The organism is Pseudomonas sp. H3_D04 (assembly GCF_054669175.1).
The window spans coordinates 2000134-2056062 of the sequence record NZ_CP162801.1 but is presented as its reverse complement, the minus strand read 5'-3'; the positions used below and the strand labels follow the sequence as shown (position 1 = coordinate 2056062).

General features: G+C 59.8%; 51 protein-coding genes (2 of these 51 cut by a window edge). 29 read left to right on the top strand and 22 right to left on the bottom strand.

Features of this window, described 5'->3' with window-relative positions:
- From AB4N91_RS09680 to AB4N91_RS09660, 5 genes are all read left to right on the top strand, one after another.
- Window positions 1-892, top strand: partial view of a YVTN family beta-propeller repeat protein gene (locus AB4N91_RS09680; RefSeq protein WP_010455148.1) — the 3' portion only. Its footprint begins 68 nt before the window's first position; 892 of the gene's 960 nt are visible here — the last part of the coding sequence; the start codon falls outside the window, past its left edge; the stop codon is at window positions 890-892.
- Complete coding sequence (locus AB4N91_RS09675) at window positions 889-1620, top strand: ABC transporter ATP-binding protein (RefSeq protein WP_460112365.1); 732 nt, start codon at window positions 889-891, stop codon at window positions 1618-1620. The genes AB4N91_RS09680 and AB4N91_RS09675 overlap by 4 nt, the downstream gene beginning before the upstream one ends.
- On the top strand, window positions 1617-2408 hold the full coding sequence (locus tag AB4N91_RS09670; protein ID WP_460112364.1) for an ABC transporter permease: 792 nt from the start codon (window positions 1617-1619) through the stop codon (window positions 2406-2408). Before AB4N91_RS09675 ends, AB4N91_RS09670 begins: the two co-directional genes overlap by 4 nt.
- A gap of 298 nt (window positions 2409-2706) precedes the next feature.
- Window positions 2707-3264, top strand: a complete 558-nt coding sequence (locus AB4N91_RS09665; protein ID WP_077749299.1) for a PQQ-dependent catabolism-associated CXXCW motif protein — start codon at window positions 2707-2709, stop codon at window positions 3262-3264.
- A gap of 56 nt (window positions 3265-3320) precedes the next feature.
- Window positions 3321-3986: a response regulator transcription factor gene (locus AB4N91_RS09660; protein ID WP_010455152.1), complete on the top strand. Its 666-nt coding sequence runs from the start codon at window positions 3321-3323 to the stop codon at window positions 3984-3986.
- A 180-nt stretch (window positions 3987-4166) separates the two neighbouring features.
- Here AB4N91_RS09660 and nahK read toward each other — a convergent pair whose 3' ends face one another.
- From nahK to AB4N91_RS09640, 4 genes are all read right to left on the bottom strand, one after another.
- A complete protein-coding gene (gene nahK / locus AB4N91_RS09655; protein ID WP_077749300.1) occupies window positions 4167-6764 on the bottom strand; it encodes a hybrid sensor histidine kinase/response regulator NahK/ErcS' in 2598 nt (865 codons plus the stop codon).
- The gene (gene nosP, locus AB4N91_RS09650; RefSeq protein WP_010455155.1) at window positions 6733-7896 is read right to left on the bottom strand and encodes a nitric oxide-sensing protein NosP; all 1164 of its coding nucleotides are present in this window, start codon (window positions 7894-7896) and stop codon (window positions 6733-6735) included. Before nosP ends, nahK begins: the two co-directional genes overlap by 32 nt.
- Window positions 7897-8171: 275 nt before the next feature.
- Window positions 8172-9356 (bottom strand): porin, encoded by a 1185-nt coding sequence (locus AB4N91_RS09645; protein ID WP_010455156.1) that lies wholly within the window; start codon window positions 9354-9356, stop codon window positions 8172-8174.
- 175 nt (window positions 9357-9531) lie between these two features.
- Window positions 9532-10338 carry a sulfite exporter TauE/SafE family protein gene (locus AB4N91_RS09640; RefSeq protein WP_077749301.1) on the bottom strand — a complete coding sequence of 269 codons (807 nt, stop codon included), beginning with the start codon at window positions 10336-10338 and terminating at the stop codon, window positions 9532-9534.
- A gap of 161 nt (window positions 10339-10499) precedes the next feature.
- On the opposite strand from AB4N91_RS09640, the gene AB4N91_RS09635 reads away from it, so the two are divergent.
- From AB4N91_RS09635 to AB4N91_RS09620, 4 genes are all read left to right on the top strand, one after another.
- Complete coding sequence (locus AB4N91_RS09635) at window positions 10500-11363, top strand: MBL fold metallo-hydrolase (RefSeq protein WP_460112363.1); 864 nt, start codon at window positions 10500-10502, stop codon at window positions 11361-11363.
- A 161-nt stretch (window positions 11364-11524) separates the two neighbouring features.
- The gene (locus AB4N91_RS09630) at window positions 11525-13066 is read left to right on the top strand and encodes an alpha/beta hydrolase (RefSeq protein ID WP_010455161.1); all 1542 of its coding nucleotides are present in this window, start codon (window positions 11525-11527) and stop codon (window positions 13064-13066) included.
- 12 nt (window positions 13067-13078) lie between these two features.
- The gene (locus tag AB4N91_RS09625) at window positions 13079-14179 is read left to right on the top strand and encodes a caspase family protein (RefSeq protein ID WP_010455163.1); all 1101 of its coding nucleotides are present in this window, start codon (window positions 13079-13081) and stop codon (window positions 14177-14179) included.
- On the top strand, window positions 14166-15809 hold the full coding sequence (locus AB4N91_RS09620) for a hypothetical protein (RefSeq protein WP_010455165.1): 1644 nt from the start codon (window positions 14166-14168) through the stop codon (window positions 15807-15809). Before AB4N91_RS09625 ends, AB4N91_RS09620 begins: the two co-directional genes overlap by 14 nt.
- 31 nt (window positions 15810-15840) lie before the next feature.
- Here AB4N91_RS09620 and bkdR read toward each other — a convergent pair whose 3' ends face one another.
- Window positions 15841-16329: a Bkd operon transcriptional regulator BkdR gene (gene bkdR / locus AB4N91_RS09615; protein ID WP_010455167.1), complete on the bottom strand. Its 489-nt coding sequence runs from the start codon at window positions 16327-16329 to the stop codon at window positions 15841-15843.
- A gap of 185 nt (window positions 16330-16514) precedes the next feature.
- On the opposite strand from bkdR, the gene AB4N91_RS09610 reads away from it, so the two are divergent.
- The 5 genes from AB4N91_RS09610 to AB4N91_RS09590 all read left to right on the top strand — a co-directional run bounded on the left by AB4N91_RS09610 (window position 16515) and on the right by AB4N91_RS09590 (window position 22736).
- Window positions 16515-17750 (top strand): 3-methyl-2-oxobutanoate dehydrogenase (2-methylpropanoyl-transferring) subunit alpha, encoded by a 1236-nt coding sequence (locus AB4N91_RS09610; RefSeq protein ID WP_010455169.1) that lies wholly within the window; start codon window positions 16515-16517, stop codon window positions 17748-17750.
- A gap of 1 nt (window position 17751) precedes the next feature.
- The gene (locus AB4N91_RS09605) at window positions 17752-18810 is read left to right on the top strand and encodes an alpha-ketoacid dehydrogenase subunit beta (protein WP_010455171.1); all 1059 of its coding nucleotides are present in this window, start codon (window positions 17752-17754) and stop codon (window positions 18808-18810) included.
- A complete protein-coding gene (locus AB4N91_RS09600; RefSeq protein ID WP_083376505.1) occupies window positions 18811-20088 on the top strand; it encodes a dihydrolipoamide acetyltransferase family protein in 1278 nt (425 codons plus the stop codon).
- A gap of 3 nt (window positions 20089-20091) precedes the next feature.
- A complete protein-coding gene (gene lpdA, locus AB4N91_RS09595) occupies window positions 20092-21474 on the top strand; it encodes a dihydrolipoyl dehydrogenase (RefSeq protein ID WP_169858255.1) in 1383 nt (460 codons plus the stop codon).
- 242 nt (window positions 21475-21716) lie between these two features.
- Complete coding sequence (locus AB4N91_RS09590) at window positions 21717-22736, top strand: branched-chain amino acid aminotransferase (RefSeq protein WP_010455177.1); 1020 nt, start codon at window positions 21717-21719, stop codon at window positions 22734-22736.
- Window positions 22737-22792: 56 nt separating this feature from the next.
- Here the strand turns inward: AB4N91_RS09590 and AB4N91_RS09585 are convergent, their stop codons facing one another.
- From AB4N91_RS09585 to AB4N91_RS09575, 3 genes are all read right to left on the bottom strand, one after another.
- Window positions 22793-23626 (bottom strand): TIGR03915 family putative DNA repair protein, encoded by an 834-nt coding sequence (locus AB4N91_RS09585; protein WP_154501132.1) that lies wholly within the window; start codon window positions 23624-23626, stop codon window positions 22793-22795.
- The gene (locus tag AB4N91_RS09580) at window positions 23623-24843 is read right to left on the bottom strand and encodes a putative DNA modification/repair radical SAM protein (RefSeq protein ID WP_077749306.1); all 1221 of its coding nucleotides are present in this window, start codon (window positions 24841-24843) and stop codon (window positions 23623-23625) included. Before AB4N91_RS09580 ends, AB4N91_RS09585 begins: the two co-directional genes overlap by 4 nt.
- An 80-nt stretch (window positions 24844-24923) precedes the next feature.
- The gene (locus AB4N91_RS09575; protein ID WP_460112361.1) at window positions 24924-25679 is read right to left on the bottom strand and encodes an ArsR/SmtB family transcription factor; all 756 of its coding nucleotides are present in this window, start codon (window positions 25677-25679) and stop codon (window positions 24924-24926) included.
- 82 nt (window positions 25680-25761) lie between these two features.
- On the opposite strand from AB4N91_RS09575, the gene AB4N91_RS09570 reads away from it, so the two are divergent.
- Together AB4N91_RS09570 and AB4N91_RS09565 are read left to right on the top strand one after the other, a co-directional pair.
- Window positions 25762-26886: a cytochrome P450 gene (locus tag AB4N91_RS09570; RefSeq protein ID WP_460112360.1), complete on the top strand. Its 1125-nt coding sequence runs from the start codon at window positions 25762-25764 to the stop codon at window positions 26884-26886.
- Between the two features lie 209 nt (window positions 26887-27095).
- Window positions 27096-27839, top strand: a complete 744-nt coding sequence (locus tag AB4N91_RS09565; RefSeq protein ID WP_154501135.1) for an SDR family NAD(P)-dependent oxidoreductase — start codon at window positions 27096-27098, stop codon at window positions 27837-27839.
- Window positions 27840-27872: 33 nt separating this feature from the next.
- Here the strand turns inward: AB4N91_RS09565 and AB4N91_RS09560 are convergent, their stop codons facing one another.
- Entirely contained in the window at window positions 27873-28754 is an 882-nt protein-coding gene (locus AB4N91_RS09560) for a LysR family transcriptional regulator (protein WP_460112359.1), read from the bottom strand.
- Between the two features lie 116 nt (window positions 28755-28870).
- Here AB4N91_RS09560 and AB4N91_RS09555 point away from each other — a divergent pair, with 116 nt between their 5' ends.
- Window positions 28871-29902 (top strand): D-cysteine desulfhydrase family protein, encoded by a 1032-nt coding sequence (locus AB4N91_RS09555; protein WP_288115297.1) that lies wholly within the window; start codon window positions 28871-28873, stop codon window positions 29900-29902.
- A 151-nt stretch (window positions 29903-30053) separates the two neighbouring features.
- A complete protein-coding gene (locus tag AB4N91_RS09550; RefSeq protein WP_306163359.1) occupies window positions 30054-30401 on the top strand; it encodes a pyocin S6 family toxin immunity protein in 348 nt (115 codons plus the stop codon).
- Window positions 30402-30473: 72 nt separating this feature from the next.
- On the opposite strand, the gene AB4N91_RS09545 is transcribed toward AB4N91_RS09550, so the two are convergent.
- A complete protein-coding gene (locus AB4N91_RS09545) occupies window positions 30474-30812 on the bottom strand; it encodes an FKBP-type peptidyl-prolyl cis-trans isomerase (protein WP_102594364.1) in 339 nt (112 codons plus the stop codon).
- Window positions 30813-30984: 172 nt separating this feature from the next.
- Between AB4N91_RS09545 and AB4N91_RS09540 the strand changes: the two genes are divergently transcribed.
- Window positions 30985-32058 (top strand): sensor domain-containing diguanylate cyclase, encoded by a 1074-nt coding sequence (locus AB4N91_RS09540; RefSeq protein WP_010455194.1) that lies wholly within the window; start codon window positions 30985-30987, stop codon window positions 32056-32058.
- A 9-nt stretch (window positions 32059-32067) separates the two neighbouring features.
- On the opposite strand, the gene AB4N91_RS09535 is transcribed toward AB4N91_RS09540, so the two are convergent.
- Complete coding sequence (locus AB4N91_RS09535) at window positions 32068-32376, bottom strand: RcnB family protein (RefSeq protein WP_102594365.1); 309 nt, start codon at window positions 32374-32376, stop codon at window positions 32068-32070.
- A 205-nt stretch (window positions 32377-32581) separates the two neighbouring features.
- Here AB4N91_RS09535 and tcuC point away from each other — a divergent pair, with 205 nt between their 5' ends.
- Complete coding sequence (gene tcuC, locus AB4N91_RS09530; RefSeq protein WP_010455198.1) at window positions 32582-33874, top strand: MFS transporter; 1293 nt, start codon at window positions 32582-32584, stop codon at window positions 33872-33874.
- Between the two features lie 25 nt (window positions 33875-33899).
- Window positions 33900-34676 carry a substrate-binding domain-containing protein gene (locus AB4N91_RS09525; protein ID WP_010455200.1) on the top strand — a complete coding sequence of 259 codons (777 nt, stop codon included), beginning with the start codon at window positions 33900-33902 and terminating at the stop codon, window positions 34674-34676.
- Here AB4N91_RS09525 and AB4N91_RS09520 read toward each other — a convergent pair.
- Window positions 34666-35580 (bottom strand): LysR family transcriptional regulator, encoded by a 915-nt coding sequence (locus tag AB4N91_RS09520; protein ID WP_460112358.1) that lies wholly within the window; start codon window positions 35578-35580, stop codon window positions 34666-34668. The genes AB4N91_RS09525 and AB4N91_RS09520 overlap by 11 nt on opposite strands.
- A gap of 157 nt (window positions 35581-35737) precedes the next feature.
- On the opposite strand from AB4N91_RS09520, the gene AB4N91_RS09515 reads away from it, so the two are divergent.
- Window positions 35738-37549 carry a monovalent cation:proton antiporter-2 (CPA2) family protein gene (locus AB4N91_RS09515; RefSeq protein WP_460112357.1) on the top strand — a complete coding sequence of 604 codons (1812 nt, stop codon included), beginning with the start codon at window positions 35738-35740 and terminating at the stop codon, window positions 37547-37549.
- A gap of 117 nt (window positions 37550-37666) precedes the next feature.
- On the opposite strand, the gene hcnC is transcribed toward AB4N91_RS09515, so the two are convergent.
- From hcnC to AB4N91_RS09490, 5 genes are all read right to left on the bottom strand, one after another.
- Window positions 37667-38917, bottom strand: coding sequence for a cyanide-forming glycine dehydrogenase subunit HcnC (gene hcnC / locus AB4N91_RS09510; protein ID WP_154913351.1), 1251 nt, complete (start codon window positions 38915-38917; stop codon window positions 37667-37669).
- Window positions 38910-40319 (bottom strand): cyanide-forming glycine dehydrogenase subunit HcnB, encoded by a 1410-nt coding sequence (hcnB, locus tag AB4N91_RS09505; RefSeq protein WP_460112356.1) that lies wholly within the window; start codon window positions 40317-40319, stop codon window positions 38910-38912. The genes hcnC and hcnB overlap by 8 nt, the downstream gene beginning before the upstream one ends.
- The gene (hcnA, locus tag AB4N91_RS09500) at window positions 40316-40630 is read right to left on the bottom strand and encodes a cyanide-forming glycine dehydrogenase subunit HcnA (RefSeq protein WP_010455211.1); all 315 of its coding nucleotides are present in this window, start codon (window positions 40628-40630) and stop codon (window positions 40316-40318) included. Before hcnA ends, hcnB begins: the two co-directional genes overlap by 4 nt.
- A gap of 237 nt (window positions 40631-40867) precedes the next feature.
- Entirely contained in the window at window positions 40868-41407 is a 540-nt protein-coding gene (locus AB4N91_RS09495; protein ID WP_010455213.1) for a hypothetical protein, read from the bottom strand.
- A 303-nt stretch (window positions 41408-41710) separates the two neighbouring features.
- Entirely contained in the window at window positions 41711-42652 is a 942-nt protein-coding gene (locus tag AB4N91_RS09490; RefSeq protein WP_010455215.1) for a hypothetical protein, read from the bottom strand.
- 277 nt (window positions 42653-42929) lie between these two features.
- On the opposite strand from AB4N91_RS09490, the gene AB4N91_RS09485 reads away from it, so the two are divergent.
- A complete protein-coding gene (locus AB4N91_RS09485) occupies window positions 42930-43613 on the top strand; it encodes a response regulator transcription factor (protein ID WP_010455216.1) in 684 nt (227 codons plus the stop codon).
- Window positions 43591-44985, top strand: a complete 1395-nt coding sequence (locus AB4N91_RS09480; protein WP_010455219.1) for a sensor histidine kinase — start codon at window positions 43591-43593, stop codon at window positions 44983-44985. The genes AB4N91_RS09485 and AB4N91_RS09480 overlap by 23 nt, the downstream gene beginning before the upstream one ends.
- 136 nt (window positions 44986-45121) lie before the next feature.
- On the opposite strand, the gene AB4N91_RS09475 is transcribed toward AB4N91_RS09480, so the two are convergent.
- The 3 genes from AB4N91_RS09475 to AB4N91_RS09465 are packed head-to-tail and all read right to left on the bottom strand — an operon-like array spanning window position 45122 to window position 47375.
- Window positions 45122-45532 carry an SRPBCC family protein gene (locus AB4N91_RS09475; protein ID WP_154913343.1) on the bottom strand — a complete coding sequence of 137 codons (411 nt, stop codon included), beginning with the start codon at window positions 45530-45532 and terminating at the stop codon, window positions 45122-45124.
- Window positions 45533-45558: 26 nt separating this feature from the next.
- Window positions 45559-46356 (bottom strand): SDR family NAD(P)-dependent oxidoreductase, encoded by a 798-nt coding sequence (locus AB4N91_RS09470; RefSeq protein ID WP_010455223.1) that lies wholly within the window; start codon window positions 46354-46356, stop codon window positions 45559-45561.
- Between the two features lie 11 nt (window positions 46357-46367).
- Window positions 46368-47375, bottom strand: a complete 1008-nt coding sequence (locus AB4N91_RS09465; protein WP_077749321.1) for an aldo/keto reductase — start codon at window positions 47373-47375, stop codon at window positions 46368-46370.
- 118 nt (window positions 47376-47493) lie between these two features.
- Here AB4N91_RS09465 and AB4N91_RS09460 point away from each other — a divergent pair, with 118 nt between their 5' ends.
- Both AB4N91_RS09460 and AB4N91_RS09455 read left to right on the top strand, forming a co-directional pair.
- Window positions 47494-48399, top strand: a complete 906-nt coding sequence (locus AB4N91_RS09460; RefSeq protein WP_010455227.1) for a LysR substrate-binding domain-containing protein — start codon at window positions 47494-47496, stop codon at window positions 48397-48399.
- Window positions 48400-48616: 217 nt separating this feature from the next.
- Window positions 48617-49804 carry an MFS transporter gene (locus AB4N91_RS09455; protein ID WP_010455228.1) on the top strand — a complete coding sequence of 396 codons (1188 nt, stop codon included), beginning with the start codon at window positions 48617-48619 and terminating at the stop codon, window positions 49802-49804.
- Between the two features lie 127 nt (window positions 49805-49931).
- On the opposite strand, the gene AB4N91_RS09450 is transcribed toward AB4N91_RS09455, so the two are convergent.
- Window positions 49932-51275: an MFS transporter gene (locus AB4N91_RS09450; protein ID WP_010455230.1), complete on the bottom strand. Its 1344-nt coding sequence runs from the start codon at window positions 51273-51275 to the stop codon at window positions 49932-49934.
- 286 nt (window positions 51276-51561) lie between these two features.
- On the opposite strand from AB4N91_RS09450, the gene AB4N91_RS09445 reads away from it, so the two are divergent.
- Window positions 51562-52995: an aldehyde dehydrogenase family protein gene (locus AB4N91_RS09445; RefSeq protein ID WP_010455232.1), complete on the top strand. Its 1434-nt coding sequence runs from the start codon at window positions 51562-51564 to the stop codon at window positions 52993-52995.
- A gap of 156 nt (window positions 52996-53151) precedes the next feature.
- Here the strand turns inward: AB4N91_RS09445 and AB4N91_RS09440 are convergent, their stop codons facing one another.
- Window positions 53152-54438: an OprD family porin gene (locus tag AB4N91_RS09440; RefSeq protein ID WP_460112354.1), complete on the bottom strand. Its 1287-nt coding sequence runs from the start codon at window positions 54436-54438 to the stop codon at window positions 53152-53154.
- Between the two features lie 194 nt (window positions 54439-54632).
- Here AB4N91_RS09440 and gcvA point away from each other — a divergent pair, with 194 nt between their 5' ends.
- Window positions 54633-55538, top strand: a complete 906-nt coding sequence (gcvA, locus tag AB4N91_RS09435; protein ID WP_154913339.1) for a transcriptional regulator GcvA — start codon at window positions 54633-54635, stop codon at window positions 55536-55538.
- A gap of 93 nt (window positions 55539-55631) precedes the next feature.
- Window positions 55632-55929: the 5' end (the start) of an NAD(P)-dependent oxidoreductase gene (locus AB4N91_RS09430; protein ID WP_102594373.1), read on the top strand. The gene runs 608 nt beyond the window's last position; the window shows 298 of its 906 coding nt (coding positions 1-298); the start codon lies at window positions 55632-55634; its stop codon lies beyond the right edge, outside the window.

Here is a 55929-nt window from a genome sequence, read left to right as displayed (position 1 = left end):
GGTCTCCAACGAAAAGGACAACACCCTGAGCCTGATCGACCTGCAGACGTTGCAAGTCACCGACACCCTGCCCGTCGGCCAACGGCCGCGCGGTTTGCTGCTGTCCCACGACAACAAGCTGCTGTACATCTGCGCCAGCGACTCGGACCGGGTCCAGGTGATGGACGTCGCCACCCGCAAGATCATCAAGGAATTGCCGTCGGGCAAAGACCCCGAGCAGTTCGCCCTGCATCCCAACAATCGCTGGCTCTACGTTTCGAACGAAGACGATGCGCTGGTGACGGTGATCGATACCGAAACCTCAAAGGTGCTAAGCCAGATCAGCGTTGGCGTCGAACCCGAAGGCATGGCCGTCAGCCCCGACGGCAAGTGGGCGGTGAACACCAGCGAAACCACCAACATGCTGCACTGGATCGACACCAGCACCCAGACCCTGGCCGACAGCACCCTGGTCGATCAGCGGCCGCGTTTCGTCGAGTTTTCACCTGAAGGCTCGCAACTCTGGGCCTCGGCGGAAATCGGCGGCACGGTGACCATTCTCGACGTCGCCACCCGCAAGGTCCTCAAGACCCTGACTTTCCAGATCAAGGGCGTGCACCCGGACAAGGTCCAGCCGGTGGGCATCAAGCTCAGCGCCGACGGCAAGTACGGTTTCGTCGCCCTCGGCCCGGCCAATCATGTGGCGGTGATTGACGCCAAGACCTTCGAGATTCTTGATTATCTGTTGGTCGGTCGTCGGGTCTGGCAGATGTCGTTCACCCCCGATCAAAAACAGTTGCTGGCCACCAACGGCGTCAGCGGCGATGTATCGGTGATTGATGTCGACAGCCTCAAAGTGACCAAATCGGTAAAAGTCGGGCGCTATCCGTGGGGCGTGGTGGTGACGCCATGAACGCACTGGAAGTCAGCGAACTGAGCTTCGCCTATGGCGCGCGGGAGGCGTTGCGGCAGGTGAATTTCAGCCTGGCGCCCGGGCGTTTCGCGGCGTTGCTGGGGCCGAACGGCGCAGGCAAATCGACGCTGATTGCCCTGCTCACCCGGCTCTATGATTTGCAGCGCGGGGACATCCGGGTCGGCGGCTGCTCCTTGCGCAGCGCGGCGCGTCCGGCGCTCAAGCAATTGGGCGTGGTGTTCCAGCAAAGCACGCTGGACCTGGACCTCAGTGTCGAGCAGAACCTGCGTTATCACGCCGCGCTGCATGGCATGTCCCGGCGCCAGACCGGCCTGCGGGTCGACGCCGAACTGGCGCGGCAGGCGCTGACCGAGCGCCGTCGCGAGCGGGTGCGTGAACTCAATGGCGGTCACCGGCGCCGGGTGGAAATCGCCCGCGCCTTGCTGCATGAGCCACGGCTGTTGCTGCTCGACGAGGCCAGTGTCGGCCTCGATCCGGCCAGCCGGCTGGCGCTCAATCAACACATTCGCGACCTGTGTCGCGAGCAGCACATCAGCGTGCTCTGGACCACCCACTTGCTGGATGAAGTGCAGCCGAGCGATGACTTGCTGATTCTTCATCAGGGCCGTCTGGTGGCCAGCGGGCAGGCTGATGCCTTGAGCCAGGCGCATGGCGGCGACCTCGGTTCGGCCTTCACTCGCCTCACGACATCAGGAGCCGCGAGATGAATGCGTATTGGCAATGCTTCAGCGGCATCGTGCTGCGTGAATGGCTGCGCTTTGTGTTGCAGCGCACGCGGTTTCTCAGCGCGCTGGTGCGGCCATTGCTGTGGCTGCTGGTGTTCGCCGCCGGTTTTCGCGCGGCCCTCGGGATCGCGATCATTGAGCCCTACGACACCTACATTCCGTATGAGGTCTACATCATCCCGGGGCTGGCCTGCATGATCCTGCTGTTCAACGGCATGCAAGGTTCGCTGTCGATGGTTTACGACCGGGAGATGGGCAGCATGCGCGTGCTGCTGACCAGCCCCCTGCCCCGGACCTTCCTGCTGTGCAGCAAACTGTTGGCCACTTCGCTGATTTCGCTGTTGCAGGTGTACGCCTTTCTGGCAATTGCCTGGGTGTACGGCGTGCAGCCACCGGCCATGGGGCTGTTGATCGCCTTGCCGGCGTTGTTGCTGGTGGCGTTGATGCTCAGTGCGCTGGGCCTGCTGCTGTCCAATGCGATCCGGCAACTGGAGAACTTCGCCGGGGTGATGAATTTCGTGATCTTCCCGCTGTTTTTCCTGTCGTCGGCGTTGTATCCGCTGTGGAAGATGCGCGAATCCAGCGAGTGGCTGTACTGGCTGTGCGCGCTGAACCCGTTTACCCATGCTGTGGAACTGGTGCGGTTTGCCCTGTATGAGCGTTTCAATCCGCTGGCGCTGGCGGTGTGCATGGGGCTGATGCTGCTGTTCGCCCTGCTCGCTGTCCTCACTTTCAACCCGCAACACGCCGCCCTGCGCAAAACCAGCTGACACCATCAATCCCCCTGTGGGAGCAGACTCGCTCCCACAGGGGATCTGCGTCCTACAGATATTGCGAACAAATGAAGACCCCCTGTGGGAGCGAGCCTGCTCGCGATAGCGGAGTGTCAGTCAATAGAGATGTTGAATGTTAAGCCGCCATCGCGAGCAGGCTCACTCCTACAGGGGATTTTTGGTGCACTGGCGAGGGAAATTACTACTTTAGTACTGGTTTTCCTGTCTATCGTCGCATTCCCAACGCCCCGAGACTGGCATGTAATGGGTTCATAACTATAAGGATTGAACCCCCATGCCGCGTGCCCAACGTCGTCTGTTGCGCCCTTCCCTTGCTGCGCTGTCGCTGAGCCTGCTGCTGGGCGCCGCGCACGCCGATACACCGCTGTTCTCCGCCGACGGCTATCGCATCAACCTCTATCGCAGCCCGACCCCGAATCAGCTTCAAGGCGCGGCCATCGTCGACACCGCCGCCCTGCAAACCCTGCTCACCCAGACACCGCGTCCGGTGCTGATCGACGTCTATCGCCGCCAATGGCTGCAAGGACGATTCATCGAAGACCAGCCCCACGAGAACCTGCCCGGCAGCCATTGGCTGGCCAATACCGGCGACGGCGACCTGACAGCTGACTGGCAGGGCTATTTTGCGCGTAACCTGAACGCATTGACCGCAGGAGACTTGGCGCAACCGCTGGTCTTCTACTGCCGCTCCGACTGCTGGCTGAGCTGGAATGCGGTAAAACGCGCCGCGGCCATGGGCTATAAGACACTGTATTGGTACCGCGACGGCCTGGACGCCTGGCAAGCCGCCAACCTGCCCGTTGAACCGGCCCGGCCCGAGCCCTTCCCCTGACCTTTACGCGTGCGTGTTGTTGCCACACCATAATGAAAATAATGAGGTGAAAGGCTATGTACAAAATTCTGATTGCCGACGATCACCCGCTGTTTCGCGAAGCCATTCATAACGTCATCAGCGATGGTTTTCCGGGCAGCGAGGTGATGGAAACCGCCGACCTCGACAGTGCCCTGCTGCTGACTCAGGAGCACGACGACCTGGACCTGATCCTGCTCGACCTGAACATGCCGGGCATGCACGGCCTCAATGGCCTGATCAACCTGCGCAACGAGGCGCCGACCATTCCGGTGGTGATCGTTTCAGCCGAGCAGGACAAGCAGATCGTGCTGCAAGCCATCACCTATGGCGCAGTGGGTTTCATCACCAAATCCTCGCCCCGGGTGCAGATGACCGAGGCCATCCAGCAGATTCTCAATGGCAATGTGTACTTGCCGCCGGACATCATTCGCACACAAAAGTCAGGCACCCATCGGCGCATGAATGACAACCCGAGCTTCCCGCCCGAACTGCTCCAGGCGCTGACCCGCAAGCAGTTGCTGGTGCTGGAACGCATGACCAAGGGTGAATCGAACAAGCAGATCGCCTACACCCTGGAAATCGCCGAAACCACAGTCAAGGCGCATGTCTCGGCGATCTTGCGCAAACTCAACGTGCACAACCGGGTGCAAGCGATTCTGAGTGCCGGGGATATTGATTTCGGGTCTTATCTGCGGCGTTGAATGTTGGGCATTCCCAGATCCCTGTGGCGAGGGAGCTTGCTCCCGTTGGGTCGCGAAGCGGCCCCCTTCAAACTTCCAGGTAAACCGAGTCGCCTGATTTACGACTGCTTCGCAGCCGGACGGGAGCAAGCTCCCTCGCCACAGAAAGCCTAGTCACCACAGGTCTGATGCCCGACGCGGCTAACGGGATGGGCCAAGCAAATGACTCATCGCCGTTTTCAGCTTCATCGGCCGTACAGGCTTATGCATCAACGTATGCCCCAACTCGCGAATCTGCTGCTTGAGCTCATTGCTGTAGTTGGCGGTAATCATCATCGCCGGGATCGCTGAACCGCGCCGGGCGTTGATCCGGGCCACGGCATCGACGCCGTTCTGCTCGTCATCGAGGTGATAGTCGGCAATCAGCAAGTCGGCTTCTTCGTGGTAGTTGTCCACCTGCCGCGCCAGGTCCTGCTCCGACAGTGCCGTGACCACCCGACACCCCCACCCTTCCAGCAACGTGCGCATGCCAGCGCAAATCGCCGCGTCATTATCCAGCACCCACACCCGCGCTCCGCGCAGACGCTCGAGCATCGGCTCACTCATCAACAACGCTGGCTGAGCCTTCGGAGCCGTGGCGCTCAACGGCACCTCGACGGAAAACATCGAGCCCTTGCCCGGCCACGAACGCACGTGAACGCGATGACCGAGAATCCCGGCAATCTTCTCGACGATGGCCAGCCCCAGCCCCAACCCGCGGTCCTGATCCGGACGCTGCACATCGCCCCGTTTGAACTCCTGGAAAATCTCTTCCAGTCGATTTTCGGCAATGCCCATCCCGCTGTCCCACACCTCGATCGTCAACCGCTGATGATGACGCCGACATCCGAGCACCACCCGACCGCTGTAGGTATAACGAATGGCGTTGCTCAGCAGATTGCGCAGGATCCGCGCCAGCAACTGAATGTCGCTACGCACCAGCGCCGAACACGGGATGAAATGCAGCTCCAGCCCTTCATTGCGGGCCACCTGTGTGTACTCGGCCGCGAGGTTTTCCAGCAGCTCGCTCAGGGCGAACGGCGCGATGTCGGCTTTGATCACCCCGGCATCCAGTTTGGAAATATCCACCAGCGTGCCTAGCAGGTTTTCCACGTCCTCCAGCGAATTGCTGACATTGCGCACCAAAATCGCATTGGCCACCGGCTCGCGACGTTCCAGCAAAGCGCTGGTGAATAGCCGAGCCGCGTTGAGCGGTTGCAGCAGGTCGTGACTCACGGCGGCGAGAAACTTGGTTTTCGACAGGTTGGCCTGCTCCGCCTCAAGTTTGGCCTCGCGCAAACGCGATTCAACGCGCCGGCGCTCGTCGATTTCACGCAGCAATTGGTCATTGAGGGTGGTCAGTTCGGTGGTCCGTTCGCGTACCCGCAACTCAAGATTCTGATAAGCCTGGTGCAGCGCCTCGGCCGTGCGGCGGCGCTCGGTGATGTCACGGATCAACACGAAGATCCCCACCACTTCCCCGGTGGCCAGGCGATTGGGCACGTAGGAGCGCAGCATGTAGCGCTCCTGATTGTTGATGTTGGTTTCGGCAAATTCGAACGTCACGCTCTCACCGGCCAAGGCCCTGGCCACGTAGGCCTCGAGGCGCTGGTAATGCTGCGCGCTGTGAACTTCGCGCAGGCTCTGCCCGAGCATCACGCCGCGAGGCCAGCAGTACCATTCTTCGTAGACCTTGTTGGTGAATTCGTAGACCAGATCGGCATTGAGGTAGGCGATCAACGCGGGGACATGGTCGGTGATCAGGCGAATCCAGCGCTCGCTTTCGCTGAGGGCTTCGGCGTGCTGGTAACGTTCGGTGATGTCGGTGAAGGTGTTGACGAAGCCACCGGTGGGCAACGGATGCGTGCGGATTTCCAGCACCCGGCCATCGTAAAGACGTTGCTCGCATTCCTGCACGTGCCGCCCGTTGGCATCGCGACTGGCCGGGGTCAGCAGGGTCAACTCGCTGTCGCCGATCACTTCGGCAAACGGCCGATGGGCCGCCACCGGGGCGAGCCCGCTCAGTTCGAGGAAGCGCCGGTTCCACAGTTCCAGGATGCCTTCGGCATTGACCATGGCCACGCCTTGGGACAGGTTGTCGACCGCCCGTTGCAGCAAGTGCGATTTCTGCGCCACGGCTTGCTCGCGGCGCACGGTTTCGCTGAGTTTGACGTCAGTAATGTCGGTGAACAGGATCACCCGCCCACCTTCCTGCGTGGGCCGTTCGCTGACTTGCAGCCAGCGGCCGTCCTGCAAGCGATAGATCAGGTTTTCGTCGGCATGCCCACGGGGTTCTTCGGTGAACAACCCGGTGGCAGACATCAGCCGTTTCACCTCGACCAGACGCATGCCGGCGTTGATCCGCACCCGGCTGTTGTCCCAGAACGCCTTGAAACGGCTGTTGAACAAAACGATGCGCTGCTCGGCATCGAACAGCACAAAGGCATCGGAAATGCTCTCGATGGCATCGATCAGATGCTGATGCGCGGTTTCCGCCCGCAGGCGCGCTTCGCTGAGCAAGTGATTGCCCGACTTGAGCTCGGCCATGGCCTGGTTCAAGGCGTCGGTGCGCTCACGCACCTGCTCGGCCAGCACCACCGAATGCTGGAACGCCGCGTAGGGATCATTGCCGCGCGTGACACCGGATTCGATCCGCTCGATCAGCGCGCCGTTGATGCGCTGCAGTTTATGGTTGTCGTGGCGCAGGCTGGCGAGCTGCGCCTGCAGCTCAACGATGTCCAGGGGACCGGCCTCGGGCAATGGCAACCCCGGTGAAGGTCTGGTTGATGTGCATGCCATTGAACTGTTCTCCGTAGGTGTTGAAACCCATCACCCGTTGGTCGCGCAAAAACGTTCCGATCTGCTCCAGGCTGCCGCCGTCTTCCAGCTCCAGACGCCTGAGAAAACAGTCGCAGCCGATGGTCAGTAACAGATCGCCGAGGCGCTCCTGCAAGCCTTCGAACAAGGTTTGCAGATTCGGCAGCATCGGGCCGGGGGTCATGACGGTGAGGACGATGCCGTTTTCCACGGCGCAGTAAAAACTCAGGCTCAGGTCTGGATGAACCTGCTGGATCGCCCGCACGTAATACTGATCGTTGATCCGCACCGCCAAGGGGTGTGCGGCGAAGACCCGGTGATCGAGTTCGGCCACCGGCACGCCGATGTGTCGGGCGTACTCCTCGGCAGCCGGCTCGGCATTCAGTTCAAAGACCCGGCGCGAGGCGCTGTCGGCTCCGGTGACCACCAGTTTCTCCGCCCTCGGCAAGATGTGGTGCGTGGTGAACACCTCGAAATCCAGCCAGGTGTTGACCAGCACCACCACCGCCGCGCCGCTGTGAAACTCGCCGCCGAAATAGACGTGGGTGTGGGTCAGGTAGTTGTCATCGCCGGCCGAACCGCCGAAATGCGGGATGTCGCCCAACGCCGCGCTCAACGCAGCGAGGACCATTTCTTCGCGGCTGGACAGACCATCGAGCAAGGTCAGGGCAAAGCTGTTGCCCTTGATCGGCGCCAGGGTGTTGCTGCGACAGCCGCTGGCCAGGCGCTCGACCATTTGCTGGGCGTCGATCAGGCTGAAGCGCTCCATCTCGCTGATCAGTTCGGCGTCGATGGAAAAATGCCGATGGTCGAACCCCACCGCCGTCACGCAATTGCGGCCGTAGCCCAAGGGCGTGATCTCCCCGGCGCTGGTGCAGCCGACCAGGCGAATGCCGCCGAAGCTCAGATGCAAGGCCTGGCCCAGCGCCTGCAAGTCGTACTCGGCGGAGCAGAAGAACAACACGAAGCCCAGATGCGGGTGCAATAACTGCCGCGCGAGCTCCTGAGCCACTTGTTGGGCATCGGTGGCCTGGGACATGCCGCTGACCACCCCTTCACTCTGGACCTGCTGCATGACCACCCCCGCAGGTGCGCGTGTATGAGACACGAGTGTACGAAGCCTGCGGGCTGCGACGAATGCTACTTGGGTAGCGGGTAGCCGCTTCGATGGGATGAGAGTCGGCGGGTTGGCGGCTTGATGGCTGAAGCTTTTGTGGCGAGGAAGCTTGCTCCCGCTGGACTGCGCAGCAGTCCCCCAACCGGCCGATGCGCGACCAGAATAGGGACCGCTACGCGCTCCAGCGGGAGCAAGCTCCCTCGCCACAGGGGTAGGGTTCACAGATCAGCTTGTTACCAGTTCAACACCGCCCCCACCGCGAAGGTATCGGTGTCTTCGTTCTGGGCGCTGGTGTCGTGGCCGTTGATTTCGAACTGGTTGTACTCGGCCACGAGTTTGAGGTTGTCGTTGACGTCATGGAACAACGCAATGCCGCGGGTTTCATAGTCCGCGCCGCTGCCGACCACACCATTGCCGTCGTCATTAGTCTTGCCATAAGACAAGGCCAGGCGGTTTTTGCCCAGTTTGTACGAGCCTTGCAGCAAGTAGCCGTCGCTGTCGACGTTGCGCAGGGTCGGTTCGCCGGCGTTGTTGGTGAAGAACGGGTTAATCCCTTTGGCCTGGAAACCGGAGCCGGTCAGCGACAACCCGCCCATCTTCGCCTGCACACCGTAGCCGACGCCTTTGGAGGTGACCGATTCAACGGTGGAGTCGGTATTGTCCGAGGTCTGGTAGCTGCCGTTGACCCAGCTGTAAATCTTCGCGCCGCCGACGTCGAACTGATAGGTGACCTCGCTCTCGGTACGCGGATTCTCCTGATACGCCTTGCCCAACGGGCTGCTGTCGTTGGTGTCCACCGGGTCGAGAATTCCCACGGCCACCCGCAAACCCTCCATCACCGGGGTGCGATAGGTGATCTGCGAGGTCGGGAACGGGTACGGGTAACCCGTACCGATATTGCCGAACGACACGCCGCCACCGTCCACCAACCCCAGGGTATCGCTGACCTGGCCGTAACCGGCGAGCATTTCATCGAGCAGAATGTTGGAGCGGGCGAACAGGCCGAAGTCCTTGCCGATCAACACTTCGCCCCATTCCGGATTGGCCACGGTGCCGTAGAACTGCCGCACGTCGATGGCGGTGTCGGTGCCATTGGTCTGGCTGTCGTTGATGGTCACCCAGAACGAGGCCCGCGCACCGAGCTTCAGGTCATCGACCTGTTTGCCCATGTTGAAACCCAGGTAATTGGGCAGATAGCCCATTTTTACCCGCGCCTGTTTCCGGTCGTACTGGTCGCCGGCACGGTCCACATCGCTGTTCACGTAGAAGGCGTTGATGTAGCCGTCGGTTGAGAACGTGGTCTGGTCCTTGTCGTACAGCACGATCTCGGCCTCGGCCATCGTGCTCAAACCGAGGGTCGAGAGGCTGGCAATGAAAGCAGGCAAGTAACGATGCTTGAAGTTCTTATTGTTGTGCATGACGCGCTCCGCAGCGGGGGACTGGATGTCGGAGGCGATTATCGAAAGGGGACGGGCGGCGGCATACGCTGCCTTGGGGGCGGTTTTGAAGTGCTTTGGAGTGGCCGGGCGTGAGCGGCAAATTCGGTGTAAGACCGGGCTCAGGCACGGCCCGGAACTTTAGGTGTAAGACCGGCTAGGTCGCCGCTCTGAACAGCATGTAGGCGGCGACCACGACACACACGCTGGCAAAACCGATTTGCAGGGCCCGGGCCGGGACGCGCGCGCTCAGTTGTCGGCCGACGATCATGCCGACTACGCTGGCAACAATGAACGTTGCGCCCAGGGCATCAATCCTGACCCCGGCATGAAACGCCCCGATCACACCGATGGCGGAAATCAGGCTGATCACCATCAAGGAGGTGGCGACGATGCCGCGCATCTGCACATCGGTCAGTTGCTTGAAGGCCGGGACAATCAAGAAGCCGCCACCGACCCCGAGCAACCCGGAAACAACGCCGGTCACCGCGCCCAATGCCGCGAGGGTCGCGGTGCATTTGGCGGTCCAGGAAAAACGCCCGGTCTGCTGATCAAGCATGCAGTTCTTCTGACCCCAGTTGGCGTGGCCGTGGTCGCTCGGTCCTTCTTCCTGGCGCTCGCGACGCAACATCCGCCAGGCCACCATGACCATCAGCAGACTGAACAGGATCATCAGGATTTTTTCCGGCAACTGATGGGCGAAGTAGATGCCGACCGGCGAAAAAATCGCCCCCAGCAGTGCGATCAGCAACGCCGCGCGATAGCGCACCAGGCCATGGCGCAAACCATCAATAGCCCCGACCGCTGCCGCGCTGCCCACCGCAAACAACGCCACCGGCGCAGCCTGGGTCATGGTCAATCCCAGCCCCAGCACCAAGGCCGGCACCGCAAGAATGCCGCCCCCTGCCCCGGTCAATCCCAGGACGAGGCCCATCACCACGCCAAAAAAACCTGCCAACAGCATAAAACGCTCGTAATCCGTGGGAAAAAGCCGGGAACGCCCGGTATCGATGTCTGACAGGATAGAGCCCGTGCGAATTTTTTCCTTCAGCATTTAACGCGGGGCTGGTCAGCGCAGGGAAAATGACACTACCCTCTTGGCTCGTCCTGAAAGAAACGGCCACCATGCCTGCCTTGATTGAAGCTTTTTTAGACCCTGCCTCCTCGACCTACAGCTACGTGATTCATGAAGGTGCTGGCAGTCAATGCGCCATCGTCGACCCGGTCCTCGACTACGACCCCGCCGCCGGTCGCACCGCCACCACCCAGGCGAACAAAATCATCGCCTTCGTTCGCAAGCATCAGTTGCAAGTGCAATGGCTGCTGGAAACCCACGCCCATGCCGATCACCTGTCTGCCGCACCGTATCTGCGTCGCGAGCTGGGCGGCAAAATCACCATCGGCCAGTCGATCAGCAAGGTCCAGGGCGTGTTCAAGGCCCTGTTCAACCTTGAGCCGGCATTTCGCAGTGACGGTTCGCAATTCGACCACCTGTTCGCCCCGGACGAATCATTCATGATCGGCCACCTCAAGGCCACGGCTCTGCATGTGCCCGGCCACACCCCGGCGGACATGGCCTATTTGATCGACGGTGACGTGATTCTGGTAGGCGATACTTTGTTCATGCCAGACGTGGGCACGGCCCGTTGCGACTTCCCCGGCGGCAATGCCCACCAGATGTTCGCCTCGATCCAAAAACTGTTGGCCTTCCCCGCCAGCGTCCGGCTCTACGTCTGCCACGACTACCCACCCGAAGGCCGCGTATCCCGCTGCATGACCACGGTCGGCGAGCAACGCAAAAGCAATATCCACGTCCATGACGGCATCGACGAAGCGGCGTTCGTCGCCATGCGCACCCAGCGTGATGCCGGGCTGGGCATGCCAACGCTGTTGCTGCCGGCGATTCAGGTGAATGTGCGGGCGGGGAATCTGCCGCCGGCGGAGGACAATGGCTCCGTATATCTAAAAATTCCGATCAATAAGCTTTGAAGAGAAGTTTTTCCCGATGTTTTTCTCATTTATTTGTCAAATGTGTCCGAATTAAACAAGGAAAATGACTTTCGAGGCCATTTGCCACTATTTTTATGATTTAACAAACACGCCTTCGCGGGTCGAACTATGCTCTTTTGACGTCGCGGAGGGATCCAAAAATGAGCGTAATCGGTAACCACGTCTGGCATAGTCAAAACGGGTTGTTCAACACTAATACCGACAGTGAAATAGGAGATGTGGCGAGAATTCTGAATCTTGCACACGACACCGACAGCGAAAACGGATTGTTACTGCAGTTCCACGGTGGATTGGTCGACAAAACCAGTGCGTTGTCAGTTGCAACCAAACTGATCCCCGAATACATCAGCGCTAAAACTTACCCCGTATTTTTCGTTTGGGAGTCGGGGCTAAAGGAAACGCTGATTAACAACCGAGCTGAACTGGCACAGGATCCGGCGTTTAGAGAGCTGGTGAAAAAAGTCACTGAATGGGTCATTAAGAAGTCCAGCCCCACGTCAAACATCGCTCTTAAAGGGGGCGGCGACAAGCTTATCAACGTTTACCAACTGCGCAGCGAGTTTGATAACTGGTTTGACCAGCGCCGGGATACTCCCCCCGTTTCAGAAACAGACATTCAATCCAGCCAAGTCAAAACCAAAGGGCTTTCGAATCTATCCGTCGATCAACTGGCCTACGATATCGAGATAGGCCTTAATGATGATCCTGGCTTTAGAAAAGCCATGGCAGAAGCTTATAACGCGACTCTCACGCCTACGGAGTTTGCTACCAAGTCAGCCGGAACTCATAAAAAGGCCAACGTTTTATTGCTCAGCGAGACGTCGCAGAACGAGCTATTTGGCTCCAGACTGCCTGGCACCCAGACTAAGGGTCTTTTGAGCTGGATTGCCGTCGCCCGTTTCGTTGCAAAGTTGGTCATCGCAGTCATCAAGCGTTATCACAACGGTCGCGACCACGGCCCGTATTGCACGGTTGTAGAAGAGGTTTTACATGCAGCGTATGGAAATCTCTTGGGGGCCGGCATCTGGAATCAAATGAAAAAAGATACCGAAGACAGCTTCGGCACATTGCCCGGCTGCTGTGCAACCGCAGTCGTCAAATATCTAAAACAACTAGAGGATAGCGGGAAGACCTTTTCGAAAATCACACTGGTAGGCCACAGTACCGGTGCAATTTACGTGTGCAATTTTCTGGATGCGGTGGCCGCGGCAGATTTAAAAACGAAGATCAACGTGGTGTTCCTTGCACCTGCAGTAACCTACGACCGTTTTGCCAAAACAGTAACCGCGCATCAAGGCTCTCTGTTGAAATCGTTCCGTATGTTCGCAATGAACGATGAGCGTGAGTCTGCAGACCAGATGCTCAGCATTATCTACAACCGAAGTTTACTTTATTTTGTTTCGGGTTTGCTTGAGGGGCAGGTACCCGCAACGGGTGGGTGGCAAAGCGTTGTTGATATGCCGTTAGTGGGGATGGAGCGCTTTCTCAATCATACGGCGGTATTCGGCACGGACCCAGCCGTCAAGATAGTTACGGCATTTCTCGCTGCGGACCCTTCCCGTATCGCTTGGTCACCTTCATCCAGAGGGCCTGGCTTGAACACCAATGCCAGCCATCACGGCGATTTCGATGATCAAGATTCGGATACGCTTCTCAGCATTCAGAATCTGGTTACTCAGTGAGGACCTATCGCCATGGCTGACATGGATCATGCGATTCTGCTGGGAATTTCCAATTATTCATCTCCGGACTTTCAAACGTTGGAAGGCCCCTCGAACGATGTCGAATTGTTCCGTCAATGGCTCCTCGACAAAGACGGGGGTGCCGTTCCAGCAGAAAATATCAAGTTCCTGACATCGCCTGCGCTGGATCAACAACCCAAAAATGACGCCAGATCTTGGTCCCCCACTGCCGAACAATTTCTCAATCACTATGACAAGCTGACCATTGACGAAAACGATGCGTACATTCGACGTGAAGGCGCACGACTCTATCTTTATTTTTCCGGGCACGGCTTTTCCGAGAGAAACGATATGTCGACAGGGGCAGCGCTTTTTGTAGCAGGTGCCAGTCGTTCGCGCCCCTTGAACATTCACGGTACAGCCTTTGCCTGGGAAGCCAGGGACCTGGCTTTATTTGATGAAATCGTCCTGATCATGGATTGCTGTCGCGACTCAGAAACGGCGCTCCGTTATGCAAGCCCAGGCAAGAATCAATTTGTTGCTGAACTCGCCGCCAATGTTCGAGTACTGGCCATTTATGGCTCAGCCAAAGGTGGTAAGGCGCAAGAACGCAAAATTGCGGAGCGCGGCGACAAAACCTGCAGCCTGCTGACCCATGCCCTGCTCAAAGCGCTGACTGATGCAACACCTGATGAGGGTAGTCGTCTCTCGAGCACGTCTCTAAGAAACTACGTCAACAATATTTGGGGGGATATATGTGCTGGCATTCCCGCGGACACTCCGCGCTTTGTACTCCCGGAAGGTGAAGACGTATTTTTTAAAGCTGGCAACAAGGGATTGTTGCAAAACTTTGTACTTAGCGCACCTCCACTTCCTGGCACCGTGCTCACCTTTTACCTGGGGAGCCTCAACTCACCCGTTGCTCAGTGTGTGTTTGCGCAGGATACGGTGAGTATCGAGAATCCGATCGGGAGTATTGCCAGTTCCTTATCCGTGAAGGACCTTCGATTCGCCCTTAGATTGAAACCAGGCTTCTACAAAATTCAAGCATCGACTGGCGCATACACTTCAGCCCCATTTGAAGTGACAGGAGAACGAGATGTCCCCCTCTGAAGATAAGCCTGACGGCTTGGTCGATATCCAGATTCGTACAAAAAACGGCTTTGATGAGCTCGGACTTATTAATGGTCGATTCGAAGAGGTCGAATCCGGCCTCGGCACACTCACTGCGTCAGTTGAACCAGGTTTTTATAAAGTCAGACAGCGTATAGGCGATCTTGAGCAGTCTCAAATCATTGAGGTTGCATCCGATACGACGACTGACTTCGAGCTGAACACGTTGACATTTGAATCAGCTCTACCCCTTCAGGGATCAGAAGCCTCAATGCCGGAAAAAGAGGCGCTGATGCGCGAGCCTTCACCCTATGTAGAAGGGCAACCACCGCCCATACAGATATTTTTATGGGACCCGCAACCTGAAAGCCAAGAGCGCACCGGCCCCCTGGAACTACCTGGGCCAGAGATTCTAAATCAGTTTCGGTTACGGGCCTTCAAAGGTGAAGTGGAGTGTGATTTTTCAAAAGTGGACGCATTGCCAGGAACTACGGGGGTTTTTCTGGTTAACATCAACGTGCCGGTAGGGACTTATCTTCTAGTTCAGCCCGCAGCACAGACAGAACGCTGTATGCCTCTACATGTTCTTGAAAATTGGGCGCCTCAAGTCTACTTTCGGGTTATCCGGGATTCTCGGGGAGCCATGTTGCCGCTGGACTTCAATCACTCCAGCATTACCTATGTCACGCACCTGCAAGCATTGCATACCAAAGAATTGACCCTCCTTGAGGTCGCTCGCAAAGCATTGGCCAGAGGTCGATCAGTCAAGAGCCAGGCGCTAGTTGATGATCTGGTCAACGGCGACTATCAAGATCCGCTGTTGCACCTGATTGGCGCTCACCTTTTACTGCTGTCGGCGAATTCCGAATCAGCGGAAAGCATCCAACAACTTCAGAAAGTCGTCGATGGGTTGATCGTATCGTTGGGTCGTGACTTTCCCGATGTGATTGCTTTGCAAATCGCACTAGCACAATTACGCCAAGAACCACTGGCTGCTGACCTTGCCCTTTGCGCTCCGCCCATACTTCAACGGAGCTGGGATCTGCTCTTACTGGCCTATCGAAACTCAACGATCATCAGTGAAGTCATGGATTTCCCCTACATCGTTGAACCAACATCAACTTGGTTTGTATGGTTAGGCAAAACGCTCCATACCCCGAACGAAGCCGCGATAAACAGCCTGCGTCAACGCCTCCTCGCACTGGTGAATACTACACTCACGATGAACGTGAACAAACTGGTGAGGTGGATCGATAGTTCGGATTCCATTCCAGAGCTTCCAGCGGCAGCGGCTGACAACGCTGCCCCTTTGATCAAAGCTATGTTGCAAGATGAGCATTTAATCAAATGGATCCAACGTTTGCTGGATCAAGCTGAGCAAGACCCAACTCTTCAGAGTCCACTGGATCAAGCCTTGCTGATGAAACTCTGCTCCGCTCAGACTCAATTCTTCGCCAAACGAAGAGGTAACGACAAAGTGGCCACAGATATCGTGCGCAGCTTTGAAGTTCCTGCCCAGGATGTTGCAAGCAGCGCGGTGAGGATTCTCATCAGTTTACTTAAGCAAGGATACAAAAAATTGCCCCAGCTGCTCGAGGTATACGAAGTCGAATTGAAGAAAAACAATTGATGAGCAAGCCGAAATTGCTTTTCGTCGGTTCCTACCCCCCTAAAGTCAGGCCATTCGCAGGCAACGGCAACGCGGTTTTATAGCGCACTTGCTTGAGCGCAAAGCTTGAACGGATGTTGGCCACACCAGGCACTTTGGTCAGGAAGTCCATCATGAAGCGTTCCAGCGACTGAATGGTCGGCACCAGCACCCGGATCAGATAGTCCGGGTCCCCTGCCATCAAGTAGCATTCCATCACTTCCGGGCGATCCGAAATCGCTTCCTCGAAATGATGCAACGCCTCTTCCACCTGTTTCTCCAGGCTGACATGAATAAACACGTTCACGTGCAGACCCAGCAAGTCGGCGTCCAGCAGCGTCACTTGCTCGCGAATCAGCCCTAATTCTTCCATCGCCTTGACCCGGTTGAAGCACGGCGTTGGCGACAGGTTCACCGAGCGTGCGAGGTCGGCGTTGGTGATACGGGCGTTCTCCTGAAGGCTGTTCAAAATGCCGATATCGGTACGGTCCAGTTTGCGCATGAGACAAAACCACCTGTTTTTTATGTTTATGCAGGTTTTTTATCCTCAAATGATCTCCCGCGCAACGAAACAGAGATAAATATTCTTCTGCGCCGGGCCTATGATTGTTGTAGGACAAGATTTCTTTTATCGAAGAATGACGGTCAGCTCACTACAAGAAATTCACAAGATCGAGCGTAGAAGCCATGAACCAAGCGTATGAACCGCTGCACCTGCACGTTCCCGAACCATCGGGCCGTCCTGGCTGCAAAACCGACTTCTCCTACCTGCGTCTGACCGACGCCGGCACGGTGCGCAAACCCCCAATCGACGTTGAACCCGCCGACACCGCCGACCTGGCCAAAGGCCTGATTCGCGTGCTCGACGACCAGGGTAATGCCCTCGGTCCATGGGCTGAAGGCGTACCGGTCGAGATCCTGCGAAAAGGCATGCGCGCCATGCTCAAGACGCGGATCTACGACAACCGCATGGTGGTCGCCCAGCGTCAGAAAAAAATGTCGTTCTACATGCAGAGCCTTGGCGAAGAAGCCATCGGCAGCGGCCAGGCCTTGGCGCTGAACGTCGATGACATGTGCTTCCCGACCTACCGCCAGCAAAGCATCCTGATGGCACGCGATGTACCGCTGGTAGACCTGATCTGCCAACTGCTGTCCAACGAGCGCGATCCGCTCAAGGGCCGTCAGTTGCCGATCATGTATTCGGTCAAGGACTATGGCTTCTTCACCATTTCCGGCAACCTCGCCACCCAATTCGTACAAGGTGTGGGCTGGGGCATGGCCTCGGCGATCAAGGGCGACACCAAAATCGCATCGGCGTGGATTGGCGATGGCGCCACCGCTGAATCCGACTTCCACACCGCCCTCACCTTTGCCCACGTTTACCGTGCGCCAGTGATCCTCAACGTGGTCAACAACCAGTGGGCGATCTCGACGTTCCAGGCGATTGCCGGTGGTGAAGCCACTACGTTCGCCGGTCGTGGCGTCGGTTGCGGCATTGCCTCCCTGCGGGTCGACGGCAACGATTTCGTCGCGGTCTACGCCGCCTCTGCCTGGGCCGCCGAACGCGCTCGCCGCAACCTCGGCCCTACGATGATCGAATGGGTCACCTACCGCGCCGGTCCGCACTCGACCTCCGATGATCCGTCCAAATACCGTCCTGCCGACGACTGGAGCTACTTCCCGCTGGGCGACCCGATTGCGCGCCTCAAGCAGCACCTGATCAAGATCGGCCACTGGTCCGAAGAGGAACACGTCGCCGTCAGCGCCGAACTGGAAGCCGAAGTGATTGCCGCCCAGAAAGAAGCCGAGCAGTACGGCACCCTGGCCGGTGGCCAGATTCCAAGCGCCGCGACCATGTTCGAAGACGTCTATAAAGAGATGCCGGAGCACTTGAAGCGCCAGCGTCAAGAGTTGGGGATCTGACATGAACGATCACAACAATAATATCGAGTTGGAAACCGCCATGACCACGACCACCATGACCATGATCCAGGCCCTGCGCTCGGCCATGGATGTGATGCTTGAGCGTGACGACAACGTCGTGGTGTTCGGCCAGGACGTCGGTTACTTCGGCGGTGTGTTCCGCTGCACCGAAGGCCTGCAGACCAAGTACGGCACCTCCCGGGTGTTCGATGCGCCGATCTCAGAAAGCGGCATTGTCGGCGTTGCCGTGGGCATGGGTGCCTACGGTCTGCGCCCGGTCGCCGAGATCCAGTTCGCCGACTACGTGTACCCGGCGTCGGACCAGATCATTTCCGAAGCCGCGCGGCTGCGCTATCGCTCGGCCGGCGAGTTCACCGCACCGATGACCCTGCGCATGCCTTGCGGCGGCGGCATCTACGGTGGCCAGACCCACAGCCAAAGTATTGAGGCGATGTTTACTCAGGTCTGCGGCTTGCGCACGGTCATGCCGTCCAACCCTTACGACGCCAAAGGCCTGCTGATCGCCTCCATCGAAAACGATGACCCGGTGATCTTCCTCGAGCCAAAACGCCTGTACAACGGCCCGTTCGACGGCCACCACGACCGCCCGGTAACCCCGTGGTCGAAACACCCGGCCGCCCAGGTCCCGGACGGTTACTACACCGTGCCGCTGGACGTGGCCGCCATCGCCCGTCCCGGCAAGGACGTGACCATCCTGACCTACGGCACCACCGTCTACGTGTCGCAAGTTGCGGCGGAAGAAACCGGGATCGACGCTGAAGTCATCGACCTGCGCAGCCTGTGGCCTCTGGACCTGGACGCCATCGTCAAATCGGTGAAGAAAACCGGCCGCTGCGTGATCGTTCACGAAGCGACCCGCACGTGCGGCTTCGGCGCCGAACTGGTCGCCCTGGTGCAAGAGCATTGCTTCCATCACCTGGAAGCGCCGATCGAACGCGTCACCGGTTGGGACACTCCCTACCCCCACGCGCAAGAGTGGGCGTATTTCCCTGGTCCGTCCCGAGTGGGCGCGGCGTTGAAACGGGTCATGGAGGTCTGAATGGGCACGCACGTTATTAAAATGCCGGACATTGGCGAAGGCATTGCAGAAGTTGAATTGTCGGTATGGCACGTCAAGGTTGGCGACATGGTCGTCGAAGATCAGGTGCTCGCCGATGTCATGACCGACAAGGCGATGGTCGACATCCCGTCTCCGGTGCACGGCAAGGTGATTGCGCTGGGCGGACAGCCAGGCGAAGTCATGGCGGTGGGCAGCATCCTGATCAGCATTGAAGTCGAAGGCGCGGGCAACGTTAAAGAGTCGGCTCAGCCGGCAGCCCCTGCGGTGAAAGAAGCGCCGGTTGCGACGCCGAAAGTTGAACCCGTGGTCGCAAGCAAACCGGTCGTTGCAGCAGCACCCCGAGCCGCCGTTTGCCAAGGCCCGATGGTCGCTCGCGAAGCCGACGAACGCCCGCTGGCCTCCCCGGCCGTGCGCAAGCATGCGCTGGACCTCGGCATCCAGTTGCGCCTGGTCCGTGGCACCGGCCCTGCCGGTCGCGTGTTGCACGAAGACCTCGACGCCTATCTGGCCCAGGGGCAGCAGCCGCAATCGACCGTGGCCGCCGCTTACGCCCAGCGTAATGACGAAGAGCAAATCCAGGTCATCGGCATGCGCCGCAAGATCGCCCAGCGCATGCAGGATGCCACTCAGCGTGCCGCTCACTTCAGTTATGTCGAAGAAATCGACGTCACCGCCGTTGAAGAACTGCGCGCGCACCTGAACGAAAAACACGGGGCGACCCGAGGCAAGCTGACATTGCTGCCGTTCCTGGTCCGCGCCCTGGTTGTCGCCCTGCGCGACTTCCCGCAGATCAATGCCCGTTACGACGACGAAGCCCAGGTCATCACCCGCCTCGGCGCCGTCCACGTGGGCATCGCCACGCAAGCCGACATCGGCTTGATGGTGCCGGTGGTGCGTCACGCCGAAGCCCGCAGCCTGTGGGATAACGCGGCCGAAATCGCCCGTTTGGCCACGGCCGCACGTAATGGCAAGGCCAGCCGCGATGAACTGTCCGGCTCGAGCATCACCCTGACCAGCCTCGGCGCGCTGGGCGGCATCGTCAGCACGCCGGTGCTGAACCTGCCGGAAGTGGCGATCGTCGGCGTCAACAAGATCGTCGAACGCCCGATGGTGGTCAAAGGCCAAATCGTGATTCGCAAGATGATGAACCTCTCCAGCTCCTTCGATCACCGCGTGGTCGATGGCATGGACGCGGCGCAATTCATCCAGGCCATCCGTGGTTTGCTCGAACATCCCGCCACCCTGTTTGTGGAGTAAGAGATGCAGACTTTGAACACCACTCTGCTGATCATCGGCGGCGGCCCTGGCGGTTATGTGACGGCGATCCGTGCCGGCCAGTTGGGCATCTCGACCATTCTGGTGGAAGGCGAATCGTTGGGCGGTACGTGCCTGAACATCGGCTGCATTCCGTCGAAGGCGTTGATTCATGTCGCTGAACAGTTCCACCAGACGCAACACCACAGCCAGCACTCTGCGCTGGGCATCAGCGTCTCCGCGCCAACCCTCGACATCGGCAAAAGCGTCGAGTGGAAGGACGGCATCGTTGATCGCCTGACCACCGGCGTCGCGGCGCTGTTGAAAAAGAACAAAGTCCAGGTCATTCAAGGCTGGGCGAAAGTGATTGATGGCAAAACCGTGGAAGTAGGCGATACGCGAATCCAGTGCGAGCACCTGGTGCTGGCCACGGGCTCGAAAAGCGTGAACCTGCCGATGTTGCCGATTGGCGGACCGATCATCTCCTCCACCGAAGCCCTGGCCCCGACGTCCGTGCCGAAACGCCTGGTCGTGGTCGGTGGCGGTTACATCGGTCTGGAGCTCGGAATTGCCTATCGCAAACTCGGCGCTGACGTGAGCGTGGTCGAGGCGCAGGAGCGCATTCTGCCGGCCTACGATGCCGAACTGACCCAGCCGGTACACGACGAACTGAAAAAGCTCGGTGTAACGCTTTACTTGAAGCACAGCGTCCAAGGCTTTGATTCTTCTAGTAATACACTGCAAGTTTTGCAACCGGGTGGCGACACCCTGAACCTGGAAACGGATCAGGTGCTGGTGGCCGTCGGTCGCAAGCCGAATACCCAGGGCTGGAACCTTGAAGCGCTGAATCTGGACATGAATGGCTCGGCGATCAAGATCGACCACCGCTGCCAGACCAGTATGCGCAACGTGTACGCCATCGGCGACCTGAGCGGCGAACCGATGCTCGCGCACCGGGCCATGGCTCAGGGCGAGATGGTGGCCGAACTGATCAGCGGCAAATCCCGCGAGTTCAACCCGACCGCCATCGCTGCCGTGTGCTTCACCGACCCGGAACTGGTGGTGGTCGGCAAGACCCCGGACGACGTCAAGGCTGCCGGCCTGGACTGCATCGTTTCCAGTTTCCCGTTCGCGGCCAATGGCCGGGCGATGACGCTGGAATCGAAAAGCGGCTTCGTGCGCGTCGTGGCACGCCGTGACAATCATGTGATTGTTGGCTGGCAAGCGGTGGGTGTGGGCGTTTCGGAGTTGTCGACGGCGTTTGGCCAGAGCCTGGAAATGGGCGCGCGGCTGGAAGACATTGCCGGCACGATTCATGCGCATCCGACGCTGGGCGAGGCGGTGCAAGAAGCCGCGCTGCGCGCTTTGGGGCATGCACTGCACCTGTGATTCAGAACATAGATGGCGGCATAGATGACCCCATCGCCAGCAGGCCAGCTCCCACATTTGCAATGCCTTCTCCTGTGGGAGCCAGCCTGCCAGCGATTTCTTGAGGTCAACTCGATTTATCTGTCCGTCATCCGATAGTCCGGGCTGCGAAACAGGCCCGTAATGAAGTATTGTTGTCCCCATCCAGAAAAACGTCAGAAGCCTTGAACCGTTTCGGCGGTTGTTAAGTGATAGAGGGTGTCATGGGTAACGAAAGCATCAATTGGGACAAGTTGGGTTTTGACTACATCAAGACAGACAAGCGCTATCTGTCGCACTGGCGTAATGGCGAGTGGGACACAGGCACCCTGACCGAAGACAACGTGCTGCACATCAGCGAAGGCTCCACTGCCCTTCACTATGGCCAGCAATGCTTCGAGGGCCTGAAGGCTTATCGTTGCAAGGACGGTTCGATCAACCTGTTCCGCCCGGATCAGAACGCCGCCCGCATGCAACGCAGCTGCGCCCGCCTGCTGATGCCGCAGGTGTCCACCGAGCAGTTCGTCGAAGCGTGCAAGGAAGTGGTCCGCGCCAACGAGCGTTTCATCCCGCCTTACGGCACCGGCGGCGCGCTGTACCTGCGACCGTTCGTAATCGGCGTGGGTGACAACATCGGCGTACGTACCGCCCCTGAGTTCATCTTCTCGATTTTCTGCATTCCGGTCGGCGCTTACTTCAAAGGTGGCCTGACCCCGCACAACTTCCTGATCTCCAGCTACGACCGCGCCGCTCCACAAGGCACCGGTGCAGCCAAGGTCGGTGGCAACTACGCGGCCAGCCTGATGCCAGGTTCCCAGGCCAAGAAAGCCCACTTCGCCGACTGCATCTACCTCGACCCGATGACCCACACCAAAATCGAAGAAGTCGGCTCGGCCAACTTCTTCGGGATCACCCACGACAACAAGTTCGTCACGCCGAACTCGCCGTCGGTCCTGCCAGGCATCACCCGCCTGTCGTTGATCGAGCTGGCCAAATCGCGTCTGGGCCTGGAAGTGGTTGAAGGTGACGTGTTCATCGACAAGCTGTCCGACTTCAAGGAAGCCGGCGCTTGCGGTACCGCTGCGGTGATCACACCGATCGGCGGCATCAGCTACAACGACCATCTGCATGTGTTCCACAGCGAAACCGAAGTCGGCCCGGTCACCCAGAAGCTCTACAAAGAGCTGACCGGTGTTCAAACCGGTGACGTCGAAGCGCCAGCGGGCTGGATCGTCAAGGTTTGATCTGACGCCAGCGGCATCGAAGCCCTCCATCGCTTTGGCGATGGGGGGCTTTTTTATCAGCGCTGCCCGGCTTCTCCCCGCGCAATACGTTTACCTCCCCTGCCCTTGATTCCACTCGCCTGGCCGTCCTGTTGCTTACCCGTGCGTGCCTGGGTGATCAGTCCCGGAATCAGCGCTCCTTCCGGCAGGTTTTTCCAGAACCGGGCCGGCAAATGCCCTTGCATGACTTTCGGGTTCAGGCGCGCCGGATTGAAGATGTGGCTGTAGTAGGTCAACCACATGTCGCTGTGCGGGTCGTCGACGTTTTGTGCCAGCTGCTGCCATTCAATTGGGCACTGGCGTTGGTGGATCAACTGCTCACCGTCGTAGTAGACCCCGTCCCTGGGCGTTGCAATCAACCAGCGATGCCGGCCCATGCGCCCGATAAAATGTTCACTGGCGCTGTGCAGGATGTCGTGGGCCGGTTCATGCCAGGCAACGTATTGCGGGCCCTCACCTTCAGGCATTGCGACGAATCGTACGAATGCATGTAAGTGATGAGATTCACGCTGTACCTGTTTGATTCTTCTATGAAATTCACTGCCTAATTTGTCTCCGGCCAGCATGGCGGTGCGGTCACCATGACTGACCCGCCACAGCACTTCGTACAACAGACTCCAGCGCTGATCCCCCCGATAACGAGCGGCGCGCTCCAGGGTGTCCAACAGCGTTCGCGGTATTCGTGCGTGAAACGGCCCCTGGGTTTGAGGTGGCGCATCGTCGCTGGCGAACAGATCGCAGACGCCTTCACTGGCCCAACTCACCCGGCTCGGGTCCACCTCATGGCTGAGCAGCCAGCGCGCCTGCTGGCGCCACGTGTCGAACAGGTCATCGCAATCGAGGCTGATCATCCCCATAACCCCATTTGTTGCGGCTGCGGCCGGTCGCGCAATTGCTGATACAACAAATGGCTGGTGACCTCCGCCTGCTGCGGGTGGTAATCGCTGGTGATGAAGAACGGTTTGGCCTTGGCCAGCACGCAACGCATTCGGGTCAGGTCTTCGTAGCGGATGCGGCGCTGACGGCGCAATTCCACCAGGCGCTCGGTGGTGCGAAGGCCAATACCGGGAATGCGTGCGATCAACGATGCCTCGGCGCGATTGAGGTCCAGTGGGAAGATCTCGCGGTTCTCCAATGCCCACGCCAGTTTCGGATCGATGTCGAGCGCCAGGTGCCCGGGCCCCTTGAACAGCTCGCCAGCGGTAAAGCCGTAGCTGCGCAACAGGAAGTCCGCCTGATACAAACGGTGCTCGCGCATCAATGGCGGCGCGGCCAGCGGCACGCTTTTCGGGCTGTTGGGGATCGGGCTGAACGCCGAGTAATAGACTCTTCGCAAACTGAAGTTGCCGTACAACGCCTGGGCGCTATGGAGAATGGTGCTGTCATCGGTGTCATCAGCACCGACGATCATCTGCGTGCTCTGCCCGGCCGGGGCAAATTTCGGTGCGCGGGGTTCGTTGAGTACGGTCTGGACACCGGTGTAGATGGTTTGCATCGCTTGCTTGATCGAGCCCAGCTGTTTCTCGGGGGCCAGGGTTTGCAGGCTGGCGTCGGTGGGCAGTTCAATGTTCACGCTCAAGCGATCGGCATAGCGCCCCGCTTCCTCGATCAGCGCCGGATCGGCTTCGGGAATGGTCTTGAGGTGGATGTAGCCCCGGAACTCGTGGTCTTCGCGCAGCAGTTTGGCCACGCGGATCAGTTGCTCCATGGTGTAGTCCGCCGAGCGAATGATCCCGGAACTGAGAAACAACCCACTGACGCAGTTGCGCCGGTAGAAATCCATGGTCAGCGTCACCACTTCTTCCGGCGTGAAGCGTGCGCGTGGCACGTCGCTGGAACGTCGATTGACGCAATACTGGCAGTCATAGAGACAGAAGTTGGTCAGCAGAACCTTCAGCAACGACACGCAGCGGCCGTCCGGCGTGTAGCTGTGGCAAATGCCCATGCCGTCGGTCGAGCCCAGGCCGCTCTTGCCCTCGGAACTACGCTTGGGCGCGCCACTGCTGGCGCAAGACGCGTCGTACTTGGCGGCGTCGGCGAGAATGCTGAGCTTGTCGATGAGTTCCATGGGGCACGCCTATTACTGTGTGGATATACAGTATAGGGTCGACCTTCAAGGCACAAGTCATCAGCGAACCCTTGGTCGGGTCAGACCACATCACGCGCAGGTTGCGGTGGGCGTTGTTCGCGGATGGGTTGCACGGTTGGCTGCGCCAGCGTCAGGTCGAACTGTGCACCCAATTCCTTGCGCCCCAGCGCCGTCAACGCCAGCGCCCTGCTGTCCAGATCCTGCGTCACCCATTTGCGCTTGATCGCGGTTTGCAGCAACGCCGCCCCCAGCGAACCTCCCAAGTGTGGCCGACGCATGCTCCAGTCCAGGCATGGGCACGCGAAGCGGCGACGCAAGGTGTTCAGGTCATTGACTTCAATGCCCAACCCTTCCATCAACGCCTCGCCGCTGTCGCTCAGGCGGTAAGCCTGCTCGTCAGTTTCCAGCAACCAGCCTTTTTCCAGCATCCGGTCGTGCAGTAGCACCGCCAGCGTCCCGGCCATGTGGTCATAGCAAGTGCGGGCGAATTGCAGGCGATCCGGTGTACGCGAGGTGAAAGTCGGCGCAGTGTTCTGGCCGATCACCATCAGCGCTTCCAGCGCCTGGGCCACGCGCTGGTCGGCGAGGCTGTAATAACGATGGCGACCCTGCACGTGCAAACGCAGCAGCGCCAGCTCCTTGAGCTTGGCCAGGTGAGCGCTGGCGGTGGAAGCGCTGACATCGGCAATCGCCGCCAGCTCAGTGCTGGTGCGGGCGTGGCCGTCCATCAGCGAACAGAGGATTTTCGTCCGGGCCGGTTCCGCGATGGCCGCGGCCACTTGAGAGACGCCGATGTCGTGTTGTTCAACGTTCATATTTCGCTCCCGGACGAATCAAGGCCGTTTCGAACTGGAGATAGTAGCAACACTTCTCCCACCACGAACAAGGCTGCGACCCATGGACCCGATCATCGCTGCGACTCATACCGATCCCTATCCCTATTACGCCCGGCTGCGCGCCGAGGGTGGGCTAGTGTTTCACCAAGGACTGAAATTGTGGGTGGCGAGCAGCGCCCAGGCCGTTGCGGCAGTGCTGGCGCACCGGGATTGCCATGTCCGACCGGCCGCTGAGCCGGTACCCAAAGCGATTGCCGACGGCATGGCCGGCAAGGTATTCGGGCAATTAATGCGGATGAATGAGGGCGAGCGCCAGCGTTGCCCGAGGTCAGCGATTGAGCCGGGGTTGGCGCTGATTGATGTGGACGAGGTCAACGCACTGGTGAGCGCGCGGTTGATCACGCCGGATGCCGACGGGTTGTATAACGCCATGTTCCGAGGGCCGGTTTGCGTGGTGGCGGCGCTGTTGGGGTTTTCACCGGCTCAGGGCCGGGCGATCAGTGAGCTGACGGCGAATTTCGTGGCGTGTCTGTCGCCGCTCAGTGATCCGCTGCAATTGGAGACTGCCCACGCTGCCGCTGAGAAATTAAGGGGGCATTTCGTTGAATTGCTGGATGATTCGGGCAATAAAAGCTCACTGCTCAGCGGGATTCGGACGCGTTGCGCGGGTGATCCTGAAATGTTGATTGCCAATCTGATCGGGCTGTTTTCGCAGACGTATGAAGCCACCGCCGGACTGATCGGCAACGCAATGTTGGCGTTGATTAAAAACCTGTCGCTGCTACGCGACTCGACACCCGTTGACGACTTGATCGCCGAAGTTCAGCGCTTCGACCCTTCGGTGCAGAACACCCGCCGGTTTGTCGCAGCACCGTGCGAAATCGAGGGTGTAAGTCTCAATGCCGGCGATGTGGTTCTGGTGCTGCTGGCTTCGGCCAATCGAGACCCCCAACTCAATGAGAGTCCCGACGCATTCATTCTGGATCGCCCGCAGCGGCGCAGTTTTACGTTTGGTGCGGGGCGGCATCAATGTCCCGGGCAACTGCTGGCGTTGGGGATTGCCAGTGCCACGTTGAGCGAAATTCTGCTGCATCCCCCTGCACTGGATCGATTGGCCTGGAAGTACCGGCCTTCGCTGAACGGGCGTATTCCAGTCTTTAGCGAGTATTCCCCGTCGCCGCAATGAAGGTCATCGCCACCAAGTGTCATATTGACTACAGAGCAGTCGTTACGACTACTTTTCAATGGAGTCAAAGTAACAACAGAGCCTCCATAACCCGCGTCCTGCCTGACATCCCGGACTGGCCCGTTTTTTGATCACACGTTTACGCTTTCGATCAACCAACGATCGCCCCCCTAAAAGACAGGCTGGATTATCAGGAAGAGGATTACTGCATGCTCAACGAATTTCACAATCGCGTGGCCGTCGTTACTGGCGCGAGTTCCGGCATCGGCCTGGCTGTTACCGAACAGCTATTGGAGCAAGGCGCTCGCGTATTGGCGATGTCACGCCAGATAGGTGGCCTGGGCGAACTGGCGGAACGCTACAAGGACCAACTCGCCTGGGTGGCCGGAGATATCACCCGCCAAGAGGACCTCGCCCGGCTGGGCACTCGCGCCGAAGCCTTGGGGCCAGTGGATTTCGTGGTGCCCAATGCCGGCATTGCGCAACTGGCCGATGGCCTGGATGTAGCCGCCTTCGACCGACAGTGGGCGGTCAACGGCGCCGGTGCGCTGAACACCTTGGCCTGCCTGCGCAGCCACCTTGCGGCAACCACGTCGGTGGTGTTCATTGGCACGTTCCTGGCCAACGTGACCTTTCCTGGTCTGGCCGCCTACATCGCCTCGAAAGCAGCGCTGATGGCGCACGTCCGGACCCTGGCCGTAGAATTGGCGCCTCACGGCATCCGTATCAACACCGTATCGCCAGGCCCTACGGCTACCCCGATCTGGTCGACGCTTGGCTTGAAGCCTGCGGAACTGGGCGATGTCGCCAACTCGGTGAACCAGCGGCTGCTCGACGGAGAGTTTCTAAAACCGGGTGCCGTGGCAGACGTCATCCTGTTCCAATTGAGCCGTGGCGCACGTAGCGTGTACGGCCAGGATTGGGTGGTCGACAGCGGGTACACCCTGCGCTAGACCCGCATTTGTCTGCGCTTCAGGACGCCACGATCACACCAGTCGATCCGCGACAAACTCGACAAAGGCGTGCAACTTTGGCAACGATTTCCTGGAGCGCGGATACACCATCTGCACCGGTTTGGGCGGCGGTACGTAGGCGTTCATGATCCTCACCAGCTCACCTTTGGCCAACGCCGCCGACACCAGAAAGTCGGGCTGCATCAAAATCCCCTCCCCAGCCACGGCCGCCTGCAACAACACCTGACCGTCATTGCTCTTCAACACGGCGCTTTCGGGCCAGGGCACTTCGCTGGAGCCGTTTCTCAGCGGCCAGGCAAACCGGTTGTTCCAGGACGTATGAGTGAGAATTCGGTGCCGGTGCAGGTCCTCGGGGGACTGCGGTTCCTGCCATCTTTCCAGATACCGGGGCGAAGCGCAGATCACCATGCGATACGGCGGCAACGGCGTGGCCAGCAGGTTGACGCCAATCAGCTCGGAAATCCTGAACGCCAGATCGAATGACGTCTCGTACAGATCGATCACTTCATTGCTCAAAATCAGCTCGACCTGGATCTGCGGATAACGCTGCATGAATTCGGACACCAGCGGCCCGACCAGGGAAACGCCGAGACTCATCGGCGCGGTGATGCGCAACAGGCCGCTGGGTTCCGGGCTGGACGCTTCCACCCGACTGAACGCGTAGTTCACTTGCTCCAGCGCCAGTTTGGCTTCTTCGTAAAACAGCCGCCCCTCGCCCGTGATGGATTGCCGACGCGTGGTGCGTTTAATCAGCTGGGTATTGAGGGTTTTCTCCAGCCCCTGGATATGCCGCCCGACCATGACCGCCGACATCCCGACTTCACTGGCCGCATCGGCGAAGCTGCCCGCCTCGACCACGGCGACGAAGACTTCCATTTGCCTGAGTTTGCTCATGTCCCTGCCTTGCATTCAATACATCAGGTTAAAGGAGTAATAACCGGCGATGCGTTTATCACCCGGGACTTTGTCCCTAGAGTCACTGCATTAAAGTGCATAACGAGGCGCCATTGATGCAAACCCTACTGGACATGTCACTGAGTTCTTTTGCGCGGGCAGACCTGTTGCAAGGCCCGACGCCGATTCAGCGCGCCGAACGCCTGGAACAGCTGCTGGGTTTGAAGGCACAAGGCATCGGCCTGTTTCTCAAGCGCGATGATCACATGTTGATCGGCGGTGGCGGCAACAAACTGCGCAAACTCGAATTCCACCTCGGCGCGGCGCTGGCGGCCGGGGTCGACACGGTCATCACCATCGGCGGTCTCCAGTCCAACCATGCACGGCTAACGGCCGCCGTGTGCGCCCGCCTGGGCATTGCCTGCGAATTGATCCTGACCCGCTCGGTGCCCAAAGCCGAAGTGGACTACGAGCTCAACGGCAACGTCCTGCTCGATCAGTTGTTCGGCGCCGACATACGGGTGCTTGCCGGCGGAAGCGACTCGCTTACCGAGGCCGAGAAACGCGCCGCCCACCTTCGGGAAGCCGGGCGCACAGTGTTGGTGATTCCAACGGGTGGCTCAACGCCGCTGGGCAGCCTCGGTTACGCACGCTGCGCTGCGGAGATCGCGCAGCAGGAAACGCAACTTGGCCTCACCTTCAACCAGGTGGTCGTGCCCAATGGCAGCGCCGGCACCCACGCCGGACTCGCTGCAGGGTTCCAGTTGCTGGGTCGGGGTACGTCGATGGTCAAATCGTATTCGGTCTTGTCTGATCGGGACACGTCAGCGGACAGAACCGTGCGACTGACTCAGGACGCACTGACGTTATTGGGCAGCAGCGCCGTCGTTGAGGCGTCAGAGATTGTGATTGATGGCAGTCAACTGGGCGACGGTTACGGTCTGCCGACCCCCGCCATGCTCGACGCGGTGCGCCTGATGGCTCGCGCGGAAGGTCTGTTGATTGACCCCGTGTATTCCGGGAAAGCGTTTGCCGGGCTGTTGGGTGATATCAGGCAGAGACGTTTCCAGCGCGGTGACAATCTGCTGTTTGTGATGACCGGGGGAACGCCGGGGTTGTATGCGTATCGGGAGACGTTTCAGGTCTGATCCGAAAGGTTAACGGGAATCTGTGGTGAGGGTGCCTCTTCCCTCACCAAATTTGGAAAAAACGACCGAACATTCAGAAAAAACTTACATCCATTTAATGCCCATTGCTATAGCGTCCGCATCGTTTACAAAAGTTGAAACAAGGATGCTCATGGCTAGCAAGACACACACACCTGCGGTTCAAAACCCACCGTCACGCGACGGGCACCCGGCTTGCAACAACCGCCAGGATCACTCGGGAATAGATCAGCAGGCCCACTACGTTTTCTGGATCAGTGGATTTTCAAAAGGTGATGATGAGGGTGACTTCTTAAGGTACGAACTGACCGTTCTACCTGAATTTGAAGCTGCAATATTGAATGTACTTGGCTGGAACAATCTTGATGAAAGCGCCTATGGGGATTGTTTACTGACCGCCGAGCAAATTATAAAAATCGCCATCGCCATTGATGTGCAGCTACCGACTGACCTGGACCTCTTCATAGGCGTGCGGGAATAGTGGGGAAAGCTGTTTGATTGCAGCGAGGGGCTTGCCTCCTCGCAGCACCAGCCATTTCAGCCCACGCGCCAATCAATCATCCCGCGTCAGCACTTCCAGCAATTCAATCTCGAAAATCAAATTCGAATTCGGCGTGATCGCGCCCATCGTCCGCTCGCCGTAGGCCAAATGCGCCGGCACCCACAATTTGCGCTTGCCGCCCACCTGCATGCCCATAATTCCCTGATCCCAACCCTTGATCACCCTCCCTGTGCCAATCACACACTGAAAAGGTTTGCCACGGCTGTAGGACGAATCGAATTCGGTGCCGTCTTCCAGCCAGCCGCGGTATTGGGTGGTGATCAGTGCGCCTTTGACGGCGGCTTTGCCGGCGCCCACTTCAAGATCGATTATCTGCAATTCATCATTCATCATTCATCACGTTCACTCTATTGTTCTCACACCCGACAGGGCCCAATGGGCGCCGTTTTCCCAGAAATGTGCGCCATTGGCAACCCATTCGGAACGGTTTTCGGCATTAACCTCAACTAAGATAAGCAACACCAAGACACTCGGATCAATATGACACGATGGCAACCCCTGAATGAATGACGTCTGGACCAGCGCAGCCATCGGCTCAGTGATGCTTGCCCTGATCATTGCGCTGATCTGCCGCGAGCGCTCGCTGCAAAAGCAATTGGCCGAGCAACGCGCGCTTATCGCCAGCCTGTCTGAAGGCCTGCACATCCGCCAGGACGGCGACGCCGAGCGTTTCAAGCGCAGCCAATACTTCGCCCGCATCGGCACCTGGGACTGGGATGTCGACACCGACAAGCTCTACTGGTCGGACGCGATCTACGGGATGTTCGGTTTCAAGATCGGCGAAGTCACACCCTCCTACGCACTGTTCTGCGCCTGCGTACACCCGGACGACCGGGCCAACGTTCGTGCCGGGGAGTTGCGATGCCTGGAAACCGGTGAAAACCATGACGAGGAATACCGCGTTGTCTGGCCCGACGGTAGCATTCGCTGGCTGCGGGAAACCGGCAACGTGGTCAAGAACGACCATGACGCAACCATCAAGATGATGGGTGTGGTGCGCGACATCACCGAGGAAAAAGCCTCGGCCAGTTACCTGCAACACCTGGCCCATTACGACCCGTTGACCGGCCTGCCCAATCGCCTGGTGCTTGAAGAACGTCTGTGCGAAGCGCTCGAACAGGCACGGGTCAGCGCCACCCGGGTGGCATTAGTGTTTGTCGATCTCAACGGGTTCAAGGCGATCAACGACCACTACGGTCATGCGGCCGGCGACCGGGTCCTGATCACGACCGCTACGCGATTGAAGAAAATCCTGCGCTCGACCGACACCGTTGCCCGGATCGGCGGCGATGAATTCGTGGTCATTCTGCAAGGGTTGCCCCAAGGCGTCAGCCTGCAAGACGAGGCTCGCACCATCTGCCAGAAAATCTTCGTCGAACTGTCACCGCCGATCACCATCGGCAACGACCAACGCCACATCGGCACCAGCCTCGGGGTCGCGGTATTCCCGGACCATGCGCCGAGCATGGACCGGTTGATTCATATAGCGGACCTGGCGATGTATGAGGCGAAACGCAGCGGGAATAATCAGTATCGATTGGGCACTGAAAGCCCGGTGCGCGCTCACAGCGAGTAGCCGTTCGACCTAACGCTCAACCGGCGTAATGTCCACAATCGTGCCGTTGGTGATCATCACCATCATGTACTTGTCATTGATCTGCACCCACTGAGCCTGTTCCTTGGGTGCTTTCAGGCCTTTCGCCTTCCAGTTGCGCAGCGCTTTATCTGTGTGTTGATACATGTCCGGGGCGCGGTCGCCGACCACCAGTTCGCGGGTGTTATTGACGCCGGGCTGGACGGTTTTTGCGGCGGGTTCATCCGCCTGAACGAGGGGGCTGATGCCGGCAACGCCAGCAGCGATGACCAGGGCGGCGATGAGGGATTTGCTGTTCATGGGTGATCCTTGGTTGATGGCATACCCAACTCCGACTGTGTCCGCGGTGAATCATTCCGTTCGCACACATTGATCCGCTTCACGCATTAATGCATGCCAACAATGCACTTATCATATCGATCACCCTGCTCCACCATTCGCCTCAATAAGAACCGTGCACTGCGCCCAGGCAATGCACGTCATAAAAGCGGTGGAGTACAGGTCAATGACAACAGCAATCCCTTCCGGGCGCTCTCGCGCCGGAGCAATTTTCCGGGTCACTTCCGGCAACTTCCTAGAGCAGTTCGACTTCTTCCTTTTTGGCTTTTACGCCACGCAGATCGCCGCCGTCTTCTTTCCGGCCAGTAGCGAATTCGCCTCGCTGATGATGACCTTCGCGGTGTTTGGCGCAGGCTTCCTCATGCGTCCGTTGGGCGCAGTGGTGCTGGGTGCCTACATCGACGATGTGGGTCGGCGAAAAGGGTTGATTGTGACGCTGTCGATCATGGCCAGCGGCACGATATTGATTGTGTTGGTGCCCGGTTACGAAACCATCGGGCTGTTCGCACCGGCCATCGTCCTGATCGGCCGATTGCTGCAAGGCTTCTCGGCCGGTGCGGAAATGGGCGGGGTCTCGGTGTACCTCTCGGAGATCGCCACGCCTGGCAACAAAGGCTTTTTCACCAGTTGGCAGTCGGCCAGCCAGCAAGTGGCAATTATTGTCGCAGCGGCATTGGGGTATGGACTGAATCAATGGATGGCGCCGGCCATGATTGCCGACTGGGGCTGGCGGATACCGTTTTTCGTTGGCTGCCTGATCGTGCCGTTCATTTTCTTCCTGCGGCGCAACCTGGAAGAAACCGAAGAATTCACCGCGCGCAAACACCGTCCGAGCATGGGCGATGTATTCCGCACACTGGCGCAGAACTGGGTGATCGTCTTCGCCGGAATGATGATGGTCGCGCTGACCACGACCGCCTTTTACCTGATCACCGTGTACGCACCGACGTTCGGCAAAACCGTGCTGCACCTGAGCACGTCCGATGCGCTGCTGGTGACCTTGCTGGTGGGGGTGTCGAACTTCTTCTGGCTGCCCCTGGGCGGGGCCTTGTCCGATCGTATCGGACGACGTCCGGTATTGATCGCCATGGCGTTGCTGACCCTTGCCACCGCGTATCCGGCGCTGACCTTCCTGGTCAACGCGCCGAGCTTCATGCACATGCTGCTGGTGTTGCTGTGGCTGTCGTTCATTTACGGCTTGTACAACGGCGCGATGATCGCCGCGCTGACGGAAATCATGCCGGTCGAGGTGCGGGTCGCCGGTTTCTCCCTGGCCTACAGCCTGGCCACGGCGGTATTCGGTGGTTTCACCCCGGCGATGTCGACCTTCCTGATTCAGTACACCGGCGACAAAGCCGCGCCCGGCTACTGGATGAGTTTCGCCGCGCTCTGCGCCTTGTGCGCGACGCTGTATCTCTACCGCCGCTCGACCGGTCGCCTGCAACCGGCGATGTCTTGAACCCGTCCTTTTCGAGAAGATGCCCATGAAGAAGCTATTTAATCTTGCAGCCCTGGCCTTGGCGGCCAGCCTTGGCCTGAGTGCTGTCGCCCAGGCCGAAGAGATTCGCGTGATGACCTCCGGTGGCTTTACCGCTGCCTACAAAATCCTCGGCCCGAAGTTCGCCGCATCCACCGGCAACACGCTCGACACCGCCCTGGGGCCATCGATGGGCAAGGCACCGGAAGCGATCCCCAATCGCCTCGCTCGAGGTGAAAAGGCCGACGTGGTGATCATGGTCGGCTACGCCCTCGACGACCTGATCAAACAAGGCAAAGTGGACCCTGCTTCACGGGTGGAACTGGCGGATTCGCGGATCGGCCTGGTGGTGCGCGAAGGCGCGCCGAAGCCAGACATCAGCTCGGTGGACGGCTTGAAAAAGACCCTGCTTGACGCCCGGTCGGTGGCGTACTCCGACAGCGCCAGCGGCGTATACATCGAGAATCAACTGTTCAAGCGCCTGGGCATCGAAGATCAATTGAAACCCAAATCCACAATGATCCCGAAAATCCCGGTCGGCTCGGTGGTTGCCACGGGCGACTATCAGTTGGGATTCCAGCAAGTCAGTGAATTGCTGCCCGTGCCGGGGGTCAGTTTTGTAGCGAAGCTTCCGGAATCGGTGCAGTCGGTGACACGTTTTGCCGCCGGCATTCCAGTCGGCGCGCAACACCCCGCCGAAGCCAAGGCACTGCTCGACTATATGGCCTCTGCAGCCGCCCAGTCGGACGTGAAAGCAACCGGACTGGATTCGGTCAGCCGCTGAGAACGGGTGGCTGCACTTTCATTTCCACCACCAGCCGTTCCAGCTCCAACGCCGCAGGGGTCAGGGTTCGCCCCCGGCGTTTGATCAGACCGACACTGCGCATCACCTGCGGATCGATCAGCGGCACCCGTGTCAGGATCGGGTGATCGGCTGCCGGCATCGCCATCGACGGCACTGCGGCCACCCCTAATCCCGCCTCCACCAGCCCAATCATCGTCGTGACATGGCGGGTTTCGCAGATACTCGGCCGCTGCGGCACGATGCCGGTCAGTGCCTGGTCCAGCAAAAAACGATTGCCGGACGTCTTGTCCAGCGAGATGTAATCCTGCTGATAAAACTCATCCCAGGTCACGCTGCTACGCCCGGCCAACGGATGATCGCGCCGACAGGCCACCACGTAACTTTCTTGCACCAGCGGCTCGAACTCGACCTCGGCCTCCAGCGCGCCCATGAAACTCAGACCGAAATCCGCCTCACCGTTGACCACTGCGCTGAGCACGTCATGTGCGCTGGAGTCGAGTACCTTGACTTTGATCCGAGGGAATTGCCGGTGGTAATGGGCAATCACGCGCGGCATGAAGTAATAAGCCGCCGAGGGTACACAGGCGACCGTGACATGGCCGAGCCGGGTTGAAGCCACTTCACTGATGCCCAGCAACGCGATGTCGAGGTCATCGAGCAATCGCTCGACACTCGGCATAAAACCGCGCCCGGCCTGGGTCAGGCTGACCTTGCGGGTGGTGCGCTCGAACAAACGCACACCGAGGGCATCTTCGAGTTTTTCAATTCGCCGGCTCAGTGCTGGCTGGGAAATGCGCACGGTATCGGCCGCCTTGCGAAAGCTGCCCTGCTCGACCACGGCACGGAAGGCTTGCAGATCGTTGAGGTCGAAATTGATCGCCATGGTGTGCACTCGAGGGACGGACAGATTGATCAGCTTATCCTATGAATGTAACCAATTGATGCAAGTTGTAACAGCATGACTCCCGCTCTTTGCTGACGTGTGAAGTCCCAACCTTTATCCTGTCGCCCCCACCGTACCGAGTAGCTGGAGTTTTGTCATGCCCCATGAAGGCAACCTTTTACAAGCCGCCGTTGTGTTCCTGTTCGCCGCGGTGCTCACCGTGCCCTTGGCCAAACGCCTGCAATTGGGGGCTGTGCTGGGTTATCTGTTTGCCGGTGTCATCATCGGTCCATCTGTGCTGGGATTAATCGGCAATCCACAAAGCGTCAGTCACATCTCCGAACTCGGCGTGGTGCTGCTGCTGTTCATCATCGGCCTGGAATTGTCGCCGCGTCGCTTGTGGGTGATGCGTAAATCGGTGTTTGGCGTGGGCCTCGCGCAGGTGTTGCTGACCGGTTCGGTGATCGGCGTGCTGGCGCTGTTTGTCTTTGGCCAGCCGTTGAACAGCGCCATCGTCCTCGGCCTGGGGTTGGCGTTGTCATCTACCGCATTTGGCCTGCAAAGCCTGGCCGAGCGCAAGGAACTGACCAGCCCTCACGGGCGTTTGGCGTTCGCGATTCTGCTGTTCCAGGACATTGCCGCGATCCCCTTGATTGCCATGGTGCCGCTGCTGGCGGGCGGTGATCACACCACCACGGCGACCGAGGATTTGAATCACGGTTTGCGGGTGTTGGGCAGCATCGCGGTGGTGGTGATCGGCGGGCGGTATCTGCTGCGTCCGGTGTTTCGCGTGGTGGCCAAGACCGGTTTGCCCGAGGTGTCTACCGCCACCGCGTTGCTGGTGGTGATCGGCACGGCGTGGCTGATGGACCTGGTCGGCGTGTCGATGGCGCTTGGGGCGTTCCTCGCCGGGTTGCTGCTGGCGGACTCTGAATACCGTCACGAACTGGAAGCGCAGATCGAACCGTTCAAGGGCCTGTTGTTGGGTCTGTTTTTCATCAGCGTCGGCATGGGCGCCAACCTGAGCCTGCTGCTCAGCGCGCCAATCACGGTGTTGGGCCTGACCCTGTTGCTGATCGCAATCAAACTGCCGCTGCTGTTTGTGGTGGGCCGATTGGCCGGCGGGTTGGGCAGGGTCAGTGCGATTCGCCTCGGCATCGTGCTCGCTGCCGGTGGTGAATTCGCGTTTGTGGTGTTCAAGATTGGCCGCGACCAGGGGTTGTTCGAGGCGCGTCTGTACGACTTGCTGGTGCTGACGATCACCCTGTCCATGGCGGTCACGCCGCTGCTGTTGCTGCTGTGCGCCCGCCTGTATTCGCCGAAGGTGCAGCCTGTGGTGGTGCCGGAGAAATTCCGCGACATCGACACCGACGCACCGCGTGTGGTGATCGCCGGCATGGGCCGGATGGGGCAGATCGTGGCGCGGATTCTGCGGGCACAAAACATCAAGTTCGTGGCGCTGGACACGTCCGTGGAAACCATCGAGCTGTCCCGCAGCTTCGGCGGCGTGCCGGTGTTCTACGGCGACCCGATGCGCCCGGAAATCCTCAGCGCGGCCAAGGTCGAGCAGGCGGAGTACTTTGTCATCGCCACCGATGACCCGGACACCAACATCAAGACCGCCGAGGTGGTGCACAAGCTCTATCCGCACATCAAGATCATCGCCCGGGCCCGTAACCGTCAGCACGTGCACCGGCTGGTGGACCTGGGCGCCGTGGCGATTCGTGAAACCTATTATTCGAGCCTGGAAATGAGCCGTCGCACCCTGGTCGGACTGGGGCTGACCCAGGCGCAGGCCGATGCGCGGATCAAGCGCTTCAAGCATCACGATGAACAGGTGCTGGAGGCTCAGCATGCGGTTTATGACGATGCCGCGAAGGTGCTGCAGACCGCCCAGGAAGCTCGGGCGGAACTGGCGCGGTTGTTTGAGGCGGATCAGATGGAGGAGCGGGAAGCGGGCAAGGCTTGAGTCATTGAGTCATTGGGTGATCGTGATGCCGCCTTCGCGGGCAAGCCTCGCTCCTACAAGGGCAGCGGATCTGTAGGAGCGAGGCTTGCCCGCGAAGAACGATAACGCGGTGTAATGTCAGGCCAACTTCTTCAACCCAACGCGCTCCTCGGCAAACCGATCCGCCAAAAACGGTGTGATATCCAGCGGCAGCGGTTCGTTGTTAACCAGTTTATCCAGCAGCACCCCGGTAATCGCCGACGTCAGAATCCCCGTGCGGAAATGCCCACAGGCATTCAGATACCCCTCCACCCCTTTCATAGGCCCGAGAATCGGCAACTCATCCGGCGACCCCGGGCGCAGTCCGGCCCAGGTCCGTTTGAGATTCACATCCGCCAGCTCGGGAAGACAGCGCACCGCCCCCTGCACCAGCCCGGCAATTTCCGGGTAGGTGGTGCTCACGTCGAAGCCTTTATCCTCCGTCGTGCTGCCAATCAGGATCTCGCCGTTGTCTTTCTGCGCCACATAACAATCGCTGGTGGTCAGGCAACCGTTGAGGATTTTCGGCAGGCGTTCGGTCAGCAGAATCTGCCCCTTCACCGGTTTCACCGGAATCCGGATACCGGTGGCCTGCTCACTCAAATCCGCCGCCCAGGCACCCGCTGCGTTGATCAGCGTGCTGCAGTGAAACACTCCGGCTTCGGCCGTCTGCACACCGCTGACGCGAGAACCCTGGTGCAAAACCCCGGTGACGTTGGTGTTGAAATACAGGTCCACGCCGTTCTGTCGCGCGCCTTCGGTGTAGGCATCGGCCAGTCGGAACGGACTGACTTGATGGTCGCAGAGAAATTCCAGCGCCCCGCTCGCCTCATGGCTGACACTCGGCTCGGCCGCGCGCAGCGCCGCCTGGTCGAGCCAGCGCACCTGATCGGCCAAATGGGGAATACAGGCTACGATGTGTTCGGCGTAGAGCCGGTCTTCCTCGTCGTAGATCACGAATTTCAGGCCGGTCTTTTCGAACTTGAAATCCATCCCGTGACGGTCTTTCAATTCGCGGTGCAGTGCCGGGTACATCGCGTTGGACTGCAAGGCGAAATCGAAGAACGACTGCGGCAGGATGTGCGGCGTGCTGGAATCCACCACCACCGCCGAACCCTGGGCTTCACGCTTGCGGTTGGCTGACATCATGCGAAAGAAAATTACCCCGCAGCCCAGTCCTACCGACTCGCCAATCGCCCACAAGCCGCCGGCTGACGCGCGGGTAGCGTTGCCCGGGCGCTTGCAGTCGATCAAGGCGACTTTGAGGTTTTTGCGCTTGGATAACTGATAGGCGCAGGACGCCCCGATCACTCCGCCACCGGCGATGACCACGTCATAGAACTTACTCATGATTCGCGGCCTCCGTGCCGACGGAGTGGAACGCAGAAAAGGGAATCGGATCGATAGGGAAACGCGGCCGCAACCAACCCACGTCCTGCCGACCGGTGACTTCGCGCAAGCGGTCGGTGCAATAGCCGACGCACATCCGCCCCTGACAATCGCCCATGCTCACCCGGGTGCGCATTTTCAGGCTGGCCAGGTCTTGCACGCCTTGCTCCAGTGCCCGGTCGATGTCGGCGCGGGTCGCGTGTTCGCAACGGCAAATCACCGTATCGGCGGCCGGCAGCGCGGTTTGCCCGGCGCCGCGCTCGGTGTATCGGTCGACCGCCGCGCGAAAGCGCACGATGGCCTTGAGTTTCGACAAATAGCGATTGCGCCGTACCAGGGCCAGTTCCGCGTCCAGCACGTCCCGTTGCAGCAGGATCGATGTGGCCGCAATCCGTCCCGCGAGCATCGCCGCTTCGCCACCGCGAATGCCGCCCATGTCACCGGCCAGGTGCACGTGAGGCTCGCTGCTTTGCTGCCAGATATTGGCACTGGCCCGCAGGTAACCGTCGTCGCTGTACCCGTGGTTCAGGCCCATCTGCTGACTGAGTTGGGTGCGCGGGATAAAACCGTAGCCAACCGCCAGGGTTTGCGCAGCAATCTGCTCGGCACGGCTCAGGTCCGGCACCCAGGTGCTGGAATATGGCGCCACGGTCACGGCATTCAGCTCTCCTTCGCCCTGCGCCGCCACCACGCCCCAGCCGTAATGCATGGAGATGCCATGCAGCTTGAGGAACGCGAGCATGCTCAAGCCATCGAGGAACAACTGCGGCTTGTTCAGCAGTGACAGGCTTTCCCGAGCGATCTTGCCGAACGCACTGGCCTCGTAAACACCCGCGACGCTGACACCGGACGCGTGCAGCTGACAGGCCACCAACGGCAATAAAGGGCCGGTGCCGGCGATCACCACGGGGCCTTGAGGCTTGACCACCCCGCTCTTGATCTGCAATTGCAGGCCGCCCAGCAGGATCACGCCGGGCAAGGTCCAGCCAGGGAACGGCACGCTGCGTTCATGGCAACCGGCGGCGAGCAGCAATTGCGGGTAGTCGACTTTCTGCAACTGCTCCTCGCTGTCCAGCACCACCAACGCGCGCGTGCCTTCGGCACCGACCACGCGGTGATTCAGGCGCACCTCGATCAGTGCTGCGTGCGCCTGGAACTCGCCATGCAAGGTGGCCAGCGCCTCCGAGTACCGCGGCCCCAGATAGTCCAGTTGCACGCCATCGCGCAACGGTCCGCGATAGACCACCCCGCCCAGCCGCGAAGCTTCTTCAAGCAACGTACAACGCACGCCGTGCCGGGCCAGTTCAATGGCCGCCGCCATCCCTGCCGGCCCACCGCCGACGATCACTGGAAGCAGGCTCATACACCCTCCTGCTCAACGATGCGGTTGACTTGGGTTTCGACCCGCATGCCGTCACGCACCACGGTCTGACAGGCGCGACGTTTGTGCCGACCATTGATTTTCACCAGGCAGCATTGGCACACGCCCATGCCGCAATAGGCGCCGCTGATTTGGTCGTGATCGTTACGGGCCACCTGGCGCAGGCCAAGGGATTGAATGACCGAGAGGACGGTTTCACCAAGGGCGGCGCTGACCGGTTGGCCGTTGATATGCACAGTCATATCCGCGCGCGGTAGCGGCTGGATATCAAACATTCTGTCTAGGCGAGGCATTGCGATGTTCTTCCATGAGAGTTCAGGTGAGGTTCCACAGCTCCTTGCTGCACTACACCTTGCGGGCCAACGACTCGGTAAAAGGCTCGCACCGGTACTTCGACAGCGCAACAGGGTGCGCGTCAAAGCAATGTAGTCGAAGCCACAGAAGGGGCTTGGATCTTTTACGGTAGGAGATATTGCAGAAGAGAATATTGATCCAGGCCAGTGAAAGACTCCGCCCCCCCAACTTGCCGATCAGTTAGAGAAAACGTACTGACCCTTGACCTTTTTCGAGCCCACGAAGCCCAGGTCCGGGAACAACAGGTTTTTTACCAAGGCGACGAAGAACACCATGCCCAGGGTGATAACGACGCCGACCACGGTCATCACCGGGTCTTCTTCATATCCCTTGAACATCCGCGAAATCTGGCTGACGGTCAGAATCACGTAAATGGTGTAGGCCTGTGCCACGTTTTTGTAGAAGCCCCAGGCAAACGCCAGCGGTACCAACACCGCAAACAGGGTGAAAAACACGACCGCACCAGAACCGATCATCGCGCCCAGGTAAAACCCGGACACCGCACCCAGCAAGGCCTGTACGCAGGTCAGCGCGATCAGAAGGGTGACCTTGCGTGAATGCTTTTCCCGCAATGCCGGATCGGGCCGGGCGCCAATCCAGTAAGCCAGCACCCGATCCTTGACCGCCCCACCGGAGAACGCCTTGAACGTCTCGGTTTTGGAGCGCCCGGCGTCGAGCATCGCCACCAGTTGCCGCTTGATTTCCTTTTTGTCCAACGTACTTCTCCCCTTCTTGAGTCAATGCAAAATAAAGGTGGGAGCGAGCCTGCTCGCGAAAGCGGTGCATCAGGCGACATCCTCATCGACTGAAAGTCCGCTATCGCGAGCAGGCTCGCTCCCACAGGGGGCATCTTCGCTTTATTGGCCGCCAGAAAGCAAAACGCCGCTTCCACCCGAGGCGGAAGCGGCAGAGGCATTAGCCTCAGTCGATCAATGCATGAACAGGGCGATCAGGATGATGATCGGGATGGGCACGCCAAGAAAAAACAGTAGTAATGAGCGCATGGTAATTCTCCTGGTTTAGCGAACAGGTGGCACGGAAGTGGTGGTCACGTAGGTGTCGGTTTCCAGATACACCACGGCATCCCGACGACGGCCGCCGAAGGTCGCGGCAAGGCTGGCAAAAAACGCACCGATCAGCAGTGCAATGAACATCCACAGCGAGGTCCAGGCAGCGACTTTGGCGGCAGTGTCAGCCGCTTGTTGCGCAGCGAGCTTGGCGTCGGCCACGGCTTTCTGGGTGCGGGCGTAGACTTCATCGACACGGCGTTCGGCATCGGCCTGGGTCAGGTTGGTGCGCTGGGCGACCAATTGCGCCAGGTAAGTCCGGTCTTCGGCGGACAGCTGACCGTCATTGCTCAGGGAGCGAACGAAGATGCGAGTCACGGTGCTGCGGGCGGCGTCATCGCTGACGGCAGCCGGACGATCATCGCGGAACAGACTGTCAACGAAATAGCCGTACTGGTCACTGTCGGTATTACCCGCCGCGGTGCCCGCCGCTTGAGTCGCAACACTGGCAGCGCCACCGACCACACTCGCCCCGGCTTGCACGCCACCGCTGACAATGCTGCTGACCGAACCGACGACCAGTGTCGCGGTGACCAGCGTGGCCACGCACCAGGCCAGGAAGCCATGGGCTGTGTCACGGAAATAGACTTCATCGCCATGCATGTTGGCCCACTTCACCCGCAAGCGACCGGCGATGTAACCACCGAGTCCGGATGCGACGATTTGCGTAGCGGCCAGCCAGATGATCGTCGAGATCCCCAGGCCCTTGGCACTCACGCCTTCATTGGCCCAGGGTGAAACAGCCGAGAATCCCAGACCAAATCCCAGCAGCACCAGAATCAGCGACAACGCCGCCGCTGCAGCGGCACCGGCAAAGATCGCGCCCCAGGACACACCCGATAGCGTGCTTGATTCTTCGTAGGCGGGATAGAAACCATCAGAGGATCTATTCATTGTTTTATCGCTCCAGGCAGAAAGATGGTGTTACAACTCTTCGAAGAAGGAAGTGCAGTCACCGTGCCAGTCGCAAACTTTAAATAAATCGTTTAATTTCAATGACTTATAAATTTTGAACTTCCAATCCCGTTGCATTTTGCAAGGATGGCTGGATAGCAGCGGGTTTTATGCATTGATCAAAAGCGAGCTCGCATGAAGTTTTATTTAGAAAGCCGGCGGTCATTTCTTGGCAAAATGCCGCTCTATGTTGAGCACCTCTAATCAGGCAGGCCCCATGACCCGCATCTTGACCATCGAAGACGACGCCGTGACCGCCCGGGAAATCGTCGCCGAACTCAGTAGCCACGGCCTCGACGTCGATTGGGTCAACAACGGCCGCGAAGGCCTGGAACGTGCGGTCAGCGGCAACTACGACCTGATCACCCTCGACCGCATGTTGCCGGAGCTCGATGGCCTGGCCATTGTCACCACGCTGCGGACCATGGGCGTGGCCACGCCGATCCTGATGATCAGCGCCCTCTCCGACGTCGATGAACGAGTGCGCGGCTTGCGCGCCGGCGGGGACGATTACCTGACCAAGCCGTTTGCCACCGATGAAATGGCCGCCCGGGTTGAAGTCCTGTTGCGTCGCCAGAACACGGTCACGGCCCAGGCAACCACGCTGCGGGTGGCCGATCTTGAGCTGAACCTGATCAGCCACGAAGCCAGCCGCGACGATCAACTGCTGACGCTGTTGCCCACCGAGTACAAGTTGCTGGAATTCCTGATGCGCAACACCGGGCAGATTCTGTCGCGGATGATGATTTTCGAAGAAGTCTGGGGGTATCACTTCGACCCCGGCACCAACCTCATCGATGTGCACATCGGCCGGCTGCGCAAGAAGATCGACCCGCCTGGCAAAGTCCCACTGATTCGGACCGTGCGAGGCTCGGGTTATGTCATTGCTGAACCCCTCTAACGGCTGGCGCTCATCCAGCAGCCGCTTGCTCGCGCTCTACAGTTCACTGTTCGTGATCTGGAGCGGGATTCTGATGGGGGTCATGTACTACGAGGTGTCCGCGTACCTGGACAATCTGGCCAAACACTCGCTGATGCAGCGCCAGCACCTGTTTTCGCACTTTCAAGGCGAACAATTGGCCGACGCCCTCGCCGTCAGCATGACCTTCGACATTCGCGGCATCGACGCCTATGGCCTGTTCGATTCGCAGCACCGTTACCTCAGCGGTGCGCTGCGGCACATGCCCGAAGGCTTGCCGCTGGATGGCAAGATCCACATGCTCGGCGACTGCGCCGAGTCTGACGACCCCAGCCTGCCCACCGACAGTTGCGACGCGGTCGCGACCCAGACCAAGGACGGTCGCTGGCTGGTGCTGGTTCGCGATAACGGTTCGTTGTTTGCCGTGACCCGGATCATTCTGCACGCGTTGCTCTGGGGCGTGACGCTGACCATTTTGCCCGGCATCGCCGGTTGGCACCTGTTGAGGCGGCGTCCGCTGCGGCGGATTCGTGCAATCCAGGCCAGCGCCGAGGCCATCGTCGCCGGCGACCTGACCCGGCGTTTGCCACTGTCCAATCGCCGCGATGAGCTGGACATGCTCGCGGCCATCGTCAACGCCATGCTCGAACGCATCGAACGCTTGATGAACGAGGTCAAGGGCGTGTGCGACAACATCGCTCATGACCTGCGCACACCGCTGACACGCTTGCGGGCGCAGCTGTATCGAATCCAGCAGCAGGCGGATGACGGCTCGACGCTGGCCGTGCAGCTGGACTCGGTGCTCGGTGAAGCCGATACCTTGATGGCGCGGTTTCGTGGATTGCTGCGGATTTCCGAACTGGAGGACCGCCAGCGGCGTTCCGGTTTTGTACAGCTGGATCCGGTGCCGTTGTTGCAGGAGCTGCATGATTTTTACCTGCCGCTGGCGGAGGAAGGCGAGCTGCTGTTCAAGCTGCAATTACCTGCGTCACTGCCAATGTTGAACGGCGATCGGGCGCTGTTGTTTGAAGCCGTGGCGAACCTGCTGAGCAACTCGATCAAATTTACCCCGCCCGGTGGCGAGGTGATTTTGCGCGGGGTCAATGATGCTGGGCACACGCGAATCGAAGTGCTCGACTCAGGGCCGGGTATCCCGGAAAGCGAACGCGAAGCGGTGTTCCAGCGCTTTTACCGTGCCGAGAGTGGGAATCAGAAAAGCGGGTTCGGGTTGGGGCTGTCGATCGTCGCGGCGATTGTCAGCCTGCATGGGTTTGCGCTTGAAGTGGGCACCAGTGAACTGGGCGGTGCGCGGTTGGTGCTCGATTGCGGCCACGATCTGCTTCCCCAGACCTGACCCGGTCTCCCTGAACGAACACATCCCCCTGTAGGAGTGAGCCTGCTCGCGATAGCGGTCTATCAGTCAATCTCTATGTTGAAGCTGAAGACGTCATCGCGAGCAGGCTCACTCCCACAGGGGATTTATTGTGTTATCAGGTTGGGTAGTTCGCCCGCAGGGCTTCAAGACCGCCCTGATAGATCCCGGCAAACAACGCTTCAACTTCTGTTTCACTGACACCGTCGGGCGTAAAGCGACCCGACCACGTCACCCGAGCCCCCTGCCCCTGAGCCTCGACCTTGATCGTCGCCAGGTACTCGGTCGCCGGAAACGGTGCATGCAAAATCGAGTAGCTGTAAGTCTTCCCGGCGTTATCAAACGTCTCCAACCGCTCAACCACCTTCGCCCCATCCGCCGTTTGCAGGCTGCGCACTCGCCCGCCTTCACTCAGTTCGCTTTTCGGGATAAACGGCAGCCAGTCCGGCAGCGTGTCGAAACCGCCAATCAATTGCCACACCTCATCGGCCGAAGCCGGAATGTCGATAAATGCTGATGCCTTTGCCATGTAATCCTCTCTCTCAATCAATAAATTCAGATGGCCATGCTGTCGACGACACCGCCGTCGACCCGCAATGCCGCGCCCGTCGTGGCCGAGGATAGCGGCGAGGCGATGTAGGCCACCAGGTTCGCGACTTCTTCGACATTCGCCACACGCTGGATGATCGAGGTCGGCCGGGCCTTGCGCACAAACGCATCGGCTTCTTCCCGGACACTACGCCCCGATTCGGCGGTGGCCTCCTTGAGCATCTGCTCCAGGCCATCGGTCAATGTCGGGCCGGGCAGGATCGCATTGACCGTCACGCCAGTGCCCGCCAGCCGTTTGGCCAGGCCGTGGGACACCGCGAGGTTGGCGCTTTTGGTCACGCCATAATTGAGCATGTCGGCCGGGATAGCGATCCCGGATTCCGAGGACAGGAAAATCACCCGGCCCCAGCCCTGCTTGACCATGTCCGGCACGTAATGCCGGGACAGGCGCACGCCGGAGATCACGTTAACCTCATAAAAGCGCGTCCACTCGCTGTCCGGCGTGTCGAAAAAATCCACCTCGTTGAAGATCCCGAGGTTGTTCACCAGGATGTCCGTGCGCGGTTCGGCGGCGAACAGCTTTTCGGCACCGTCGGCGGTGCCGAGGTCAGCGGTCAGGCCACGCAATTGCGCGCCCGGCACACTCTGGCGAATGCTCGCCAGCGCCTGCTCGACCTTGGCCGTCTCGCGGCCGATCACCACCACCGTGGCGCCGGATTCGGCCAGCGCCTTGCTGATGCCCAGGCCAATGCCGGCGGTGCTGCCGCTGACAATGGCGAGTTTTCCAGTCAGATCGATTTTCATGCTCAAACTCCTCAGAGGGGCAATGGCGCGCGTTCGCTCACCAGTTTCGCGTCACGCATCGCCTGCCAGAATGCAGCGGGGATCACGGCCGACAGTGCCGCAACATCTTCGGCAATCCGGTCCGGACGGCTGGAGCCCGGAATCACCGCAGCCACGGCCGGGTTAGCCAGTGAGAACTGCAGCGCAGCGGCCTTGATGTCGACACCGTGGGCCGCCGCGATGCGTTTGATCTGCTCCACTTTGTCGACGATCGCCGGGCTGGCTTTCTGGTATTCGAAATGGGTTCCACCGGCCAGAATGCCCGAGCTGTAGGGGCCGCCGACCACGATTTCGACGTTCTGCGCCAAGGCCGCGTCCATCAGACGTTGCAAGGCCCGGTCGTGGTCGAGAAGAGTGTAGCGACCCGCCAGCAGAAAACCGTCCGGTTGGGCTTCGGTCAGATCAAGGGTCAGCTCGCAAGGTTCGACCTTGTTCACGCCCAGGCCCCAACCCTTGATCACGCCTTCTTCACGCAAACGGGTCAGCACTTTGAACGCGCCGGTGCGGGCCTGGTTGAAGTATTCCAGCCACTGGTCGCCGTAAAAATCCTGGGCGATGTCATGCACCCAGACGATGTCCAGGCGATCGGTTTGCAGGCGCTTGAGGCTGTCTTCGATGGAGCGCATCGTGGCGTCGGCGCTGTAGTCGTTGACGATTTTGTTCGGGCGGCCGTGTTCGAACACCCCGCTCTTTTCGCCCAGGTCACGGGCCGATGCATCTTCGACTTCATCGAGGATGACCCGGCCGACTTTGCTGCTCAGCACGTAGTCGTCGCGGTTGTATTGGGCCAGTGCAGCACCCAGGCGAATCTCCGACAGGCCCGAACCGTAAAACGGCGCGGTGTCGAAGTAGCGAACGCCGGCATCCCAGGCCGCGTGAACGGTGGCCCGCGCCTCGTCTTCAGGAATGGCGCGGAACATGTTGCCCAACGGGGCCGTGCCGAAACCCAGCGCGCCGGGCAGTTTGTCTTTCAAGCTCATGGTTCAAATCCTCGTCAGTGTCAGAGGTCAGCTGAGTGACCGTTTGGCAGATCCTAGATTGCGATGATCGGACCGTCCAAGACATAATGCGCAGCACTTGAGTCCCTATAGGTCTTACATGATCGACATCCGCCAATTGCGCTACTTCGTCGCCGTCGCCGAAGAAGAACACGTCGGTCGCGCCGCCGAACGCTTGCACATCTCCCAATCACCCTTGAGCCGGCAGATCGCCCAGCTTGAAGAACGCCTGGGCCTGACCCTGTTCGAGCGCAGCCAGCAGCGCATCCGCCTGACCCGCGACGGCCAGACCTTCCTCGCCGAAACCCGCGCCCTCCTGACCCATGCCAGCCGCCTCGAATCCCTGGGCAAACGCCTCGGTCGCGGCGAAGAAGGCGGCCTGTGCATCGGCTACATCGAAAACGCCATGCACGCTGGCGTGCTGCCCAATGCCCTGCGGGTGCTGCGCGTCGACCGGCCGAACGTGCACGTTGCGTTGTACAACCTGAGTTCCGCCGAACAACTCGAAGGCCTGCGCCAGCGTAGTCTGGATATCGCCCTGGTCAGTGAACCGCCCGTCGCCGACGACCCGGACCTGCTGGGGTTTCAGGTGCTGGACGACCCGATGCTACTGGCCCTGCCCGAACACCATCCCCTCGCCCACCAGGCCACACTGACCCCGGCCGACCTGGCCAATCAGGAATGGATCGGCGTGCAACACCGACAGAACTGCGCCAGCCGCGAAGACTTCGTCAGCGCCTGCATCCGCGCCGGTTTCACCCCGGACATCCGCATGGAAGCCACCGAGCCCTTCACTGCGCTGGGGCTGGTTGCGTCGGGGCTGGGCATTGCGATGATTCAGAAAGGCTTGAGCCGCAATGCGCCGCCGGGTGTGGTGCTGCGGGAAGTGCCGTGGATTTCGTTTACCACGCCCTTGTGGGCGGCGTGGCACCGGATCAATTTGCGGCCGCTGGTGGAGACGTTCAGGAAGGTGCTGACCGAATCGGAGGCGGTTCACACCCCCTGATGGTGCGTCTGCATGATTTTTTGTTGGCGCCAGGCTTGCCGGCGAAGGCGTCCTCTAGTGCGCCTTCGCCGGCAAGCCTGGCTCCTACAGGTACGGCTTGTCCCTGATTTATTACACATGAGATTTGCTCAAGCGGCCCTGCGGTTTTGTGCTTTGACCCGTTTCCCTTCCGCCGACTACAACAGCCACTGGCTTGTCATTCACGGGGGAACACCTGATGCCTGAGAGTAAAACCGCATTACCCGCCAGCCTGGCGATCACTCTGGCACTGTGTTGCGGCTTTTCGGTTGCGACCATCTATTACAACCAGACCATGCTGCCGTTGATTGGCGCCACGTTCAGCATTTCGGGCGCCCACGTCGGCCAGATCGCCATGCTCACCCAACTCGGTTACGCCCTCGGCTTGTTGCTATTTGTGCCGTTGGGCGACCGCGTAACCCGGCGCTCGCTGATCCTCGGCATGTTGAGCCTGAACTTCCTCAGCCTGATCGCCTCCGCCGTCGCGCCGACCTACTCCTTTTTGCTGCTGGCCAGTGTGGTGCTGGGGCTGTCAGCTGTCAGTGCGCAGATCATCATTCCCGCCGCCACTGCCCTCGCGCCCCCGGAGCAACGCGGTAGCGTGCTGGGCATGATGGTCAGTGGTTTGTCGGCCGGCGGTCTGTTGGCGCGGGCCTTGAGCGGCGCCGTCAGCACCTGGATCGGCTGGCGCGGCATGTTCTTCGCTGCCGCCGTGATGAACGTGATGCTGTTCATGGCGATCATGATCCGCATGCCGGTGACCGCACCGTCCAGCACCCTGCCCTATCTGGACCTGATGAAGTCAATGTGGAAACTGGTGCGCGCCCACCCGACCCTGCGTCGCTCCTCAGTCAGCGGTGGCCTGATTTTCGGTGCGCTGAACGTGTTCTGGGGGTCGATGGCCTCGTTGCTGTCGCTTGAGCCTTATCACTACTCCAGCGGCCAGGCCGGGCTGTTCGGGCTTTCGGCGATTGTCGGGATCGTCGCCGCCTCTTGGCTTGGCCGACTCACGCAACACTACGGCATCAAACTCAGCTACCTGGGGACCGGCGCGGTGCTGCTGGCCTTCATTGCGTTGTATCTGGGTGGTGCAGGCGGTTTCTGGTGGTTGATCCTGGCCTGTGCCACCGCGCTCGACATCGGCAACCGGGCCAACCAACTGGCCAATCAGGCGCGCATTCTGGCCTTGGCTCCCGAGGCGATCAGCCGCTTGAACACGGTATTCATGGTCACCTACTTCACCGGCGGCGCGTTGGGGTCGGCCCTCGGGGCCAGCGCTGCCGAGTATCACGGCTGGCCAGGGCTGGCGGCGGTAGGTGCGTTGTTTGCGGTGTGCGGATTGGTCTCGATCTTTCATTCCCGACGCGCTGAAAAAAACGGCCCGTGAAGGGCCGTTTCTCATTTCGTGCAGGTAACGGCACTTCTGTGGGAGCGGGCTTGCTCGCTCCCACAGGGTTTGTGTTTCTGGCATGGAAAAGGGGCGGATCATCCGCCCCTTTTTCATTGATGTCCGATCAACGCAACGGCTGCCCCCGCGTCTCCGGCATCCGCAGGTAAACCACCGCGCTGATTGCACTGATCACCGCCAGGTAAATCCAGAACAACCCGCCATAGCCCCAACCCGCCATGGCGGCCATCAGGTACGGGGCGGTACCGCCGAACAAGGTCACCGACAACGCATACGGCAAGGCGATGCCCGTCACGCGAACCTCGGCCGGGAATTGCTCGGCCATGGTCACCGCCGAGGCGGCGCCGAAGCCGGTCATGATGACCATCGAGACGGTCTGGATCAGCGTCACTTCCATCAGGCTGATGCCGACGTGCAGTAAGCCAAAGCTCGGCCAGGCCCACAGGATCGAGGCGATGGCGAAGGCGATCAGCACCGGACGCCGCCCGACGCGATCCGCCAGCTTGCCGGCGAATGGCAGCAATACCAGCGACACACCAACGGAAATCACCCCGGCCAGCAAGGTGTCGCGGATCGACATGCCGGTGATCAAATGCACCTGGTTCGGATAGCTGACCATCCACACGTAGTTGAGCAGGTTGCCGGCCATGGCGATGCCGATCACGCGCATGGCATCGCGGCGATGGCTGAACAGCAGTTCGCGAATCGGGCGTTTTTTGCCGTGGCTGGCGATGCGCGATTTGAAGATCTCGGTTTCGCGTACCGACAGGCGAATCCATAGGGTGATCAAGCCCATCAGCGCGGCAATCACGAACGCGACGCGCCAGCCCCAATCGTAGAGCGCAGTGTCGCTGCCCATCGACGCCAGGGCAAAGCCGAGCAGGAAGGACACCAGCGTGCCGGCATTGATTGCAAACCACTGCCACGACCCGGCGAAGGCCCGGCGATGCGCAGGGGCCGACTCGATCAGAAATGCCGAGGCGGAGCCGAATTCGCCGCCCGCCGAGAAGCCCTGAACCAGCCGCGCCAGCACCAGGATGATTGGCGCGGCAATGCCGATGCTTTCATAGTTGGGGCAGATGCCGATCACCAGAGAGGCGACGGACATCAGCAGGATGGATAGCGTCAGGCCCTTCTTGCGACCATAGCGGTCAGCCAGTTGGCCCAGCACCGCGCCACCGATCGGGCGCATGATGAAGCCGACGGCGAACACGGCCAACACCGACAGCAAAGCGGTTGCCCCGTCACCGGCGGGGAAAAACTGCTTGGCGAGAATGGAGGAAAAGGTCGCATAGATGACCCAGTCTGTGTACTCGACGATGGTGCCCAGGGTCGCGGCGACAATCGCTTTTTTCTCTGCACTGTTGAGTTGTCGACCTTGGCTCTGAGTCGTGGCAGTGGCGTTGGATGCGGACGGCAGTTCGCTGTCCACCGTAGGGTAGTTGCTCATGGTTATGGCTCCCGTGGGCGCTATTATTGTTGACCTTTAGACGCGGCCTCAGTGTTGCTACGGGAGAAATATCCAGCACCGTCAGCTTCTCGTGTAGCGAGTTTTCAGGGCGGTTCGATTGACTAAAAATCAACCCACTGTGTTGAGGTTTTCTCAACGCATACCCCTGTAAAACTCGGTTGAAGGCGCCCGCGCGAGCGAGGGTAAATGCAGGCAATCATGGGGCTGCCCACGACCTCCCCCATGTACCGCATCGACAATAAAAGTTTCGCGAGGAGAACCCGCAATGTTTGAGCAAACCAACAGCTTCATCGATGGACGCTCCGTGCCGCCGCTGGACGGCCAGTACGAAGACAAAATCGATCCACGCACCGGCGAAAAACTCAACGAAGTGGCCAGCAGCGGCCCGGCTGATGTGGCCATCGCGATCGATTCCGCCGCCGCCGCGCTGCAAGCCTGGCGTGACATGCGCCCGGCGGACCGCGGGCGCATCCTCAACGATTTCGGGCGTTTGATCCGCGCCAGCGAAAGCACCCTCGGTGCGCTGGAACGGGCCGAAACCGGCAAACCCGGGCGCGAGATGGCGACCCTGATGGACCTCACGGCGCAGTACTTCGAGTTCTACGGCGGCATCGTCAATGTCATGGACGGTGAAGTGATCAACCAAGGCCCGAATTACCACGTCTACACCCGCCGCGATCCGTTCGGCGTGATCGGTGTGATCCTGCCGTGGAACGCTCCGCTGCATCAGGCGGCCCGGGCGATTGCTCCGGCGCTGGCCACGGGCAACACGGTGGTGGCGAAACCGTCGGAACACACCTCGGCATCGCTGGTGGAACTCGCGCGCATGGCTGTGGAGGCCGGAATTCCGCCGGGGGTGTTCAACGTGATCGTCGGCAAAGGCAGCGTCATCGGCCCGGCCATGGCGCATAACCCGCACATCCGCAAAATCTCCTTCACTGGCGGCATTCGTGCCGGTCAGGAGTTGGGGCATATTGCGGCGGAGCGGATCCTGCCGTTGACCCTGGAACTGGGCGGCAAGTCTGCCAACATCGTGTTCGACGATGCCGACCTGGACGCCGCGGCCAAAGGCTCGACCCTCGCGTTCACCTGGAACAGCGGACAGTGGTGCGCTGCCGGGACCCGGTTGCTGGTGCAGGAATCGATCTACGATCGCTTCGTCGACAAACTGGTGGCCGAGGTCGGCAATCTGCGGGTCGGCCCGCAGGACGATGCGACGTCCGGTCCCATCACCACCCGCGCCCAGTTCGAGAAAATCCAGAGCTACTTTGCAATTGCCGAACGCGAAGGCCTGACCCCGGCCATCGGCGGCAAGGTGGCGAGCCATCCCGGCTTTGAAAACGGCTGGTACATCGAGCCGACCGTCTACACCGGCGTAACCAATGACATGACCCTGGCCCGTGAAGAAATCTTCGGGCCGATTGTGTGCGTGATTCCGTTCAAGGATGAAGCGGACGCGTTGCGTATTGCCAACGACAGCGAGTTCGGCCTGGGGGCCGGTATCTGGAGCCGTGACATTGGCCGGGTGCACCGGGTGGCCGCGAACCTTGAGGCCGGGCGGATTGTGGTCAACGAATACAGCGGCGGGTTCGTCCAGACACCGTGCGGCGGGTTCAAGCAAAGTGGTTACGGGCGTGAGCAAGGGGTTGATGCGTTGTCGCATTACACGCAGCTCAAATCAGTGATCATCCGCCTCTGACGTCCCGTCTAACACCCAAGGGTGCAGCCATTGCTGCACCCTTTTTTCGTCCTCAAATACACCGCCCTCCAGAGGTGAAAGAAGTACCTGTGGCGAGGCACTCGACACAGGTAATTCTTTCACCACGAGTGAGCATCAGTTCATAGATCTAGGGGTTTACCAAAGCGCCAACGAGTAGGTCACAATCAAGCGGTTCTCATCGATATCACTGGAGAAATTGCTCCGCGCACTGGCGTTTTTCCACTTCAGCCCCAGGTCCTTCAACGGCCCGCTCTGGATCACATACCCCAACTCGGAATCACGCTCCCATTCCTTGCCGCCCTCCGCCCGGTTGCGCACGGTGACGTCGTCGCCCGACAGATAGCGGGTCATGAAGGTCAGGCCGGGAATTCCCACGGCGGCAAAGTTGTAGTCGTAGCGCGCCTGCCATGAACGTTCGTCCTGGTTACCGAAATCGTTGATCTGCACCAGGTTGACCAGATAGCCGTCGGTGCCGTTGATGTTGGCGAAACCGGTGTCGCCGCTCATGCGCTGATAACCCAGGCCCACCGCATGGCCACGGGCGCTGTAGGTCAACATCGCGCCCAGCGCCGAGTTGTCGACATTGCTGTTGCCCTCGTCAAGGCTACGCGCCCAGCGTAAATCCGAGTTCAAGGTCTGGTCTTCGCTGATCGTCCATTTGTGGTTCAGGGTCAGGTAGTGCTGCTGATATATCCCCTCCAGTTCACCGTAGTGATAGGCCGTGCTCAGCGCCGGCACCCAGCGGTAGGTGGCCCCGGCAAAGTCGAAGCGGTCACTGGTGGCGTGGCTTCCCAGGCGGATATTGCGCGACCCGCCGTTGAAAACGCTCATGTCTTCATTGTCGGAAGAGTTGCGCAAGTTGGTCTGGTCGAGTCGACCAAGGTCCAGGGACAGGTTGTCGAGGTCCGCGCTGTTGAGCCAGGCGCCGCGAAAGGTTTGCGGCAGCAGGCGTGAATCGTTGTACATGACCACCGGCATCCGAGGCAGCAAGGTGCCGACTTTCAGAGTGCTGCGCGCCAGGCGCAGTTTGCCGGTCAGGCCCAGTTCGCCGTAGTCATCCTCGGCTCGTCCACCCGGTCCACGCTCGGTATTGAGCAGCCCGGTGCCGGAGCGATCCGGCGATGAATCGAGCTTGACGCCCACCAGTCCGATAGCGTCGAACCCGACGCCGAGCATGCCGTCGGTGTAGCCCGATTCCAGCCGCAGGATGAAGCCCTGCGCCCATTCCTCTGCCTTGCTTTGAGCGACGCCGGACTGACGAAAATCACGATTGAAGTAATAGTTGCGCAGCTCCAGGCTGCTTTTGCTGTCCTGAAGGAAATCGGCACAGGCCGGGTTCATCAGCGTGCTGGCGGCACTGCACAGCGACAGGCGCCATACCAGCGGGAAGCCCTTCCGGGCGTTGGAAAAGGGGCTGTTCATGGGTGTGTTTCTCTTATTGTTGTCAGGTTCGGCCACGGGCCAGACAGGCGCGTGACGGTCGATCCTGAAAGCCGCGCTGCCGACCGACAATCGAGAAAAACACGCCCCTCCCTTGAGTTTTAATCAAGTGGGTTTAGGCTTTGGTTTACGTACACTGCGCGCCGCTCCTCCCATAAGAACAAGAGTTGCTCACCATGGAACGTCTGCCTCCCCTGAATGCCATCCGCGCATTCGAATCCGTCGCCCGGCATTTGAGCATCACCCTGGCCGCCGATGAATTGAACGTCACCCCGGGCGCAGTCAGCCGGCAGATCCGCACGCTCGAAGAATTTCTCAAGCTCGACCTGTTCGTGCGCGGGCACCGCCAGATCACCCTGACCGCTGCCGGCGAGCAGTACTTCCGCGCGGTGGCCCGGGTGGTCGAAGACCTGCGCGGAGCCACCAAAAAACTCATGTCTCCACCGCTGCGCCGTCAGCTGAAAGTCCGCGCCTACACCACCTTCGCCATGCAGTGGCTGATCCCGCGCCTGGCAAGTTTCCACGCGCAGAACCCGAAGATCGAAGTGCTGCTGACCGCCTCCCTCGAGCCCGTGGACTTCTACAAGGAAGACATCGATGCCGCCATCCGCCTCGGCTCCGGTGAGTGGCCCAACTGCAATTGTCACGTGCTCAGCGATAACCAGCTGGCCCCGGTGTGCAGCCCGTCGCTGCTGCAGCATGGCCCGGGGTTGCAGACGCCGGCCGATATCGCCAACTACACCATGCTGCACTCGATCGCCCGCCTCGAAGACTGGCGTTACTGGCTGGAAGCTTGCGGGGTCAGTCGCGAAGTCGATGCCCAGGCCGGCATGACTTATCAGAGTTCGTCGATGGTTTACGCGGCGGCGGTCGGCGGTCAGGGCATTGCCATGGCGCAGCTGTTTCTGGTGAACAAGGAACTGCAGGACGGCAGCCTGATCCGGCCGTTCGAACAGGTGGTGGACATGGGCGTCTACACCTACTACCTGCTGATTCCCAAGCACCGCGAGGAAAGCGAAGACCTGCGAATTTTCCGTGAATGGGTCCTTGAACAGGCACGCATCACCCGCGATCTGGCTTGAGCTTTGATCAAGGCACTGCGGCGTAAAACTGCTTTGTCGGTCATTTGTCACCGTGTCTAGCATGGGTCTCCATCCACAAGAAAGAGACCCGCCATGACCACCCCCGATACGCCTTCCATCGGTTTCATCGGCCTCGGCGCCATGGGCCAGAAAATGGCCCGCCATCTGCTCGACAAAGGCTTTGACCTGAACCTGTTTGATCCCAATCCCCACGCCTTGGCGCCATTGCTTGAACGGGGTGCGCGCAGCCATGCAACGCCTCGGGAAGTGGCGGACCACGCGCACATCGTGCTGGTCTGCGTGCCAACCCCGGACATCGTCGAAAACGTAGTGCTCGGTGCCGACGGCGTGATCCATGGTCAAAAGGTCAGCATTCTGGTCGACCACTCCA

What these genes read in the sequence shown, in the direction of transcription:
- AB4N91_RS09635 (WP_460112363.1), top strand. Translation starts at nt 10,500, where the DNA reads ATGCCTGCCTTGATTGAAGCTTTTTTAGACCCTGCCTCCTCGACCTAC.
- AB4N91_RS09460 (WP_010455227.1), top strand. Translation starts at nt 47,494, where the DNA reads ATGATCGACATCCGCCAATTGCGCTACTTCGTCGCCGTCGCCGAAGAA.
- AB4N91_RS09540 (WP_010455194.1), top strand. Translation starts at nt 30,985, where the DNA reads ATGAATGACGTCTGGACCAGCGCAGCCATCGGCTCAGTGATGCTTGCC.
- AB4N91_RS09445 (WP_010455232.1), top strand. Translation starts at nt 51,562, where the DNA reads ATGTTTGAGCAAACCAACAGCTTCATCGATGGACGCTCCGTGCCGCCG.
- AB4N91_RS09580 (WP_077749306.1), bottom strand. Translation starts at nt 24,843, where the DNA reads ATGGAACTCATCGACAAGCTCAGCATTCTCGCCGACGCCGCCAAGTAC.
- AB4N91_RS09470 (WP_010455223.1), bottom strand. Translation starts at nt 46,356, where the DNA reads ATGAAAATCGATCTGACTGGAAAACTCGCCATTGTCAGCGGCAGCACC.
- hcnA (WP_010455211.1), bottom strand. Translation starts at nt 40,630, where the DNA reads ATGCCTCGCCTAGACAGAATGTTTGATATCCAGCCGCTACCGCGCGCG.
- AB4N91_RS09475 (WP_154913343.1), bottom strand. Translation starts at nt 45,532, where the DNA reads ATGGCAAAGGCATCAGCATTTATCGACATTCCGGCTTCGGCCGATGAG.
- AB4N91_RS09620 (WP_010455165.1), top strand. Translation starts at nt 14,166, where the DNA reads ATGTCCCCCTCTGAAGATAAGCCTGACGGCTTGGTCGATATCCAGATT.
- AB4N91_RS09450 (WP_010455230.1), bottom strand. Translation starts at nt 51,275, where the DNA reads ATGAGCAACTACCCTACGGTGGACAGCGAACTGCCGTCCGCATCCAAC.
- AB4N91_RS09550 (WP_306163359.1), top strand. Translation starts at nt 30,054, where the DNA reads ATGGCTAGCAAGACACACACACCTGCGGTTCAAAACCCACCGTCACGC.
- AB4N91_RS09565 (WP_154501135.1), top strand. Translation starts at nt 27,096, where the DNA reads ATGCTCAACGAATTTCACAATCGCGTGGCCGTCGTTACTGGCGCGAGT.
- AB4N91_RS09670 (WP_460112364.1), top strand. Translation starts at nt 1,617, where the DNA reads ATGAATGCGTATTGGCAATGCTTCAGCGGCATCGTGCTGCGTGAATGG.
- AB4N91_RS09465 (WP_077749321.1), bottom strand. Translation starts at nt 47,375, where the DNA reads ATGAGCTTGAAAGACAAACTGCCCGGCGCGCTGGGTTTCGGCACGGCC.
- bkdR (WP_010455167.1), bottom strand. Translation starts at nt 16,329, where the DNA reads ATGCGCAAACTGGACCGTACCGATATCGGCATTTTGAACAGCCTTCAG.
- AB4N91_RS09515 (WP_460112357.1), top strand. Translation starts at nt 35,738, where the DNA reads ATGCCCCATGAAGGCAACCTTTTACAAGCCGCCGTTGTGTTCCTGTTC.
- hcnC (WP_154913351.1), bottom strand. Translation starts at nt 38,917, where the DNA reads ATGAGTAAGTTCTATGACGTGGTCATCGCCGGTGGCGGAGTGATCGGG.
- AB4N91_RS09610 (WP_010455169.1), top strand. Translation starts at nt 16,515, where the DNA reads ATGAACCAAGCGTATGAACCGCTGCACCTGCACGTTCCCGAACCATCG.
- AB4N91_RS09625 (WP_010455163.1), top strand. Translation starts at nt 13,079, where the DNA reads ATGGCTGACATGGATCATGCGATTCTGCTGGGAATTTCCAATTATTCA.
- nosP (WP_010455155.1), bottom strand. Translation starts at nt 7,896, where the DNA reads ATGCAGCAGGTCCAGAGTGAAGGGGTGGTCAGCGGCATGTCCCAGGCC.
- AB4N91_RS09440 (WP_460112354.1), bottom strand. Translation starts at nt 54,438, where the DNA reads ATGAACAGCCCCTTTTCCAACGCCCGGAAGGGCTTCCCGCTGGTATGG.
- AB4N91_RS09570 (WP_460112360.1), top strand. Translation starts at nt 25,762, where the DNA reads ATGGACCCGATCATCGCTGCGACTCATACCGATCCCTATCCCTATTAC.
- AB4N91_RS09480 (WP_010455219.1), top strand. Translation starts at nt 43,591, where the DNA reads ATGTCATTGCTGAACCCCTCTAACGGCTGGCGCTCATCCAGCAGCCGC.
- AB4N91_RS09645 (WP_010455156.1), bottom strand. Translation starts at nt 9,356, where the DNA reads ATGCACAACAATAAGAACTTCAAGCATCGTTACTTGCCTGCTTTCATT.
- AB4N91_RS09585 (WP_154501132.1), bottom strand. Translation starts at nt 23,626, where the DNA reads ATGATCAGCCTCGATTGCGATGACCTGTTCGACACGTGGCGCCAGCAG.
- AB4N91_RS09600 (WP_083376505.1), top strand. Translation starts at nt 18,811, where the DNA reads ATGGGCACGCACGTTATTAAAATGCCGGACATTGGCGAAGGCATTGCA.
- AB4N91_RS09630 (WP_010455161.1), top strand. Translation starts at nt 11,525, where the DNA reads ATGAGCGTAATCGGTAACCACGTCTGGCATAGTCAAAACGGGTTGTTC.
- AB4N91_RS09575 (WP_460112361.1), bottom strand. Translation starts at nt 25,679, where the DNA reads ATGAACGTTGAACAACACGACATCGGCGTCTCTCAAGTGGCCGCGGCC.
- AB4N91_RS09490 (WP_010455215.1), bottom strand. Translation starts at nt 42,652, where the DNA reads ATGAATAGATCCTCTGATGGTTTCTATCCCGCCTACGAAGAATCAAGC.
- AB4N91_RS09560 (WP_460112359.1), bottom strand. Translation starts at nt 28,754, where the DNA reads ATGAGCAAACTCAGGCAAATGGAAGTCTTCGTCGCCGTGGTCGAGGCG.
- AB4N91_RS09525 (WP_010455200.1), top strand. Translation starts at nt 33,900, where the DNA reads ATGAAGAAGCTATTTAATCTTGCAGCCCTGGCCTTGGCGGCCAGCCTT.
- AB4N91_RS09605 (WP_010455171.1), top strand. Translation starts at nt 17,752, where the DNA reads ATGAACGATCACAACAATAATATCGAGTTGGAAACCGCCATGACCACG.
- AB4N91_RS09665 (WP_077749299.1), top strand. Translation starts at nt 2,707, where the DNA reads ATGCCGCGTGCCCAACGTCGTCTGTTGCGCCCTTCCCTTGCTGCGCTG.
- AB4N91_RS09555 (WP_288115297.1), top strand. Translation starts at nt 28,871, where the DNA reads ATGCAAACCCTACTGGACATGTCACTGAGTTCTTTTGCGCGGGCAGAC.
- gcvA (WP_154913339.1), top strand. Translation starts at nt 54,633, where the DNA reads ATGGAACGTCTGCCTCCCCTGAATGCCATCCGCGCATTCGAATCCGTC.
- AB4N91_RS09675 (WP_460112365.1), top strand. Translation starts at nt 889, where the DNA reads ATGAACGCACTGGAAGTCAGCGAACTGAGCTTCGCCTATGGCGCGCGG.
- AB4N91_RS09590 (WP_010455177.1), top strand. Translation starts at nt 21,717, where the DNA reads ATGGGTAACGAAAGCATCAATTGGGACAAGTTGGGTTTTGACTACATC.
- lpdA (WP_169858255.1), top strand. Translation starts at nt 20,092, where the DNA reads ATGCAGACTTTGAACACCACTCTGCTGATCATCGGCGGCGGCCCTGGC.
- AB4N91_RS09545 (WP_102594364.1), bottom strand. Translation starts at nt 30,812, where the DNA reads ATGAATGATGAATTGCAGATAATCGATCTTGAAGTGGGCGCCGGCAAA.
- AB4N91_RS09640 (WP_077749301.1), bottom strand. Translation starts at nt 10,338, where the DNA reads ATGCTGTTGGCAGGTTTTTTTGGCGTGGTGATGGGCCTCGTCCTGGGA.
- AB4N91_RS09455 (WP_010455228.1), top strand. Translation starts at nt 48,617, where the DNA reads ATGCCTGAGAGTAAAACCGCATTACCCGCCAGCCTGGCGATCACTCTG.
- AB4N91_RS09520 (WP_460112358.1), bottom strand. Translation starts at nt 35,580, where the DNA reads ATGGCGATCAATTTCGACCTCAACGATCTGCAAGCCTTCCGTGCCGTG.
- tcuC (WP_010455198.1), top strand. Translation starts at nt 32,582, where the DNA reads ATGACAACAGCAATCCCTTCCGGGCGCTCTCGCGCCGGAGCAATTTTC.
- AB4N91_RS09660 (WP_010455152.1), top strand. Translation starts at nt 3,321, where the DNA reads ATGTACAAAATTCTGATTGCCGACGATCACCCGCTGTTTCGCGAAGCC.
- AB4N91_RS09485 (WP_010455216.1), top strand. Translation starts at nt 42,930, where the DNA reads ATGACCCGCATCTTGACCATCGAAGACGACGCCGTGACCGCCCGGGAA.
- hcnB (WP_460112356.1), bottom strand. Translation starts at nt 40,319, where the DNA reads ATGAGCCTGCTTCCAGTGATCGTCGGCGGTGGGCCGGCAGGGATGGCG.
- AB4N91_RS09535 (WP_102594365.1), bottom strand. Translation starts at nt 32,376, where the DNA reads ATGAACAGCAAATCCCTCATCGCCGCCCTGGTCATCGCTGCTGGCGTT.